51 protein-coding genes and 2 pseudogenes (2 of these 53 only partly in view) are annotated in these 55,648 nt (G+C 72.1%); 22 read left to right on the forward strand and 31 right to left on the reverse strand.

What is annotated here, in order from left to right:
- Nucleotides 1-729: the 3' portion of a LysR family transcriptional regulator gene (locus tag ACZ7P3_RS34235; protein ID WP_472087654.1), read on the forward strand. The gene continues 171 nt to the left of window position 1, outside the view; 729 of the gene's 900 nt are visible here — the last part of the coding sequence; its start codon lies off the left edge, out of view; the stop codon is at nt 727-729.
- Here ACZ7P3_RS34235 and ACZ7P3_RS34240 read toward each other — a convergent pair.
- The 3 genes from ACZ7P3_RS34240 to ACZ7P3_RS34250 form a co-directional block, all read right to left on the reverse strand.
- Complete coding sequence (locus tag ACZ7P3_RS34240; protein ID WP_472087656.1) at nt 671-1,336, reverse strand: TetR/AcrR family transcriptional regulator; 666 nt, start codon at nt 1,334-1,336, stop codon at nt 671-673. The two genes, ACZ7P3_RS34235 and ACZ7P3_RS34240, sit on opposite strands and share 59 nt — an antisense overlap.
- Nucleotides 1,333-2,826, reverse strand: coding sequence for an MFS transporter (locus tag ACZ7P3_RS34245; protein ID WP_472087658.1), 1,494 nt, complete (start codon nt 2,824-2,826; stop codon nt 1,333-1,335). Before ACZ7P3_RS34245 ends, ACZ7P3_RS34240 begins: the two co-directional genes overlap by 4 nt.
- 218 nt (nt 2,827-3,044) lie before the next feature.
- Nucleotides 3,045-4,256: an FAD-dependent monooxygenase gene (locus ACZ7P3_RS34250; RefSeq protein ID WP_472087660.1), complete on the reverse strand. Its 1,212-nt coding sequence runs from the start codon at nt 4,254-4,256 to the stop codon at nt 3,045-3,047.
- Between the two features lie 352 nt (nt 4,257-4,608).
- Here ACZ7P3_RS34250 and melC1 point away from each other — a divergent pair, with 352 nt between their 5' ends.
- Both melC1 and melC2 read left to right on the forward strand, forming a co-directional pair.
- Nucleotides 4,609-4,983 (forward strand): apotyrosinase chaperone MelC1, encoded by a 375-nt coding sequence (melC1, locus tag ACZ7P3_RS34255; RefSeq protein ID WP_472087662.1) that lies wholly within the window; start codon nt 4,609-4,611, stop codon nt 4,981-4,983.
- A gap of 34 nt (nt 4,984-5,017) precedes the next feature.
- Nucleotides 5,018-5,839, forward strand: coding sequence for a tyrosinase MelC2 (gene melC2, locus ACZ7P3_RS34260; RefSeq protein WP_472087664.1), 822 nt, complete (start codon nt 5,018-5,020; stop codon nt 5,837-5,839).
- Here the strand turns inward: melC2 and ACZ7P3_RS34265 are convergent, their stop codons facing one another.
- Together ACZ7P3_RS34265 and ACZ7P3_RS34270 are read right to left on the reverse strand one after the other, a co-directional pair.
- The gene (locus tag ACZ7P3_RS34265; RefSeq protein WP_472087666.1) at nt 5,840-6,532 is read right to left on the reverse strand and encodes a ribonuclease H family protein; all 693 of its coding nucleotides are present in this window, start codon (nt 6,530-6,532) and stop codon (nt 5,840-5,842) included. It abuts the gene before it with no gap.
- A 33-nt stretch (nt 6,533-6,565) separates the two neighbouring features.
- Nucleotides 6,566-7,360 carry a VOC family protein gene (locus ACZ7P3_RS34270; protein ID WP_472087668.1) on the reverse strand — a complete coding sequence of 265 codons (795 nt, stop codon included), beginning with the start codon at nt 7,358-7,360 and terminating at the stop codon, nt 6,566-6,568.
- 363 nt (nt 7,361-7,723) lie between these two features.
- Between ACZ7P3_RS34270 and ACZ7P3_RS34275 the strand changes: the two genes are divergently transcribed.
- The 3 genes from ACZ7P3_RS34275 (at nt 7,724) to ACZ7P3_RS34285 (ending at nt 11,178) form a co-directional block, all read left to right on the forward strand.
- A complete protein-coding gene (locus ACZ7P3_RS34275; RefSeq protein WP_472087670.1) occupies nt 7,724-9,166 on the forward strand; it encodes a family 2B encapsulin nanocompartment shell protein in 1,443 nt (480 codons plus the stop codon).
- A 16-nt stretch (nt 9,167-9,182) separates the two neighbouring features.
- Nucleotides 9,183-10,235, forward strand: a complete 1,053-nt coding sequence (locus tag ACZ7P3_RS34280; RefSeq protein ID WP_472087672.1) for a family 2 encapsulin nanocompartment cargo protein terpene cyclase — start codon at nt 9,183-9,185, stop codon at nt 10,233-10,235.
- Between the two features lie 64 nt (nt 10,236-10,299).
- Nucleotides 10,300-11,178 (forward strand): geranyl diphosphate 2-C-methyltransferase, encoded by an 879-nt coding sequence (locus tag ACZ7P3_RS34285; protein ID WP_472087674.1) that lies wholly within the window; start codon nt 10,300-10,302, stop codon nt 11,176-11,178.
- An 86-nt stretch (nt 11,179-11,264) separates the two neighbouring features.
- On the opposite strand, the gene ACZ7P3_RS34290 is transcribed toward ACZ7P3_RS34285, so the two are convergent.
- Nucleotides 11,265-11,747 (reverse strand): VOC family protein, encoded by a 483-nt coding sequence (locus tag ACZ7P3_RS34290; RefSeq protein WP_472087676.1) that lies wholly within the window; start codon nt 11,745-11,747, stop codon nt 11,265-11,267.
- A 123-nt stretch (nt 11,748-11,870) separates the two neighbouring features.
- Between ACZ7P3_RS34290 and ACZ7P3_RS34295 the strand changes: the two genes are divergently transcribed.
- Nucleotides 11,871-13,091, forward strand: a complete 1,221-nt coding sequence (locus ACZ7P3_RS34295) for an epoxide hydrolase family protein (protein ID WP_472087678.1) — start codon at nt 11,871-11,873, stop codon at nt 13,089-13,091.
- 7 nt (nt 13,092-13,098) lie between these two features.
- On the opposite strand, the gene ACZ7P3_RS34300 is transcribed toward ACZ7P3_RS34295, so the two are convergent.
- Complete coding sequence (locus tag ACZ7P3_RS34300) at nt 13,099-13,491, reverse strand: helix-turn-helix domain-containing protein (RefSeq protein WP_472087680.1); 393 nt, start codon at nt 13,489-13,491, stop codon at nt 13,099-13,101.
- 233 nt (nt 13,492-13,724) lie between these two features.
- Here ACZ7P3_RS34300 and ACZ7P3_RS34305 point away from each other — a divergent pair, with 233 nt between their 5' ends.
- Nucleotides 13,725-14,615 carry an RNA polymerase sigma factor SigF gene (locus ACZ7P3_RS34305; RefSeq protein ID WP_472087868.1) on the forward strand — a complete coding sequence of 297 codons (891 nt, stop codon included), beginning with the start codon at nt 13,725-13,727 and terminating at the stop codon, nt 14,613-14,615.
- Between the two features lie 46 nt (nt 14,616-14,661).
- Here the strand turns inward: ACZ7P3_RS34305 and ACZ7P3_RS34310 are convergent, their stop codons facing one another.
- Together ACZ7P3_RS34310 and ACZ7P3_RS34315 are read right to left on the reverse strand one after the other, a co-directional pair.
- Nucleotides 14,662-15,114, reverse strand: a complete 453-nt coding sequence (locus ACZ7P3_RS34310; protein ID WP_472087682.1) for an ATP-binding protein — start codon at nt 15,112-15,114, stop codon at nt 14,662-14,664.
- A gap of 114 nt (nt 15,115-15,228) precedes the next feature.
- Entirely contained in the window at nt 15,229-16,644 is a 1,416-nt protein-coding gene (locus tag ACZ7P3_RS34315) for a DUF6777 domain-containing protein (RefSeq protein WP_472087684.1), read from the reverse strand.
- A gap of 171 nt (nt 16,645-16,815) precedes the next feature.
- On the opposite strand from ACZ7P3_RS34315, the gene ACZ7P3_RS34320 reads away from it, so the two are divergent.
- Complete coding sequence (locus ACZ7P3_RS34320) at nt 16,816-18,108, forward strand: streptophobe family protein (RefSeq protein WP_472087686.1); 1,293 nt, start codon at nt 16,816-16,818, stop codon at nt 18,106-18,108.
- Here ACZ7P3_RS34320 and ACZ7P3_RS34325 read toward each other — a convergent pair.
- From ACZ7P3_RS34325 to ACZ7P3_RS34340, 4 genes are all read right to left on the reverse strand, one after another.
- A complete protein-coding gene (locus tag ACZ7P3_RS34325) occupies nt 18,105-19,295 on the reverse strand; it encodes a serine/threonine-protein kinase (protein WP_472087688.1) in 1,191 nt (396 codons plus the stop codon). The two genes, ACZ7P3_RS34320 and ACZ7P3_RS34325, sit on opposite strands and share 4 nt — an antisense overlap.
- Nucleotides 19,295-19,855 carry a hypothetical protein gene (locus ACZ7P3_RS34330; protein ID WP_472087690.1) on the reverse strand — a complete coding sequence of 187 codons (561 nt, stop codon included), beginning with the start codon at nt 19,853-19,855 and terminating at the stop codon, nt 19,295-19,297. Before ACZ7P3_RS34330 ends, ACZ7P3_RS34325 begins: the two co-directional genes overlap by 1 nt.
- An 8-nt stretch (nt 19,856-19,863) precedes the next feature.
- Nucleotides 19,864-22,206, reverse strand: coding sequence for an FHA domain-containing protein (locus ACZ7P3_RS34335; RefSeq protein WP_472087692.1), 2,343 nt, complete (start codon nt 22,204-22,206; stop codon nt 19,864-19,866).
- An 85-nt stretch (nt 22,207-22,291) separates the two neighbouring features.
- On the reverse strand, nt 22,292-22,702 hold the full coding sequence (locus ACZ7P3_RS34340) for a hypothetical protein (protein WP_472087870.1): 411 nt from the start codon (nt 22,700-22,702) through the stop codon (nt 22,292-22,294).
- 315 nt (nt 22,703-23,017) lie between these two features.
- On the opposite strand from ACZ7P3_RS34340, the gene ACZ7P3_RS34345 reads away from it, so the two are divergent.
- Complete coding sequence (locus tag ACZ7P3_RS34345; protein WP_472087694.1) at nt 23,018-23,398, forward strand: nuclear transport factor 2 family protein; 381 nt, start codon at nt 23,018-23,020, stop codon at nt 23,396-23,398.
- A gap of 365 nt (nt 23,399-23,763) precedes the next feature.
- On the opposite strand, the gene ACZ7P3_RS34350 is transcribed toward ACZ7P3_RS34345, so the two are convergent.
- Nucleotides 23,764-24,756, reverse strand: a complete 993-nt coding sequence (locus tag ACZ7P3_RS34350; RefSeq protein ID WP_472087695.1) for an aldo/keto reductase — start codon at nt 24,754-24,756, stop codon at nt 23,764-23,766.
- A gap of 111 nt (nt 24,757-24,867) precedes the next feature.
- Here ACZ7P3_RS34350 and ACZ7P3_RS34355 point away from each other — a divergent pair, with 111 nt between their 5' ends.
- The 3 genes from ACZ7P3_RS34355 (at nt 24,868) to ACZ7P3_RS34365 (ending at nt 27,895) form a co-directional block, all read left to right on the forward strand.
- Nucleotides 24,868-25,782 (forward strand): LysR family transcriptional regulator, encoded by a 915-nt coding sequence (locus ACZ7P3_RS34355; protein ID WP_472087697.1) that lies wholly within the window; start codon nt 24,868-24,870, stop codon nt 25,780-25,782.
- 67 nt (nt 25,783-25,849) lie between these two features.
- Complete coding sequence (locus ACZ7P3_RS34360; protein ID WP_472087698.1) at nt 25,850-27,352, forward strand: carotenoid oxygenase family protein; 1,503 nt, start codon at nt 25,850-25,852, stop codon at nt 27,350-27,352.
- 27 nt (nt 27,353-27,379) lie between these two features.
- The gene (locus ACZ7P3_RS34365; protein WP_472087700.1) at nt 27,380-27,895 is read left to right on the forward strand and encodes a mycothiol transferase; all 516 of its coding nucleotides are present in this window, start codon (nt 27,380-27,382) and stop codon (nt 27,893-27,895) included.
- Here ACZ7P3_RS34365 and ACZ7P3_RS34370 read toward each other — a convergent pair.
- From ACZ7P3_RS34370 to ACZ7P3_RS34410, 9 genes are all read right to left on the reverse strand, one after another.
- A complete protein-coding gene (locus ACZ7P3_RS34370) occupies nt 27,877-28,947 on the reverse strand; it encodes an adenosine deaminase (protein ID WP_472087702.1) in 1,071 nt (356 codons plus the stop codon). The two genes, ACZ7P3_RS34365 and ACZ7P3_RS34370, sit on opposite strands and share 19 nt — an antisense overlap.
- Nucleotides 28,948-29,024: 77 nt before the next feature.
- Nucleotides 29,025-29,417, reverse strand: coding sequence for a VOC family protein (locus ACZ7P3_RS34375; RefSeq protein WP_472087704.1), 393 nt, complete (start codon nt 29,415-29,417; stop codon nt 29,025-29,027).
- A 108-nt stretch (nt 29,418-29,525) separates the two neighbouring features.
- Nucleotides 29,526-29,936: a hypothetical protein gene (locus tag ACZ7P3_RS34380; protein WP_472087706.1), complete on the reverse strand. Its 411-nt coding sequence runs from the start codon at nt 29,934-29,936 to the stop codon at nt 29,526-29,528.
- Complete coding sequence (locus ACZ7P3_RS34385) at nt 29,933-30,304, reverse strand: BlaI/MecI/CopY family transcriptional regulator (protein WP_472087707.1); 372 nt, start codon at nt 30,302-30,304, stop codon at nt 29,933-29,935. Before ACZ7P3_RS34385 ends, ACZ7P3_RS34380 begins: the two co-directional genes overlap by 4 nt.
- Nucleotides 30,305-30,825: 521 nt before the next feature.
- A complete protein-coding gene (locus tag ACZ7P3_RS34390; RefSeq protein WP_472087709.1) occupies nt 30,826-31,731 on the reverse strand; it encodes an aldo/keto reductase in 906 nt (301 codons plus the stop codon).
- A gap of 37 nt (nt 31,732-31,768) precedes the next feature.
- Complete coding sequence (locus ACZ7P3_RS34395; protein WP_472087711.1) at nt 31,769-33,091, reverse strand: aldehyde dehydrogenase family protein; 1,323 nt, start codon at nt 33,089-33,091, stop codon at nt 31,769-31,771.
- Nucleotides 33,092-33,234: 143 nt separating this feature from the next.
- Nucleotides 33,235-34,500, reverse strand: a complete 1,266-nt coding sequence (locus ACZ7P3_RS34400) for an RNA polymerase sigma factor (protein WP_472087712.1) — start codon at nt 34,498-34,500, stop codon at nt 33,235-33,237.
- Entirely contained in the window at nt 34,500-34,850 is a 351-nt protein-coding gene (locus ACZ7P3_RS34405; RefSeq protein ID WP_472087714.1) for a YciI family protein, read from the reverse strand. The genes ACZ7P3_RS34400 and ACZ7P3_RS34405 overlap by 1 nt, the downstream gene beginning before the upstream one ends.
- 733 nt (nt 34,851-35,583) lie before the next feature.
- Nucleotides 35,584-37,128, reverse strand: coding sequence for an FAD-dependent monooxygenase (locus ACZ7P3_RS34410; protein WP_472087715.1), 1,545 nt, complete (start codon nt 37,126-37,128; stop codon nt 35,584-35,586).
- 143 nt (nt 37,129-37,271) lie between these two features.
- Between ACZ7P3_RS34410 and ACZ7P3_RS34415 the strand changes: the two genes are divergently transcribed.
- Complete coding sequence (locus ACZ7P3_RS34415; RefSeq protein ID WP_472087717.1) at nt 37,272-37,832, forward strand: TetR/AcrR family transcriptional regulator; 561 nt, start codon at nt 37,272-37,274, stop codon at nt 37,830-37,832.
- 180 nt (nt 37,833-38,012) lie between these two features.
- Here the strand turns inward: ACZ7P3_RS34415 and ACZ7P3_RS34420 are convergent.
- Nucleotides 38,013-38,549 (reverse strand): annotated as a pseudogene (locus tag ACZ7P3_RS34420) (LLM class flavin-dependent oxidoreductase); the annotation flags it as partial.
- A gap of 449 nt (nt 38,550-38,998) precedes the next feature.
- On the opposite strand from ACZ7P3_RS34420, the gene ACZ7P3_RS34425 reads away from it, so the two are divergent.
- Both ACZ7P3_RS34425 and ACZ7P3_RS34430 read left to right on the forward strand, forming a co-directional pair.
- The gene (locus ACZ7P3_RS34425) at nt 38,999-40,528 is read left to right on the forward strand and encodes an SDR family oxidoreductase (RefSeq protein WP_472087718.1); all 1,530 of its coding nucleotides are present in this window, start codon (nt 38,999-39,001) and stop codon (nt 40,526-40,528) included.
- Between the two features lie 73 nt (nt 40,529-40,601).
- Nucleotides 40,602-41,978 (forward strand): cryptochrome/photolyase family protein, encoded by a 1,377-nt coding sequence (locus ACZ7P3_RS34430; protein WP_472087720.1) that lies wholly within the window; start codon nt 40,602-40,604, stop codon nt 41,976-41,978.
- 157 nt (nt 41,979-42,135) lie between these two features.
- Here ACZ7P3_RS34430 and ACZ7P3_RS34435 read toward each other — a convergent pair whose 3' ends face one another.
- Nucleotides 42,136-43,155: a MerR family transcriptional regulator gene (locus ACZ7P3_RS34435; protein WP_472087872.1), complete on the reverse strand. Its 1,020-nt coding sequence runs from the start codon at nt 43,153-43,155 to the stop codon at nt 42,136-42,138.
- Between the two features lie 331 nt (nt 43,156-43,486).
- On the opposite strand from ACZ7P3_RS34435, the gene ACZ7P3_RS34440 reads away from it, so the two are divergent.
- Complete coding sequence (locus tag ACZ7P3_RS34440) at nt 43,487-44,221, forward strand: sigma-70 family RNA polymerase sigma factor (RefSeq protein WP_472087721.1); 735 nt, start codon at nt 43,487-43,489, stop codon at nt 44,219-44,221.
- Nucleotides 44,222-44,433: 212 nt separating this feature from the next.
- Nucleotides 44,434-44,871, forward strand: coding sequence for an SPW repeat protein (locus ACZ7P3_RS34445; protein WP_472087723.1), 438 nt, complete (start codon nt 44,434-44,436; stop codon nt 44,869-44,871).
- 105 nt (nt 44,872-44,976) lie between these two features.
- Here the strand turns inward: ACZ7P3_RS34445 and ACZ7P3_RS34450 are convergent, their stop codons facing one another.
- From ACZ7P3_RS34450 to ACZ7P3_RS34460, 3 genes are all read right to left on the reverse strand, one after another.
- Entirely contained in the window at nt 44,977-45,744 is a 768-nt protein-coding gene (locus ACZ7P3_RS34450) for an ArsR/SmtB family transcription factor (protein ID WP_472087724.1), read from the reverse strand.
- A 227-nt stretch (nt 45,745-45,971) separates the two neighbouring features.
- A complete protein-coding gene (locus tag ACZ7P3_RS34455) occupies nt 45,972-46,490 on the reverse strand; it encodes a GNAT family N-acetyltransferase (RefSeq protein ID WP_472087725.1) in 519 nt (172 codons plus the stop codon).
- A gap of 64 nt (nt 46,491-46,554) precedes the next feature.
- Nucleotides 46,555-47,988, reverse strand: coding sequence for an APC family permease (locus ACZ7P3_RS34460; protein WP_472087726.1), 1,434 nt, complete (start codon nt 47,986-47,988; stop codon nt 46,555-46,557).
- Nucleotides 47,989-48,124: 136 nt separating this feature from the next.
- Between ACZ7P3_RS34460 and ACZ7P3_RS34465 the strand changes: the two genes are divergently transcribed.
- On the forward strand, nt 48,125-49,309 hold the full coding sequence (locus tag ACZ7P3_RS34465; protein WP_472087727.1) for an ROK family transcriptional regulator: 1,185 nt from the start codon (nt 48,125-48,127) through the stop codon (nt 49,307-49,309).
- Nucleotides 49,310-49,426: 117 nt separating this feature from the next.
- Nucleotides 49,427-52,153, forward strand: coding sequence for a glycoside hydrolase family 2 protein (locus ACZ7P3_RS34470; RefSeq protein ID WP_472087728.1), 2,727 nt, complete (start codon nt 49,427-49,429; stop codon nt 52,151-52,153).
- Nucleotides 52,154-52,193: 40 nt separating this feature from the next.
- Here ACZ7P3_RS34470 and ACZ7P3_RS34475 read toward each other — a convergent pair whose 3' ends face one another.
- Nucleotides 52,194-53,651: a hydrolase gene (locus tag ACZ7P3_RS34475; RefSeq protein ID WP_472087730.1), complete on the reverse strand. Its 1,458-nt coding sequence runs from the start codon at nt 53,649-53,651 to the stop codon at nt 52,194-52,196.
- Nucleotides 53,652-53,867: 216 nt separating this feature from the next.
- Here ACZ7P3_RS34475 and ACZ7P3_RS34480 point away from each other — a divergent pair, with 216 nt between their 5' ends.
- Nucleotides 53,868-54,131 (forward strand): GlsB/YeaQ/YmgE family stress response membrane protein, encoded by a 264-nt coding sequence (locus tag ACZ7P3_RS34480; RefSeq protein ID WP_472087732.1) that lies wholly within the window; start codon nt 53,868-53,870, stop codon nt 54,129-54,131.
- Between the two features lie 8 nt (nt 54,132-54,139).
- Here ACZ7P3_RS34480 and ACZ7P3_RS34485 read toward each other — a convergent pair whose 3' ends face one another.
- Together ACZ7P3_RS34485 and ACZ7P3_RS34490 are read right to left on the reverse strand one after the other, a co-directional pair.
- Nucleotides 54,140-54,916 (reverse strand): GNAT family N-acetyltransferase, encoded by a 777-nt coding sequence (locus tag ACZ7P3_RS34485; protein ID WP_472087733.1) that lies wholly within the window; start codon nt 54,914-54,916, stop codon nt 54,140-54,142.
- A gap of 126 nt (nt 54,917-55,042) precedes the next feature.
- Nucleotides 55,043-55,408 (reverse strand): annotated as a pseudogene (locus ACZ7P3_RS34490) (MerR family transcriptional regulator); the annotation flags it as partial.
- 59 nt (nt 55,409-55,467) lie between these two features.
- Here ACZ7P3_RS34490 and ACZ7P3_RS34495 point away from each other — a divergent pair.
- On the forward strand, nt 55,468-55,648 hold the 5' portion of the coding sequence (locus tag ACZ7P3_RS34495; RefSeq protein WP_472087735.1) for an MFS transporter. The gene runs 1,130 nt beyond the window's last position; 181 of the gene's 1,311 nt are visible here — the first part of the coding sequence; it begins with the start codon at nt 55,468-55,470; the stop codon falls past the right edge of the window.

Genomic DNA, 55,648 nt, shown 5'->3' on the forward strand with positions numbered 1-55,648 from the left:
GACCGCACCCCGCAGGGCACCCGGCTCACCGAGGCCGGAGAGGTCTTCCTGCCGCGCGCCAGGGCACTGCTGCGCGCCGCGGCCCAGGCCGCCGCGGCAACGCGGTCCGCCGCAGCCCCCAGCCGCATCAGCATCGGGTGCACCACCGGCGTCTTCGTCACTCCGGCCGTGCTCGACCTGCGGCGCAGGTTCCCGGACGCCGACGTGCGGACCGTGCATCTGCGCTGGCACGAGGGGCAGGAGGCGCTGCTCGGCCACCGTGTGGACGTGCTCGTGGCCCGGCTGCCGTTCGCCACCGAGGGGCTGCGGGTGACGATCCTCTACGACGAACCGCGCGTCCTGGTCGTCCCGCTCGGCCACCGGCTGGCGGGCAAGGAGTCGGTCACCCTGGACGACATCGCCGACGAGCCCCTCCCCCGGGTCCCGGACCGGCTCTGGGACGCGTTCTGGCGCATCGATCCCCGGCCCGACGGCAGTCCGGCGCCCGACGGCCCGTACATCGACGACCTGGAGGACAAGTTCGAGCTCGTGGCCTCGGGGCAGGCGGTGGCGATCGTGGCCGCCGTGCCCGGCATCCCCCTCCGCCCCGACCTCACCGCGATCCCCCTGCACGGCGTCGAGCCGAGCCATGTCGCGCTCGCGACCCGCACCGGCGACAACGGCCGCCTGCTCACGGCGTTCCGCAAGTGCGCCGAGGCGCTGCTGACCGGCCCCGGGGCCGAGGGGTGACTCGGGTACCGGGCGCCAGGAGTTCCTGTACGACGGGTCCGTAGCGGTCGGCGAGGGTGTCGATGTCGGTCTCGCGCAGGTGCGGTCCGCGGGCGATGCCGTACATGACGCCGAGGCCGACGAGGGCCGCGACGGCGAGTTCGGCGCGCAGGCCCGCGTCGGCGCCGGTGAGCCGGCCGGCGAGGCGTTCGGTCACCTGGGAGCGGAAGTTGGCGCGGAGCACATCGCCGTGGTCGCCGTGCAGGGGCGCGAAGGCGATGCGCAGCAGCGGGTCGGCGCCGCGCTCGCGCTGGCTGGCCAGTACATGGCGGGCCATGTGGCGGCCCAGCTCGGCCAAGGGCGCGTCCAGCAGGACGTCCGCGTCGGTGTCGAAGGACATCACGCGGGCGAAGAGGGCGTCCTTGTTGCCGAAGTACTTCAGGATCAGCGGAGGGCTGACGCCGGCCCGTTCGGCGACCGCCTTGAGGGTGATGTCGGCGTGCGCGTGGCGGGCCAGGAGGTGGCGGGCGGCCTTGAGGATGGCCGCCTTGGTGACCTCGGCGTCACGGCGTGCGGGGGCCGCCGCGGGGACGGGTGGGGGCGGGGGTGAGGTGCTCACGGTGCTCATGCTCCCTCCATCGCCTCGTCCCGGGCGCCCCGGGTGGCTCCCCGGGCCCGGCGGGTGCCGCCGCGGGGCACGTCGCCCGGGATGGACAGGGCCGCCGCGCAGGCGGCCAGGGCGACCGCGCCCGCCATCGCGAAGGCCAGCAGATAGCCGTGCAGCGTGGGCACCGGGACACCGCCGAGGGGACTGGTGTGGTGCACGAGGACGGCGGCGACGGCGGCGCTGGAGGTGGCCTGGCCGATGGTGCGCATCAGGACGTTGACGCCGTTGGCGGAGGCCGTCTGCCCGGCCGGGACGGCGCGCAGGATGAGGGTCGGCAGCGCGGAGTAGGCGAGGGTGGTGCCGGTCGCCACCACCGTGGCGCCCAGGATGATCATCCACAGGTCGCGGCTGTCGGCGATGCGGACCGCATACCCGCAGGCGATGACGGCGGCGCCGAGGGCGAGGGTGACGCGCGGGCCGCGCGCGGCCGAGATACGGGCGGACAGGGGCGAGAAGAGCAGCATGGTGACGCCGCCGGGCAGCAGGCACAGACCGGTGGCGACGATCGACAGTCCGAGGCCGTAGCCGGTGGCCTTCGGCGCCTGCACGAGCTGGGCGGTCACCAGCGAGTTGGCGTAGAAGGCGAATCCGGTGAACAGGGCCGCCACATGGGACAGGCCGACCCTCGGCCGGGTGACCAGGCGCAGATCGACCAGCGGCCGCTCGGTGCGCAGCTGCTGCCACCACCACAGGGCCAGCACGGCGAAGGCCGCGAGGAACAGCCCGAGGACCCGGGGACTGTCCCAGCCCCACTGACCGCCCTGGGAGACGCCCAGCAGCAGGCAGACCAGGGTGACGGCCAGGCCCAGCGCACCGAGGACGTCGAAGCGGCCCGGCTCCCGCACGGGCGACTCCTTGACCGCCCACCAGGTGGCCGCAACACCCAGGGCGCCCAGTGCGCTGGTCAGCCAGAACATGGTGTGCCAGTCGGCGTACTGGACGACGACGGCGGCGAGCGGCAGGCCGAGAGCGGCGCCGATGCCGACCGTGGAACTCATCAGGGCGACCGCCGATCCCCGGCGTTCGGACGGCAGTTCGTCGCGCAGGATGCTGATCGCCAGCGGGACGACGGAGGCGGCGGCGCCCTGGAGCGCGCGGGCGGTGATGAGCACGCCGATGTCGGAGGACAGGGCGCACATCACCGAGCCGACGGTCATCAGGGCGAGCGCGGCGGTGAGCACCCGGCGCTTGCCGTACATGTCGCCGGCCCGGCCGAGCACGGGGGTGAGCACGGCCCCGGACAGCAGGGTCGCGGTGACCATCCAGGAGACGGTGGCCGCCGAGGCGCCGGTCAGCCGGGGCAGATCCGGCAGCAGCGGTACGACCACGGTCTGCATGACCGCCATGAGGATGCCGCCCGACGCCAGCACGGGGATGGTGAGGCGGTCCCGCAGCCGGGGCGCGCGGGTGCCGATGACGGGCGGCTGGGCCATGGGGTCCGGCTGGTCCATCGACGCTCCTGCGGGCGGTAGGACGAGGTGAATAACAATTCACCTTATCGAGTGAATGCGTATTCACCAATGCCTTCCGGCCGGGAGCCCGTCCCCTCGCCCCGCCCCCGCGCCCGAGGCGTCGGCGGGGAGCCGGCCCGAGGACCGGGGCGAGGCCCTTCCGTGGTGGACCCGGCCGTCGCCGCCCGGGGCGGGGGCCGGGGCGACGGGAGAACGGGCTAGTCCCGGTGGGCCGTGGAGCGGGTCTGCAGGGCTCGGGCCGCCCAGGGGCCGAGCCGGCGCTTGAGCCGGCGCAGCACCTCCAGCTGCCCGACGGCCCTGTCGATGCCGTAGTACAGCTGGGGCGGGACGTACGGCAGCAGCGGTGAGTGGCGCTGGCCGAGCAGGGCGAACATGCGGTGCGGGGGCAGGTGGATGTAGCGGGGCAGGTTCTCGTACCACTGGGCGCTGTAGCGGGCCGCGCTCTGGGCGGACAGCAGCCCGGAGCGGCGCAGGCGCTCGTAACTGCCGAGGGCCTCGGGCAGGGCGGCGTGTGCCCGCAGGGCGGAGGCGAGGCACATGGCGTCCTCCAGGGCGAGCGTGGTGCCCGCCCCGATGGAGTAGTGCGTGGTGTGGGCGGCGTCGCCGAGCAGGACGAGGTTGTCGCGATGCCAGGTGCGGTTGGTGAGGGTGCGGAACGTCCGCCAGGACGCGGTGCCGCCGGCCGGGGAGCGGCCGATGAGGGGGTGCCCGTCGAGGATCCCCGCGAAGAGCTTCTCCAGCAGCGCGAGCCCCTCGTCCTCGTCCGCCCGGTCCAGGCCGAGTCCGGCGAGGGTCTGCGGGGCGCACTCCACGACGCAGGTGCTGTGCTCGCCGCTGCAGCCGTAGCCGTAGCACCAGATCCAGCCGTGGGCGGTCTCCACGAAGGCGAAGGTGAAGGCGTCGAAGACCTTGGTGGTGCCGAGCCAGATGTAGTGGTTGCGGCCCTGCGTGATCCGCGTGCCGAAGTGGGCGGCGTGGCGGGCGCGCAGGGCGCTGTGCACGCCGTCGGCCGCCACGACCAGGTCGGCCTGCGGCAGTTCACCTCCGGTGATCTCGCTCTCGAACTCCAGGCGCACGCCGAGGGACCGGGCGCGCTCGGAGAGGATCGCGAGCAGGCGGTGGCGGCCGATGCCGTGGCCCTCGTCGCCGGACTGTCGGGTCACCCGGCCGCGGACATGGGCCACGCCCTGGTTCCAGCGCACCGAGCCGTCCTCGATCGCGCACGCGGACGCGGCATCGTGGACGTGGAGCCTGTCGAGCAGTCCGCGCCAGTACGTCACGCCCCAGCCGTGGGTCGAGCCTTCGGGGTTGCGTTCGTGGACGGTGATGTCGTGGGAGGTGTCCTGCCGCTTGAGCAGGATGGCGAGGTACAGGCCCGCGGGCCCGCCTCCGACGCAGACGACCTTCACGCGCACACCTCTGGAAGTTACATGCAGTAATGACTTGATTCCGCAGAGTAGCAGCCCTGCGGAGGAGTTCAGCGGCTTCCTGATCGCGCCAGTCTGGCGCGGTGACGGGCGCCACTCGGGCGACCCCCGGCCGCGAAAGATCACCGGAATCACGGATGCCCCGGCAAGGAATTCCCCGTTCCGCAACCGATGGAGCTCACGGCACAGCAAGATCATCTTTGTTCAATCTTGCATGACATGTGGCTAATTGTCCGGATCACAGCCAACCGGTTACGGGCGATTTCTTCCTCTCCGGTACGGGCCGGTAGGCATGCGGAGTCACCACTCGAACACCTCTCCCAGGAGGACACGCATGCCCGAACTCACCCGGCGCCGCGCGCTCACCGCGGCGGCCGCCCTCGCCGCCACGGCCACGGCCGCCACGCTCGTCGCACCCGCCGCATCGGCCGCCGGGCACGAGCACGGCGCCTCGGACTCCTTCGACGAGGTCTACAAGGGCCGGCGGATACAGGGCGGCCCGTCGGGCATGGGCGGTCACCACCACGGACACGGCGGCGGCTACTCCGTGCTCGTCGACGGGGTGGAGCTGCACGTCATGCAGAACGCCGACGGCAGTTGGATCAGCGTCGTCAGCCACTACGACCCGGTGCCCACGCCGCGCGCCGCCGCACGTGCCGCGGTGGACGAGCTGCAGGGCGCACCCCTGCTGCCGTTCCCCGCCAACTGACCGCCCCCGCAAGGACATCCGGAGCACCGCACTCATGACCGTACGCAAGAACCAGGCCACCCTGACCGCCGACGAGAAGCGGCGGTTCACCGGCGCCGTCCTCGAACTCAAGCGCAACGGGCGTTACGACGAGTTCGTCCGCACCCACAACGCCTTCATCATGTCCGACACCGACACCGGCGAACGGACCGGGCACCGCTCGCCGTCCTTCCTGCCCTGGCACCGCAGATTCCTGCTCGACTTCGAGGGGGCGCTGCAGTCGGTCGACTCCTCCGTCGCGCTGCCCTACTGGGACTGGAGCACCGACCGCACGGTGCGCGCCTCGCTGTGGGCGCCGGACTTCCTCGGCGGCACCGGGCGCAGCTCCGACGGCCGGGTGATGGACGGCCCCTTCGCCGCGTCCTCCGGCAACTGGCCGATGAACGTACGGGTGGACGGCCGTGCGTTCCTGCGCCGCTCGCTCGGCTCGGGCGTGCGCGAGCTGCCGACGCGCGCCGAGGTGGAGTCGGTGCTGGCGATGTCCACGTACGACATGGCGCCGTACAACAGTGCTTCCGACGGCTTCCGCAACCACCTGGAGGGGTGGCGCGGGGTCAATCTGCACAACCGGGTCCATGTGTGGGTCGGCGGGCAGATGGGCACCGGGGTCTCCCCCAACGACCCGGTGTTCTGGCTGCACCACGCCTACATAGACAAGCTGTGGGCCGAGTGGCAGCGCCGGCACCCGGACGCCGGCTATGTGCCGACCGGTGGGACGCCGGACGTCGTCGACCTGAACGACACGATGAAGCCGTGGAACGACGTCCGCCCCTCGGACCTGCTGGACCACACGAAGTTCTACACGTTCGACGCCTGATCAGGCCTCGGCGCCGCGGCACTCCGGGTGGCCCCAGCCCTGGGCGTTCTTGGCGATGGGCTCGCCGGCGGCGTAGGAACGGCCGCACGTACAGCGGCCGGGGAACTTCGCCTTGATGGTGCGCGAGGACGCTCCGCCGCCGCTCGGGCGGGGCGCCTTGCGGCGCGGAGCGGCCGCCTTGGGCGTGTCCGGCGACGGCGGCGGCTCCGGGGAACCATGAGCGCTGCCGGCCGCCTCCTGCACCGAGGCGGCCTGGCTGGCGGCGCGGTCGGCGAAGTCGTTCAGCGGGTCGCCGTCGACCTGGTGGGCGGGGACGTAGCGGAACTCGACGGACCGGCCGCCGAGCAGTTCGTCGATGCGGACCACCAGGTCCTGGTTGGCGACCGGCTTACCGGCGGACGTCTTCCAGCCGTTGCGCTTCCAGCCGGGCAGCCAGGTGGTGACCGCCTTCATCGCATACTGGGAGTCCATCCGGATCTCCAGCGGCACGTCCGGGTCGACGGCCGCCAGCAGACGTTCCAGGGCGGTCAGTTCGGCGACGTTGTTGGTGGCCCGGCCGAGCGGGCCCGCCTCCCAGCGGGCGGGGGTCCGCTCGTCGTCCGAGACCACCCATGCCCATCCGGCCGGTCCGGGGTTTCCCTTCGAAGCCCCGTCGCACGCGGCCACCACACGTTCACGCATGCGCTCGATCATGCCATGGCCGCGCGGGCCGCCGGACCGGGCCGTTCAGACGTCCTTGATCGTCGGCATCTCTCCCTCGGTGGTGGTGATGTCGATCACCGAGAAGTTGGCGCCCTGCGGGTCGGTGAGCGCCGCGAACCGGCCGAAGGGGCTGCTCATGGGCCCGAAGCGCAGCACGGCGCCCTGTTTGACGGCCCGGGCCACGGCCTCGTCGCAGTGGTCGACGGTGAAGTACACATTGACGTACGACGGCACCTCGGGCGGGAAGTCGTCGGTCATCCGCATCCGGCCGAGGACGGCGTCCCCGCCGATGTCGAACAGCCGGAAGTCGACCGCGTCGTCCTCGATCTGCTTCGCCCGGTACGGGAAGACCGCGGCCAGGAAGGTGTCGGCCTTCTCGGGCTCACGGGTGAAGACCTCGGCCCAGCAGTAGGCGCCGGGCGTCGCCGTCGCCTCGAAGCCCTCGTGGACACCCGCCTGCCACACCCCGAACACGGCCCCGCTGGGCTCCCGGACCAGGCACATGGTGCCGAACTCGCCGACCTGCATCGGCTCCATGAGCACCTCGCCGCCGTGGTCCCGGATCTTCGCCGCGGTCGCGGCGGCGTCCGGCGAGGCGAAGTACAGGCACCACTGCGACTGCCCTTCCTGGCCGGGCATCGGCGGTACGACGGCGGCCACCGCCCTGCCGTCCGCGTACGCCTGCGTGTAGTTGCCGTACTCCGACGACGACTCGCCGAAGGTCCAGCCGAGGACGTCGCCGTAGAAGCGCTTGGCGCCCTCCAGGTCGCTGAACATCGCATCCGCCCAACAGGGCGTTCCCTCAGGTTGCACGGCCATGGTCCGGACCCTCCCGGTCAGACGGTTCTGCCCCCGGACATCACGCTAGTCACCTTGCCGCCGGGCCGCGCGCCGAACGGCCCGGCGGCCGCAAGGCGGTCGTGGCCTGCGCGACGGCCGTACGGAGATCGTGGCCTGTGCGCGGTCAAACCCGGGCGCGGAAGCAGCAGACCGGCGCGCGATCACCGCTTGCGGCGCACAACGCCCTCACCAACGGGTTTGCACCACACGGAGATCAAAAGCGCCCCTTTCACGCTGTACCCGCGGATCAAGCGTCCTGTTTGGCTGGTCCGAGCGCACCGGCACCCCGCGCACCACCGACCGATCCGCATCACCCGTGTTCGCCTCTCCGCAGGAGGGAATGTGTCCACTCCGGACATCGCCACCGGTTCCGCAGTCGACGAACCCGACCCCATGTCCTCGGCCGACGGGCAGCTCAGCAGTCTGAGCACCCGCGCGGCCCGCCAGCTCGCCACCACCACCAAGTCCGAACCGCAGATGCAGGCCATCACCTCTCGATGGCTGCTGAAGACGCTGCCGTGGGTGGACGTCAAGGGCGGCGCCTACCGGGTCAACCGGCGTCTGCAGCTGCGGGCCGGCCGCGGGCGCGTGCACTTCGAGCAGAACGGCGCCGACGACATCCGGGTCATCCCCGAGACGCTGACCGAGCTGCCGATCCTGCGCGGCTACTCCGACACCGACGTACTGCGGGAGATCGCCGCCCGCTTCCAGCCGCGGGAGGTGCGCGCGGGCCAGGTGCTGTTCGAGGCCGGGCAGCCGGTGACCGAGGCCTACCTCGTGGTGCACGGCCGGTTCACCCGCTATGCGGCCGGCAAGTACGGTGAGGAGGAGGTCATCGGGGTCGTCACCGACGGCAACCAGATGGGCGACGAGGCGGTCGGCCAGTCCGATCCGCTCTGGCTGACCTCGGTCCGGGCGGAGACCGCCGGTGTGGTGCTGGCACTGCCCTGGGCCGTCGTGGAGGAGTTCACCGAGCGGGCGCCGTCCCTCGGGGCCCACCTGCGGGCGTACGTCGAACAGCAGCTCAAGCCCATGAACCGCAAGGGCGAGGCGGAAGTCCCCGTACAGGCCGGCCATGTCGGCGAACCGACCCTGCCGGGCGGCTTCGTGGACTACGAACTCGCGCCCCGCGAGTACGAGTTGTCCCTGACCCAGACCGTGCTGCGGGTGCACACCCGGGTCGCCGATCTCTACAACCACCCGATGGACCAGACCGCCCAGCAACTCCGGCTGACCGTGGAGGAGATCCGCGAGCGGCAGGAGTGGGAGCTGGTCAACAACCGCGAGTTCGGACTGCTGCACAACGTCGACTACGGCCAGCGGATCAGCACCTACACCGGGCCGCCGACGCCGGACGACATGGACGAGCTGCTGTCGATGCGGCGCAAGACGAAGGTGTTCCTCGCCCATCCGAAGGCGATCGCGGCCTTCTTCCGGCAGTGCAACAAGCGGGGCCTGGTGCCCGGCACCGCGAGCGTGGACGGCCACGAGGTGCCCGCCTGGCGGGGCGTGCCGATCTTCCCGTGCGGCAAGATCCCGATCAGCGGTGACCACACCAGCAGCATCATCGCGCTGCGCACCGGCGAGGCCGACCAGGGCGTCATCGGCCTCTACCAGACCGGCATCCCGGAGGAGTACCAGCCGGGCCTGAACGTCCGCTTCATGGGCATCGACAACGCCGCGATCATCAACTACCTCGTCACGGCCTACTACTCACTCGCCATCCTGGTCCCCGACGCGGCGGGAATCCTGGAGAACGTCCAGATCGGCCGGACGGCCGAGTGACGGCCTGGAGCACGTCATGAGCGCACCCACCGACTCCTACCGGCTGCCCGGACCGCCAGACATCGCCCGGAGCATGCGCAGAGACCGGCGCACCGGGGCGATCCCCGGGCTGCACTACCGGCCGGCCGTTCCCGCCGACCCGGAGAAGGCCGCCGAGGTCGACCGCCGGCTGGAGGCCTGGGCCCGCGAGCTGGACCTGTTCCCGCAGGCCTGGAAGGGGGACTTCTCCGGCTTCCAGTTCGGCCGGGCCGTCGCACTCCAGCATCCGGGAGCCCTCGATCTGGAGCGGCTGACGGCCGCGGGCAAACTGCTGCTCGCCGAGAACGTCGTGGACTCCTGCTACTGCGAGGAGGACGAGGGCCGAGGCGGATCACGGCGCGGCCTGGGCGGCCCGCTGATCATCGCCCAGTCGGCGCTCGATCCCTACCACGGCATCCCGGAGCTGGAGGAGGAGTGGCGCCAGGGCGTACGGGCCGACGGTCCGCTGCGCTCGTACCACTTCGCCCTCACGGACTACGCCACCTTCGCCACGCCCAGCCAGACCAGCCGGTTCGTGCACGACATGGCCCGGCTGCACATGGGCTATCTGGCCGAGGCCGCCTGGATGGAGACCCGGTACGTGCCGCGGGTCTGGGAGTACCTGGTGATGCGGCAGTTCAACAACTTCCGGCCCTGCCTGGCCCTCGTCGACGCGGTGGACGGCTACGAACTGCCCGAGCCGATCTACGCCCGCCCCGAGATCCAGCGGATCACCGCCCTGGCCTGCAACGCCACCACCATCGTCAACGACCTGTACTCCTTCACCAAGGAGCTGGCGAGCGATCCGGACCACCTCAATCTGCCGCAGGTCGTCGCCGCCAACGAACGCCGCGGGCTCAAGGCCGCCTATCTGAAGTCCGTCGAGATCCACAACCGGATCATGGAGGCCTTCGAGGAGGAGTCGGCCGTGCTGTCCGCCACCTCGCCGCTGGTGGAGCGGTACGCCCAGGGGCTCGCCGCCTGGGTGTCCGGAAACCACGAGTGGCACTCCACCAACACCCACCGCTACCACCTGCCCGACTACTGGTGACCGCCCCGCTCCGCGGAGCACCGCCATGGGTCAAGACCGTCACACGCGTCATGAGGAGTCACCTTTGACGACTGTCCCCGTCGCCCGGACCGCAACCGCTCCGGTACCGGCTCAGTCCATCTACCAGAGCCGCGTCGCGGACTACTGGAACGCCGAGGAGAACCCGGTCAACCTGGAACTCGGGAAGATCGACGACCTGTACCACCACCACTACGGCATCGGCGCCGCCGATCTGTCGGTGCTCGACGAGCCCGACCCGGACCTGCGCCGGGAAGCCATCACGACCGAACTGCACCGGCTGGAGCACGCGCAGGCCGAGCTGCTCGCCGGCCACCTCGGACCGCTCTCCCCCGCCGACCGGGTCTTCGACGCCGGCTGCGGGCGCGGCGGCGGCAGTGTCGTGGCGCATCTGCGCTACGGCTGCCACTCCGACGGCGTCACGATCTCCGCGAAACAGGCCGACTTCGCCAACGAGCAGGCGCGCAGCCGGGGTATCGACGGCAAGGTGCGCTACCACCACCGCAACATGCTCGACACCGGCTTCACGTCGGGCGCGTACGCGGCGTCGTGGAACAACGAGTCCACCATGTACGTCGAGCTGGACCTGCTGTTCGCCGAGCACGCCCGGCTGCTGCGCCGCGGCGGACGGTACGTGGTCATCACCGGCTGCTACAACGACACCTACGGGCAGGCCTCACGTGAGGTCTCACTCATCAACGCGCACTACATCTGCGACATCCATCCGCGGTCGGCGTACTTCCGCGCGATGGCCCGCAACCGGCTGGTGCCGGTGCACGTGCAGGACCTCACGGAGGCGACCGTCCCGTACTGGGAACTGCGCCGCGAGGCGGACCACCTGGTCACCGGCATCGAGGACACCTTCCTGACCGCGTACCGCAACGGCAGCTTCCAGTACCTGCTCATCGTGGCCGACCGGGTCTGACGACCGGCGGACAGCAACCGGTGGCGGTGTCCTGGACACCACCACCGGTGTTCCGTTCGTCAGCGGCACGGCGGACCGCCGGCCCGCTACCGGCCCGCGTACGCCTTCTCCAGCTCGCCGATGTCGAGCTTGCCCATGCTCATCATGGCCCCGGTGGCGCGTGCGGCCTTCTCCGGGTCCGGGTCGCACACCATGTCGATGAGCCGGTCGGGTACGACCTGCCACGAGAGGCCGTAGCGGTCCTTGAGCCAGCCGCACGGGCCGGGTTCGCCGCCGTTCTCGGTGAGCCTGGTCCAGTAGTGGTCGATCTCCTGCTGGTCGGCGCAGAAGATCTGGAAGGAGACCGCCTCGGTGAACGTGAACTGGGGACCGCCGTTGAGCGCGACGAACTTCTGGCCGTTGGCCGTGAACTCCACGGTCACCACGGAGCCGGCCGGGCCGGGGCCCGCCTCGGTGTAGCGTGCGACGCGCTGGATGCTGGAGTTCTTGAAGACCGACACGTAGTAGTCGGCGGCCTCCTCGGCCCGGCCGTCGAACCAGAGACACGTGGTGAAGCCGTCCGTGGTCATGGGCACCTCCTGGAGTGTGGAAACACGGTCACCCTTACCGACCGGTCCGCGCGGCGAAACTCATCGGCCGCGCCCCGGACTGCTCCCCGCGGGTGACGACGGTCCCCCAGTAGCATCCGGGTCATGACCCCTTCGACGACCTCTTCGACCGCCGAGAGCAGCATCCGCCCCTTCCGTCTGTCGGTCCCCCAGAGCGACCTCGACGACCTGTACGACCGCCTGGACCGCACCCGCTGGCCGGACGGCCTGCCCGGGGTGGGCTGGGCGTACGGGGTGCCACCGGATTACCTGCGGGAACTCGCGCAGTACTGGCGGCAGACGTACGACTGGCGTGCGGCCGAGGCCCGGCTGAACGAGTGGCCGCAGTTCACGACCACCATCGACGGGGCGAACGTGCACTTCGCGCACATCCGCTCGCCGGAGCCGGACGCCGTCCCGCTGGTCATCACGCACGGCTGGCCGGGGTCGATCGTGGAGTTCCTGGACGTCGTCGGACCGCTCACCGACCCGGCGGCCCACGGCGGGGATCCGGCCGACGCCTTCCATGTCGTGGTGCCGGGCATCCCCGGGTTCGGACTGTCCGGGCCCACGACGGACACCGGCTGGGAGGCGGGCCGGGTCGCCGACGCGTGGGCCGACCTGATGGGGCGCCTCGGCTATGAGCGGTTCGGCGCGCAGGGCGGCGACTGGGGCGCGATGATCTCCCGCGAGCTGGGCCGCGCCCATCCCGACCGGGTGATCGGCGTCCACCTCAACCTGCTGCCGGGCGCGCAGGCCACCAGCGAGCCCACCGAGGAGGAGCTGGCCGCGCTCGGCCCCGAGGAGCGGGAGCGCACGCTCGTCTCGTGGCGCCGCTGGTCCGCCTGGTCGGGCGACGCGGCGGCGTACGCCCTGCTGCACTCGACCCGGCCGCAGACCCTGGCGTACGCGCTGACGGACTCGCCCGTCGGCCAGCTCGCCTGGATCGTCGAGAAGTTCCGGGAGTGGACGGACTCCGTGGAGCTGCCCGAGGAGGCGGTGGACCGGGACCTGCTGCTGACCAACGTGATGCTGTACTGGCTGACCGGGACCGCCGGTTCGTCCGCCCGGATCTACTACGAGCGCGCGCACGCCACCGGCCGTGCGGCGGCGCCCGCCGAACCGTCCACGGCGCCCACCGCGCTGGCGGTGTTCCCCGCCGAGCTGCAGGTGCCGCTGCGGAGCAAGGCGGACCGCACGGACAACATCGTCCGCTGGACGGAGTTCGGCCGGGGCGGGCACTTCCCGGCCATGGAGGAGCCGGACCTGCTGGTCGGCGACGTCCGGGCCTTCTTCCGGCAGCTGCGCGAGAAGGGCATCGGCTGACGGCGTCTCAGGCCGCCAGGCACAACCCGTCGTACGGCCTGCGGTGCCGCGGCGCCGCCGCCGTACGGCGGGCAGTGACGCTCTGCCGGGTCAACTCGCCCTGTGTGCGGGACAGCAGGTCGCCGAGGCCGAGACCCAGTGCGTGGGCGGCGGCCGCGAGGACCTCCGAGGAGGCCTCCTTGCGGCCGCGCTCGATCTCGGACAGGTAGGGCAGCGAGATCCGGGACTTTTCGGCCACGTCGCGGAGCGTGCGCTGCTGCGCCAGCCGCTCCCGGCGCAGCACCTCACCGACCAGATCGCGCCACAGGGGCTCCTTGGGTGCGGGCCCGGGGGCGTCCGGCCGGGCGGGCTCCGCTCGCAGTGGGATCACACGGGCCTCGTTGCTCACCTGGTTGCTCACCCGGTCAGCCTAGGCCGGGCATCGCGCGCGTGTCCGGGAACGTCGATTTCCCGCCTGCCGGAGACCGGGGGCGCATGCGTCATGTCACCGCGGGTACGCGCCGGGTGAGCGACGCTGCGGGCCGGCATGGAAGCCCGCACAGCGGGTACTCGATGGATCGCAACCCGGGCAGGGGGCGAACACATAGAGGCCGTAGCGGCATCCGTCGCACCGTGACGATCATGGGAGAGGCAATGAGCACCGCCGGTATCCGGTCGGAAGCAGAGGTCGTCGTCGACAGGACCGAGCAGGACAGGACGGGCGAGGCATCACTGCCTGGCATCGAGGACCCGGCGTCCGTCGCGCCGCGTGATGCACGGGAGCTGTCACGCCAGTTCTTCCGGCGGCTCACCCAACTGGAGGAGGGCACGCACGAGTACCAGTACGCGCGCAACACCCTCATCGAGATGAACATGTCGCTCGTGCGGTTCGCGGCGGGACGGTTCCGGGGCCGCGGCGACGACATGGAGGACATCGTCCAGACCGGCATGATCGGCCTGATCAAGGCCATCGACCGGTTCGACCTGTCACGGGAGGTCGAGTTCACCTCCTTCGCGCTGCCGTACATCATGGGCGAGATCAAGCGGTTCTTCCGGGACACCACCTGGGCGGTGCACGTACCCCGGCGGCTGCAGGAGCTGCGGGTGGATCTGGCCAAGGCGCGCGACGAGTTGTCCAGCCGGCTGGACCGGGACCCGACGGTCGCCGAACTGGCCACGCTGATGAACATCTCCGAGGACGAGGTGGTCGAGGCCCAGCTCGCCTCCAACGGGTACAACTCCGCGTCCCTGGACGCCGCGCTCAACGGCGACGGCCCCGAGGACGGCGAAGCGGTGCTCGCCGACTTCATCGGTGTGGAGGAGAAGGGCCTGGGGCTCGTCGAGGACTTCCACGCCCTCGCGCCGCTCATGGCCGAGCTCAGTGACCGCGACCGGCAGATCATCCACCTCAGGTTCGTCGAGGAGGCCACCCAGGCGGAGATCGGGGAACGGCTCGGCTGCTCCCAGATGCACGTCTCCCGGCTGATCAAGCGGATCATCTCGCGGCTGCGCCGGGGCATGCTCGGCGAACTCGGCTGCGCCTGAGCATCGCCCGAGCGCCTGGGCTCAGGCCTTCCCCGAGCGCCTGGGCTCAGGCCTTCAGCGGGACTCGTGCGCACACGCGCTTGCCGACCGGAACCCGTTCCACGGTCACCTCGGCGGCAAGCGCGTGCACGATCTCCAGGCCGTGCCGGCCGACGCGCTCGGGGTTCTTCGGGAACCGGCGGGGCAGGGCCACGCTGCTGTCGTAGACGGCCACGCTGACCGCGCTGTCCGTGCCTTCCATTTCCAGGATGTACGGGCCGCTGCTGTGCCGGTCGGCATTGGTGACCAGCTCGCTCACGACGAGCAGCAGCTCACCGTCGGTCCGGCCGTCGATGGCGGCACACCACTCGGTCCGCAGCCGCTGCAGGAACCGGGCCGCGAAGGCCCGCGCCTCGGCGATGCATCCGGGTTCGCCGGTGTAGTGCGCCGCCGATCGCAGCGGCTCCACGGGTACGTCGAAGCCAGTCGGTATCACTGCCCCGCCCAGGTGCTCGGTCATGCATGTCTCTCTCGGAAGCCGGGTCCGGTCGATCGCTTTCGCACCAGTCCTCGTACCCCGAGGCGGGCCGCGCAGTCCCCCGGGTGCGTTCGCCGAGCGCGCACAGCGCGGGGGTCACGTCCCCGAGGGGGCCGTGCTCGGCGGCACCTGGGCGCTGGAGGTCACGGTCTGGCCGCCGGTCTGCGGGGACGCGGCGGAGCCGGACGGGGACTCTGCCCCGGAGGACTCCGCGGACGAGGCCGATGACTCCGATGACTCCGAGGACTGCGAAGACTGCGAAGACTGCGAGGAGGGTGACGCCGGGGTGGAGGTCTCCGTCGACGGCGACTGCGAGGACGGGGTCTTCGACGACGGCGACTCCGAGGACTCCCCCTTGGACGACGACGGCGAAGCCGAGGACGAGGGCTTGGACGAGGAGGGCTTGGACGAGGAGGAGGAAGAAGAAGACGACGACTGGGACGAGGAAGCCGAAGGAGACGAGGAGGACGACTTGGAGGGGCCGCTCGACGTCGATGCCGAGGGGCAGGGCGGCAAGGGGGAGCCCGGCTTCCCGGTCGTGCCCGGTGCGGACGCGCAGGGGATCGGACGGTTCCAGGGGTGCGGGTCCTTCGGCGGCTTCGTGTGCTGGTCGTGGCGGGCGCTGTCGTCGCCGCGGTGCCGGTGGAACCAGTCGCCGTGGTCGGAGTCGTAGATCACGAAGACGTTGACGACCGTCGGCGCGGGCACGACCACGACGGTGGTCGAGGGCCGGTACGACGCCCAGCGGTCGCCCGTCACCCGCGGCGCGCCGCGCTGGGCGACCGGCGGGGTCAGCGGGTTGCCGCAGGCGCAGCGCGCCCGGGGCACGCCGTGCCCGTCGACGAGGACGGCGGTGCCCGCCTGGAGGACGGACTGGAAGCTGGTGGCGGCTCCGTTGCGGTAGCCGTGGCTGGTGACACGGGTGTCGACGCGCAGCGTCACGGGGGTCAGCGAGCGCAGATAGGCGGGGACGGCGGCGGGCTGGACGCCGGCCTGGGCGGCATACGCACGGTTCTTCGCCGGGTCGGCCTGGAGGGCCTTGATCTGTTTCTCGACGTCACAGCTGGGAGTGTTGCGGGTGCCGCTGTAGAGGCCGGGGGCACCGCCCTGGACACCGCGCACCTCGTCGCCGGGGGCGGCGGACACCGTCGGGGAGAACGTCGCCGCGGGCGCGGACTCCTTCGTCGTGGTCGATTCCGTGAAGGGATCGGGGCCCGTCTTGCCCGCGGCCTGCAGGAAGACCTCGCCGCCCTTGGCGGACGAGCCACCGCCGCCACGGGTGAGGACCACTGCCACGACGGCCGCGGCGACCAAGACGACGGTGATGGCGGCGATGCGGGGCGCGGACCTCCACCACTGCTGGTGCGGACCCCTGGAACCGGCTCCGTCCCCGCCGCCCGGCGGGGGCGAGGGAGGGGAGGGGGGTGGTCCGGCAGGGGGCTGGGAGGGTCCCGACAGGGGGCCGGAGGGCGGTCCGGTCGGGTGGCCGGAGGACGGAGGTTCGACGCTCACGAGCCCTTCTTCCCGTCGCAGTGCGCGGCTTATAGCAGACTAAGTCCCGCTTTATGCGCATTTAATGCACACCGAACCCATTGTGTGCTCCGCTCCCGTGGGGCTCGCAAGCCGACGCCGGACGGCCCACCCGGCGGGCGGGCTGTCCGGCCGCTGCCTAGCGTGACAAGGGTGAGCCCTCCGACCGACTCCGCGCGGCCCGCCGCCCGCCACGGCTGGGTGCAGGCCGTGGCGGCGGTGCTGACCGGGCTGGCCGTCATGATCCTGCTCGCCGCACTGGGGCTGTGGGCGGCCGGGGCGGCGGGGCTGCCGGACGGGGCCTTCGTCCGGGTGGTGATGGCGACCGTGGTGGCAGCGGTCGGCGGCACGCTCGAACTCTCCGGGAACGCGGGTGAGCTGGCGCGGGCCCGGGCCGGTCTCACCGTGCTGCCCCTTTCGGTGACCCTGGCCGGGGCGCTGGTGATCGGCGCGGGCTTCCTGCGGCCGCTGCGGCACCGGGCGGTCGCCTCGGCCCGGGAGCTGGCCGGCTGGGCCGCCCGGATCGCGGTGCTGTGGCTGCTCGCGCTGATCGGCCTCGCGCTGGCCGCCCGGCAGACCTTCGCCGTCGACCTGGGCAACGGCACGCTCAGCGATCTCACCGGCCTGCTGGACGCGACGCCGAGGATCGGGTTCACCACGGACGCGCCGCTGACCGTACTGTTCGGACTGCTGTGGCTGGCCGGGGTGCTGGTGCTGGCCCTGCTGGTGGCGCCCGGAGCTCCGCTGCCCGGCCGGCTGCTGCGCTGTCACGCATCGGTGCGCCCGGCGGCCCACGCCATGGCCGTCCTGCTGCTCGGTTACGTGGCTGTGGGCCTCGTCCTCGCGCTGGTGTCGGCGGCGACGCGCGGACAGCCCGCCGAGACCTTCGCCCTGATCCTGCTCGGCCTCCCCAATCTGGCCTGGCTCGCCCTCACCCTCGGCCAGGGGGCCACCTGGTACGGAAGGGTGGACGGCTCGTTCGGCCTGCCGATGCCGCATGTGCTGGACGAGATCCTGCGGACTCCCGGCATCGCCACGCTGAACCTGCGCACGCTCACCGCCCACGACGGCAGGATGTGGTGGCTCCTGGTCACGGACGTGGTGCTGCTGCTGGCCGTCGCCTTCGGGACGGCGGCCCGGGCCCCGGCCGGCGTCCGGGCCTGGCAGCACGCCGTACGCCTCGGTGTCGCGCTGGCGCTGACGGTGTTCATGGTCTGTCTGCTGTGCCGGATCTCGGCGCACTACGGTCTGTCCCTGCTCGGCATCGGAGATCTGGGCGGCGGTCTGTCCGGGGAGGTGCTCCTCAGGCCCCGGCTGTGGCAGGCGGTGGGCCTCGGGGCGCTCTGGGGGCTGGCCGCGGGCTTCCTGGGAGCGCTGCTGGCCCGACCGGTGCGGCGGCGGGGCGGGGTGTCGGCACGCCCCGGCGGAAGGCTCGGCGCCCCCTAGCCGGGCCCTCGGCCCGGACCCGCGGGTCGGGACCCCTGGCGGAAGACCGGTCCGGCCCAGTCCGGTGGCTGTGGGGGGCCGGCGGCGGTCCTGACGTCCGCCTCCGGGGACGGTCCCGTGTGCGGCTCCGAGGACGACCCTGCGGACGGCTCGGACGACGGCCCCGGGGACGGCTCGGACGACGGCCCTGTATGCGGGTCCGAGGACGGCCCTGTGTGCGGCTCGGACGGCAGCCCCACGGACGGCCCGGGCGACGGCCCTGTGGACGGCCCCAGGACCGGCTCCGGGGGCGGGCGGCTGCCGGCGGGGGCGCCGGCCGGGGCGGAGCGCAGGGCGGCGACGAAGCCGAGGCAGGTGTCGTGGCGGGCGTCCGGGCTCTTGGCGAGGGCCTGGCCGAAGACGGCGTCTACGGCGGGGGGCAGCCCGGGGCGCGACTTGCTCGGCGGGGGCGGCTCGTCGTACTGATGGGCCCACAGCAGGGCCATGTCGTCCTCGCGCACGAAGGGCGGATGTCCGGTCAGGGTCTCGTAGACGACGCAGGCGAGGCCGTAGACGTCGCAGCGACCGTCGACGGGACGGCCGGAGATCTGCTCCGGCGCCACGTAGTCGAGGGTGCCGACGAACTGGCCGACGCTGGTGAACCCGGTCAGGGACAGCGACTTCTTGGTCAGGCCGAAGTCGGTGAGGTACACGTGCTCGGGGTGGTCGCTGTCGGTGCCCCGGGCGACCAGGACATTGCCGGGCTTGACGTCGCGGTGGACCAGACCGCGCTCGTGGGCGGCGTCCAGCGCGGAGGCCACCTGCGCGGCGATGCGCACGGCCGTCCCGAAGGCCAACGGCCCGCGTTCGTCGAGGAGACGGCGCAGATCGCGGCCGGAGACGTACCGCATGGCGATGTAGAGAACGCCGTCCGTCTCGCCGGCCTCGAAGACGGGCACGATGTGCGGATGGTCGAGCGAGGCGGCCACCCTGGACTCATGGGTGAAGCGCTGTCGGAAGGTGTCGTTGCGGGCGAGTTCCGGGGCGAGCAGCTTCAGGGCGACGGTGCGGTCCAGGCGCAGATCGCGGGCGCGGTAGACGACGGCCATACCGCCGCGGCCGATCTCGCTCTCGACCAGGTAGTTCGCCACCTGGCACCCGATCAGCCCCGCGGGCCGGCCGGAGGACAGACCGGCCTGGCTCTCCATCAGGGCTCACCCTTGGGGGTGGCGTACCGGGTGGGTGCGTGCCCGGCGTCCTCACCCTGCGCCGTCCGGTCGGTGGCGTACGTGTTCAGGTGCCGTCCGTCGCCGTAGAGCCAGCGGCCCTCGTCCGGGTCGTACACCCACATGGACTCGCCGTCGACCACGATGCCGATCCGCACTGCGTGGGTGCGGTGCTGGAACGTCTCGCCGTCCAGGCCGCCGGCCGCCAGTTCCTCCACCGCCGACCGGTAGCCGGCCAGGGCTTCCTCGACGGCGGCCAGCAGGGGGCGCGGGTCGGCGGTCGCGGCGGTCGTGTCCTCGGCGGCGGGCGGGTCCTGGGGCATGGCGACCAGCTGCCGGCCGTCGACCCAGGCGGCCCAGCCGTTGGCGCAGCGGATGTGCCCCCAGTCACCGCGCCGCTCCACCAGCTCCACGGGCAGCAGCGGGTCGAGAGGCACCGTCGGGCGGGCCGGGTCCGGGGCCTCCCAGGCGGGCATGCCGTGGGGCGGGACGACGTGCGTGGGCCGGAATGCGGCAGGGTCCTGGTTCGTCGGCTTCGACATCGCAGCGCCTACTTCCGCATCACGGCGGGTTCCTGCCCGCGCAGCAGCCGGTCGACCAGCAGGCCGTAGCCGACGGAGAGCACCGGCAGCATGGCCAGGTTGAGCAGCCAGACGCCGGTCGAGTGCCGGAACAGGGGGTCGGAGGTCAGGACCCCGGGCACGATCCGGGCCAGCCCGATGGTGCCTGCCATGGCACCGAGCGCCCAGCGGGAGGGCACCAGCCAGGAGACCTGTTCGAGGACGGGCACGCCGTGCAGCGGGAGCAGCGCGCCGCAGAAGACGACCTGGATGACGGCGAGCAGCACCAGCAGCGGCATCGTCACCTCCTCCTTGCGCACGAGTGCCGAGACCAGCAGGCCGAGCATCATGGCCGTGAACGCCAGCAGGGCGACGGCGAGGGTGATTTCGGCCAGGGGCGGCAGCAGAACGCCGCTGCCGCCGGGTGCGCCGAGGTCGACGCCGGCCAGGGCGACCAGGGTGAGGACGACTGCCTGGGCGACCGTGACGGTGCCGAGCACCACGACCTTGGACATCAGGTACGCCGGTCTGGACAGGCCGACGGCGCGTTCGCGCCGGTAGACCGCGCGTTCCTTGACGAGTTCGCGCACCCCGTTGGCGGCGCCGGTGAGCACGCCGCCGACACACAGGATGAGCAGTGCGTTCATCGCGGTGTCCTGGGTCAGCCTGCCGCCCGCGAGAGCCCGCGCCATGGCGCCCATCACGAACGGCAGGGCGACCATGACGACAAGGAACGTGCGGTCGGCGGCGAGGACGGCCGTGTAGCGGCGCACCAGGGTGCCGAGCTGGGCGCCCGGGCTGCGGGGACGCGGGGGCACGGGGACGGCCGGCCGGGAGTCCTGGTGCGGGTGGCGGGGCTGGGTGGTGGCCTCGGTGATGTAGTGCCGGTGGAACGGAGAACGGCGGTACTCCCCCGGCCAGTCCCGGTCCCGCTCGCGGTCGAAGGCCTCGAAGGCGTCCGGCCACTGCTCGAAGCCGAGGAAGGCGAGGGCGTCGTCGGGCACGCCGTAGAACGCGATCCGGCCGCCGGGGGCGAGGACCAGGAGACGGTCGCAGACGCCGAGGCTGAGGACGCTGTGCGTGACCACGATGACGGTGCGGCCGTCGTCGGCGAGCCCGCGCAGCATGTGCATCACGGACCGCTCCATGCCGGGGTCGAGGCCGGAGGTCGGCTCGTCCAGGAACAGCAGCGACGGCTTGGTCAGCAGCTCCAGGGCGACGCTCACCCGTTTGCGCTGGCCGCCGGAGAGGCTGTGCACGGGCTGTCCGGCGCGCTGTTCGAGGCCCAGTTCCCGGATCACCTCGTCCACCCGGGCCTGCCGTTCGGTCTTCTCCGTGTCCTCGGGGAAGCGCAGCTCGGCGGCGTAGGTGAGGGCGGCGCGCACGGTGAGCTGGGGGTGCAGGATGTCGTCCTGCGGGACCAGACCGATGCGCCGGCGCAGTTCGGCGTAGTCGCGGTACAGGTCACGGCCGTCGTACAGGACGGTGCCGTGGTCGGCGGGCCGCTGTCCGGTCAGGGCGTTCAGCAGCGTGGACTTGCCGGCGCCGCTCGGTCCGACGACGGCGAGCAGGCACTTCTCCCCCACCGGGAAGGAGACGTGGTCGAGCAGGACCTTGCTGCCGCGCTCGACGGCGACCGTGAGGTCCTGGACGTCCAGGGAGATCTCGCCGGTGTCGACGTACTCCTGGAGCTCGTCGCCGACCAGGGAGTACGTGATGTGGCCGACCCCGACGACGTCACCGGGCCCGGCAGGGGCGCGGGTGACGGGCCGGCCGTTGAGGTAGGTGCCGTTGTGGCTGCCCAGGTCGACGATCTCGTAGCCGCCGTCCGTGGTGGCGCGCAGCTCGGCGTGGTGGCGGGAGACGGTCAGGTCGTCGACGATGAGGTCGTTGTCGTCGGCGCGGCCGATGCGGATCGTGCGCGCGGGCAGCGGCCGTACGCGGCTCGGGTGCCGGAAGGTGCCGGTCAGTTCGGGGTGCGAGACGGCCGGGGGGTGACCGGGGACGGGCGCGGGCGCCCCGGTGAGCACGGCCCGGGGGCCGTCGGCCGGGTTGCCGAAGCGGATGACGCTGCCGGGGCGGACGTCCCACGCGTGGATGCGACGGCCGTCGGCGTAGGTGCCGTTGGTGCTCTGCGCGTCTTCGAGCATCCAGCGGTCGTGCTCGCAGCGCAGCACCGCGTGGTGCCACGACACCCGGGCATCGTCCAGCACGATGTCGCTCAACGGATCACGCCCGACGCGGTAGTCGTGGCCCGGGCTCATCACCGTGGAGCCCGTGTCGGTCTCCAGGACGAGTTCGGGCGCCGCCGGGGCGACCGGCCGCTCCGCCATGACCAGAATTCTACCGATTCGCTCACGCGTGTGCCTGCCCGGCGGGGGTGGCCGAGGGCAGGTGCGGTGTCCGCGGTGGCACGTGTCAGGCGACGGGTACGACGAGCGCCGGGAGGGTGCGCTGCATGCGCAGCGCGTCGACGGACTCGGCGAGCAGTTCGTACTCGGTGGTCTCGTCGCTGGCGGCGATCCGCACCAGCCGGCCGCCCGCCAGCTCCTCCGCGACCAGTTCCTGCCCGTCGGCATCGGCACACCAGCCGCGCAGCAGGGCGGGGACGTCGGCCACCGTGTCCCCGACCGGGACGAGCGCGCCGGCCGGGAAGGCGGGGTCCTGCGGGCTCGGATCGAGCCGCTCGGCGATCCAGGACGCCCGGTCCCGCAGCCACCACAGGGCCAGGGCCAGGGTCGGCGCGCGATAGGTGCCGAGCGGTACGCCGATGCGCTGTCCGCCGCATACGCCGTACGCGGTGACATGGCACAGGAATTCGTCGTGCACGATCACTCCCCCGAACGCATTGCTGACGTGCCGGCCGGGCCCTCGCTTTCCCTGCGGGTCCTGTGCGGTGAAGTGCCCCTGGCGTTTGAGTATCGCCACTCCCGAAACACTGTCACCATGTCTTTCCAGCCAGTCTCCTGGCATATTCCGCGCCCGTTCTGGCCAAAAATGCGCACGGCGTGCGGCACCCCGGTATTACCCGGGAGGTAATCGACCCGCCCCGCGTTTCTCCGGCATGGTGGTCACACCGGATCGGCGAACACCCGGATCCGGCTCCTGACCAGCAGATACGACCTCGATGGAGGCTGATTCGCCATGACCGTGAACACCGAAGGTTACGAGAGCGCCGTCGCCCGTTACTTCGAGGCCTGGAACGCCACCGAGCCCGAGGCCCTCACGAAGGCGGTCGCCGCGGCCTGGACCGCGGACGGCGGCTACACCGACCCGCTCGCCGACGTCCGCGGCCACGAGCAGATCGCGGCCGTGATCACCGCGGCGCACGAGCAGTTCCCGGGGTTCGCGTTCCGTCCCACCGGTGCGGTGGACGGGCACCACGACATCGCGCGCTTCTCCTGGGAACTGGTGAACGAGGCGGACGGCTCGGCTCCGGTGGCCGGGTCCGACGTGATCACGCTGGACGGCGAGGGCCGTATCCGGCAGGTGCTGGGCTTCCTGGACCGGCTTCCGGGCGCCTGAGGCCGGGGCAGCGACGAGTTCTTCCGCTCGCGGTGGTCAGGGGCGGGAAAGGCCCGGAACGAATCCACGGGTGGCCCGGAAAAGATCACCGCGGGCGGAGAACGTCGTCAACACCGACGGAAGGAACATGAACGCGATCGAAAAGGGAACGGGCAGCGCACAGAAAAGGGGACGCGGAAATTCACCGTGGTCCTGCGCCGAAGCCCGGCGGAAGAGACCGATGGACCCGGCGGAAGAGACCAATGGAAGAGACCGGTGGAAGAGACCGAAGAGATCGGAACGTGTGGGGTACGGATTTCCGCCCGCGTCCGTTCGTCGCCCGGTTCTCGGCCGTCTCAGACGCGGCTCAGTCCCTCACCGGCGGCTCACTTCCCGACGATGGCATCGATCCGGGCCAGCTCCTCCTCCTCGAAGTCCAGGTCGCGGATCGTGCCGACGCTGTCCTCGATCTGCTGCGGGCTGCTGGCGCCGACCAGGGCCGAGGTGACCCGGCCGCCGCGCAGCACCCAGGCCAGGGCCAGCTGGGCCAGGGTCTGGCCGCGGGACTTGGCGATGTCGTCCAGGGCGCGCAGCCGGCCGACCAGGTCCTCGGTGACCGCTTCCGAGTTCAGGAAGGGGCTGTCGCCCGCGGCCCGGGAGCCCTCGGGGATGCCGTCGAGGTAGCGGCCGGACAGCAGGCCCTGCTCCAGCGGGGAGTACACGATGGAGCCGGCCTGCAGCTCGTCCAGGGCGTCCAGCAGGCCCTCGTCCTCGGGGCGCCGGTCGAGCATCGAGTAGCGCGGCTGGTGGATGAGGAGGGGGGTGCCGAGTTCGCCGAGGATGCGGGCGGCCTCGCGGGTCTGCTCCGCCGAGTAGTTGGAGACGCCGACGTAGAGCGCCTTGCCCTGCTGCACCGCGGTGTGCAGGGCGCCCATCGTCTCCTCCAGCGGAGTCTCGGGGTCGGGGCGGTGCGAGTAGAAGATGTCGACGTGGTCCAGGCCCATCCGCGCAAGGCTCTGGTCGAGCGAGGACAGCAGGTACTTGCGCGAGCCCCATTCGCCGTACGGGCCCGGCCACATCAGGTAGCCCGCCTTGGTCGAGATGACCAGCTCGTCGCGGTACGGCGTGAAGTCGGCGCGCAGGGCCTCGCCCAGCGCGGACTCGGCGGCGCCGGGCGGGGGGCCGTAGTTGTTGGCCAGGTCGAAGTGGGTGACGCCGAGGTCGAAGGCGCGGCGCAGGATGGCGCGCTGGGTCTCGACGGGCCGGTCGGGCCCGAAGTTGTGCCACAGGCCGAGCGACAGCGCGGGGAGTTTCAGGCCGCTGCGTCCGGTGCGCCGGTAGGGCATGTCGGCGTAGCGGTCGGGGTGTGCGGTGTACAACGCGACTCCAGAGGGGTTGGCACTCGAACTACCGGTGCCACTCTTCCGCGGGCCGCGCGCAGCGGTCCAACAGGAGAATCCGATGGAATTGTGCGGCTAGGCTTCTCAATCATGGAACTGCGTCACCTCCAGCACTTCGTCGCGGTCGCCGAGGACCAGCACTTCACCCGGGCGGCCGAACGCCTGATGGTGTCCCAGTCCGGGCTGTCCGCCTCCATCCGGTCCCTGGAACGGGAGCTGCGGGCGCCGCTGTTCGTGCGCACCACCCGGCGGGTGACGCTCACCGAGGCGGGGCGCGCGCTGCTGGCGGAGGCCGAGCGGATCCTCGCACAGGTGCGGTCGGCGCACGAGGCGGTGGCCGCCGTGCAGGGGGTGCTGCGCGGCACACTGGCGCTGGGCAACGAGCAGTGCATCGCCGGCGTGCATGTGGCGCGGCTGCTGGCGGCCTTCCGGCGGTGCCACCCGGACGTGGAGATCCGGCTGCGGCAGGCCGGTTCGGGCGCCCTGGCCGAGGAGGTCGCGGCGGGGCGGCTGGACCTGGCCTTCGCCTACCGCACCCGGGCGGACAGCGACCAGCTGCGCTCGGTCTCGCTGACCAGCGAACCGATGACCGTCCTGTGCCACCCGAGCCACCGGCTGGCCGCTGCGGACACGGTGCTCACCCCGGAGGACCTGGCCGGGGAGGTCTTCGTGGACTTCCACCCGGACTGGGGCCCGCGCCGCACCACCGACGCCGCCTTCACCGCGGCCGGCGTGCCGCGCACGGTCGCCCTGGAGGTCAACGATGTGCACAGCCTGCTCGACCTGGTCGACGAGAACCTCGGCATAGCCGTCGTACCGCGGCACTTCCGGCACAAGCGGCCCTCGCTCATGGCGCTGCCGCTGCAGGGCGCGGACGGGGCGGCTTACGAGACCGTGGCGCTGCTGCCGCCGGAGCGGGCCACCAGCCCCGCCGCCCGCGCGCTGGTCACGCTCCTGGAAACAGGGGGGTTGGCACCACCCCAGGACGGGCCCCAGACCTCCTGATTCCGGCCGCCGACCGCCGCAGACTCGTGACCGTCAGTCACCTCGACGACGATCAGGAGGACGGAAGATGGCAGAGCACACACGGCGGACGGTGCTGCGGGGCACGGCCGGTCTCGCCGCGGCGGGCGCGCTCGTCGCGACGGCGGGGCACCAGGCGTCGGCGCGGCCGCAACCGGCCGCGGCACAACGCCGCTTTCCCTTTCTCGAAGGGGCTTTCGAGCCGGTCACCGAGGAGCTGACGGCCTTCGACCTGCCGGTCACCGGCCGCATCCCGCGCGAGCTCAACGGCCGCTTCCTGCGCAACGGCCCCAATGCGCTCGGCCTGGAGGACCCCCGCGCCCACCACTGGATGCTCGGCGACGGGATGGTGCACGGGGTACGGCTGCGCGACGGGAAGGCGGAGTGGTACCGCAACCGGTGGGTGCGGTCCTCCCAGGTGGCGCAGAAGCTCGGCGAGCCATACCCGGGGCCGGTACCGCCGGACGACTTCGCCTGCAACACGCATGTGATCCCGTACCGGGGGCGGATCCTCGCGCTGCAGGAGAGCGGTCCGCTGCCGTACGAACTGGACGGCGAGCTGAACACCGTGGGCACCTACGACTTCCGGGGCACCCTGGAGGGGGCGTTCACCGCCCACACCAAGTACGACGCACACGCCGGGGAACTCCACGCGATCGCCTACTACCCGGCCTGGGACCATGTGCGGCACATGGTCGTGGACCCCGCCGGGCGGGTCTCCCGCACGACGCGGATCCCGGTGCAGGACGCGCCGATGATGCACGACTTCGCCCTCACCGAGCAGCATGTCGTCGTCTTCGACATCCCGGTGACCTTCGACCCGGCGGCCGCCGGACGCGGCGCCCCGGTGCCGTACATCTGGAACCGGAAGCACCCGACCCGGGTGGGGGTCATGCGGCGCGCCGGCGGCCCGGTGCGCTGGTTCGGCATCGACCCGGTCTTCTATTCGCACACGCTCAACGCCTACGACGAGGGCTCCTCGGTGGTCGTCGACCTGACGACGTATCCGGCGCCGTTCCAGGTCGCCGGGTGCGGCTCCGGCGGGCCGTACGGGGCCGGCACGGTGAAGCTCGAACGCTGGACCGTCGACCTGCGCCACGGGAGCGTGCACCAGCGGGTCCTGGACGACCGGCCGCAGGAATTCCCGCGGGTCAACGAGTCGTTGGTCGCCCGCCGGCACCGCTACGGCTACTCGGCCGCGGCCGCCGACATGACGCTCGCGTACCTCACCCCCGACGGCGGCACCCCGCCGGACCGGGCCTTCTCCAACGCGCTGTTCAAGCACGATCTGCTGCGCGGAACCGCCCAGGTGCACCGGCTGCCCCGGCACGCGGCCGCGGGCGAGGCGGTGTTCGTGCCGCGCGATCCGGGCAGCGGGCGGGCCGCGGAGGACGACGGCTACGCCCTCGCCTATGTCCACGACCCGGACCGGGGCGCCGCCGACCTGGTGATCCTCGCCGCGCAGGACTTCACCGGCGAACCGCTGGCGCGGATCCATCTGCCGGGGCGGGTGCCGCTCGGCTTCCACGGGAGCTGGATTGCGGACGCATGACCGCGTGCGATGCGCGATGGTGGACGCATGCATGCAAAGGACGTCCTCATCGACGGCTACGGCCGCATCCGGGAAGAAGTCCATGCCGCCCTCGACGGCCTCGGCCCGGACGGGCTGCACTTCCGTCCGGATCCCGGCGCCAATTCCATCGCCTGGCTGGTCTGGCACCTCACCCGGGTGCAGGACGACCACCTCGCCGACGCCTTCGACCTCGACCAGGTGTGGCTGTCCCAGGGCTGGGAGAAGCGCCTCGGCCTCGATCTGCCCCGTCACGCCACCGGCTACGGACACAGTCCGGCGAAGGTCGCCAAGGTACGGGTCGAGTCGGCCGACCTGCTGAGCGGGTACTACGACGCCGTGCACGAGCAGACCCTCGGCGCCCTGCGCTCACTGGCCGCCAAGGATCTCGAACGGGTCGTCGACGAGCGCTGGGACCCCCCGGTCACGCTGGGGGTCCGCCTGGTGAGCGTCCTGTCCGACGACCTTCAGCACGTCGGACAGGCCGCCTACCTCAGGGGGCTGCTTCAGAGCGCGGCCGCGTAACCCGGCAGGACCACGTCCTCGATGAGGGCCCTGCGCTCGTCGAACGGGATGAACGCGCTCTTGACGGCGTTCACGGTGACCGTGCGCAGGTCCTCGACGGTCCAGCCGGCCTCCTCGACCAGCAGGGACATCTCCCGGGTCATCGTCGTACCGGAGACCAGCCGGTTGTCGGTGTTGAGGGTGACCCGGAAGCCCAGGTCCTTCAGGGCCGTGATGGGGTGCTCGGCGATGGAGGTGGCGCAGCCCGTCTGGAGGTTGGACGTCGGGCACATCTCCAGCGCGATGCGGCGGTCGCGCACCCAGCCGGCCAGGCGGCCGAGCTTGCCGTCCACGATGTCCTCGGTGATCCGCACACCGTGACCGATGCGCTGGGCGCCGCACACCTGGAGCGCCTGGTGGATGCTGGGCAGGCCGTGCGCCTCACCGGCGTGGATGGTGAAGGGCACGCTCTCGCGCCGCAGGTGCTCGAAGGCGTCCAGGTGGTCGGCGGGCGGGAAGCCGTCCTCGGCACCGGCGATGTCGAAGCCGACCACACCGGCGTCGCGGTAGGCGACGGCCAGGTCGGCGGCCTCGCTGACCCGGTCGAACATGCGCATGCCGCAGAGCAGCGTGCCGACGCGGACGGGCGTGCCGGCGGCGGCCGCCTTGGCCATACCGGCGGCGAGACCCTCCTGGACGGTCTCCACGACCTCGCTCAGCGACAGCCCGCCGTTGGTGTTCAGCTCGGGGGCGTAGCGGACCTCGGCGTAGACGACGCCGTCGGCGGCGAGGTCCAGGACGTACTCCTCGGCGACGCGCAGCAGGCCCTCGCGGTTCTGCATCACGGCGAGGGTGTGCTCGAAGGTGGCTATGTAGCGAACCAGGTCGCCGGAGTTGGCGGCCTCGTAGTACCAGGCGGCCAGCTCGTCGGGGTCGGTGGTGGGCAGCGTGTGGCCCACCGCGGCCGCGAGCTCGACGACGGTGGCGGGGCGCAGGCCGCCGTCGAGGTGGTCATGGAGGACGGCCTTGGGGAGGCGGCGGATCATTTCGGCGTCTACGCGCGTAGCAGTCATGGCGGGTCTTTCCTTGAGCGGGCTGTTCGATGCGGCGGGTAGGAGCGTGCGGCGCGAGGAGCGCGGCGGCAGGAGGCTCAGCCGGCGGGCTGGAGCAGGTCCCAGCGGTTGCCGTAGAGGTCCTGGAAGACGGCGACCGAGCCGTACGGCTCGTGGCGGGGCTCCTCCAGGAAGGTCACGCCGGCGGCGGTCATGCGGGCATGGTCGCGCGCGAAGTCGTCGGTGTGCAGGAAGAACCCGACCCGGCCGCCGGTCTGGTCCCCGATGCGGGCGCGCTGGTCCTCGCTCTTGGCGCGGGCCAGCAGCAGACCGGTGCCGGGTCCGTCCGTACCGGGTTCCACGACGACCCAGCGGGAGCCGTCCGGCCGGGGCTCGTCCTCGGCCAGCCGGAATGCGAGGGCCTCGGTGTAGAAGCGGATGGCCTCGTCGTAGTCGTCCACGACGAGGGTGACCAGGGCAACGCGTCGCATCGGGGCCTTCCAACGGGGGTGGTTAGCGGGTGAGGTTATACGTAAAACTTCGCGGGCGCCAGTCACCTGTCGCAAGCGTGCGTCCGGCCGGGCGGAAGCCCCGGTCGATCAGGGTTTCCCGTCGCCCTGGGCGATCTCCACCCGGTGGTGGAAGTCGGCCGTCGCGGTCACCGCGGCGACACAGGAGACGGCGGTGCAGGCGAGCAGGAGGGCGGTGGCGCGACGGCCGGCGCGGTGCACGCCCCGCGGCTCCGCCGGCAGGGCCTGGACGCGCTGCGGGACGGGGCCCGTCGTCGCGGCGGCGGCGAAGCCGGGACGCTCGGTGCGGGCGGCCTGGCCGGCGACGGCGGCCCGGGCGATGGCACGGGCGGTCAGGCGCCGCTCGCCGACACCGGCGGCGGCTTCGTCGGCGGCGCGCTCGGCGGCCGTGGCCGTCGGGGCGAGCCGGGCCAGGATGCGCCGGGCCGGTGCGGGGAGGGCGAACGGCAGCAGCAGCGGCAGCAGGAGCAGTGCGGTCATCGGTCATCGGCTTCGAGGAGGTCGCGCAGGATGCGCTCGTCGTCGGGGCTGAGCTGGGCGACGAAGCGGGCGAGCACGGTCTCGCGGTCGCTGTCCCGGTCGAGTTCGCTGTGCATCCGGCGTGCGGTCAGGCCCTGGGCGTCCTGCAGGGGGACATAGGCATAGCCGCGGCCCTGGCGCTCCCGCTCGACCATGCCCTTGTCGTGCAGGCGGGTCAGGATCGTCGTGACCGTCGTACGGGCGAGGTGCGCGCCGAGGTCCTGCTGGACCTGGCCGGGCGTCCGGGGCGCGCCGGCGGCCCAGAGTGCGGCCATGACGCTCGCTTCGAGCTCACCGGCCGGCCGGCGTTCGTCCTTGGCGTCGGTCATGGAACGTTCCTCACCCCGTCTTCGTCTGCGCACCGCAAGACCGCCTACAGGATTGTAGTCAGACGGGGTGCCGACCCGGCGGAGTGCCCGCGCCGGTCACGAGCGGCGCCGCCCGCGCCGGGCGGACTCCGACGCCCCTCGTGTGACGGATGCCGGGCGGACTCCGACGCCCCTCGTGTGACGGATGCCGGGCGGACTCCGACGTCCGTCATACGGGGGGCGCCCGCGGCGGGCGAGCTCCCGCGCCCGGCGTGCGCGCGGCCGCCCGCGACGCGACGGGATGTCTGCAGATCGCTCGCACGAGGGCGGGGGGACGCCGGGCGGTGCGCGGCCCGCCTGGGTGGGGGGCGACACGGGCCGGGTGAGGGGGACCGGCCAGGTGGCAGGCGGCACCGGCCGCGTGGGGGGCGGGCACCGCCTGGGGGGCATCAGCCGGATGGGAGGGCAGGCACCGCCTGGGTGGGGGATCGCACCGGCTGGTGCGTGGTCCCGGCCGGTGCGTGGTCCCGGCCGGTGCGCCGTCAGCCGGTCCCGGTGTGCAGCGCGTCCAGCCGGGTCAGTTCCTCCTTGGTGAGCCGCAGGGCGCCCGCGGCGACGTTCTCGGTCAGGTGGTCCGGGTTGCCGGTGCCGGGAATGGCGAGGACGTGCGGGCCCTGGTGGAGGGTCCAGGCGATACGGATCTGAGCCGGGCTCACGCCGTGCGCGCGGGCCACGGCGAGCACCTCCTCGTCGTGGGTGCCGGCCGCCGCCTGCGGCCCCGCCTCACCCGCGACGGCGTAGAACGGTACGAACGCGATGCCCCGTTCGCCGCAGATCCGCAGCACCTCGTCGTCGAGGGGATCGGGACGGTCGAGTGCGTACCGGTTCTGTACGCACACCACCGGGGCTATGTCGAGCGCCTCGGCGAGATGGCGCGGCTGGACGCCGGAGACGCCGAGGTGCCGGATCAGTCCCGCCTCCCGCAGCTCGGCGAGGGCACCGACGTGCTCGGCGATGGAATCCTGCTGCTGGCGCCGGAAGTTGACGACATCGAGGTGGTCGCGGCCGAGCTGACGCAGGTTCTCCTCGACGTGGCCGCGCAGCTGGTCGGGGCGGGCCGAGGCCCCCCACTCCCCGTAGTAGTCCCGGAAGGGGCCGACCTTGGTGGTGATGACCAGGTCGTCGGCGTACGGCGCGAGGGCGGTGTTGATGAGTTCGTTGGCGGAGCGCAGCGAGGAGAAGTAGAACGCGGCCGTGTCGATGTGGTTCACACCGAGTTCCACGGCTCTGCGCAGGACGGCGATCGAGCGTGCGCGGTCGCTGGCGGTGCCCAGATGGAACGCGGCACTGCCCGTCAGCCGCATCGCGCCGAAGCCGATGCGGTGGACGGGCAGGTCGCCCAGTTCGAAGGTTCCGGAGGCGTCCGCGGTGATCGTTTCAGCGGTCATCGGCGGAGTGTCGCACACCCGGCCCGGAACCGTCCGTTCAGCCGAGCGGCTTGGCCAGCACGGCCTTGCGGTGGCTGAACGTCTCGATCGAGTAGCGCCCGTGGTAGCTGCCCATGCCGCTCTCCCCGACCCCGCCGAACGGCAGGTCGGAGACGGTGAGGTGGGCGAGGGGCAGGCCGTAGCCGAGGCCGCCGGAGGAGGTCTCGGCGGCGATGCGCCCGCGCGTCTCCTCGGACTCGGTGAAGACGTACAGAGCTAGCGGCTTGTCGCGGTCGTTGATGAAGCCGATCGCCTCGTCCAGGCCGTCCACGGTGACGATCGGCAGGATCGGGCCGAAGATCTCCTCCTGCATCACGGGCGACTTCGGGTCGACGTCCGCGAGGACGGTCGGTGCGATGTACTTGGCCGTCCGGTCGCTCGCGCCGCCGACCGCGACCCGGCCGGAGCCGAGCAGTCCCGAGAGCCGGTCGAAGTGCCGCTCGTTGACGATCCGGCCGTACTCCGGCGACTGCGCCGGATCGGCGCCGAACAGTGCGTCGACCGCACGGACCAGCGCGGGCTCCAGGGCGGCCGCCGTCCGCGGGTCGGTCAGGACGTAGTCGGGGGCGACACAGGTCTGGCCGGCGTTGAGGAACTTGCCGCGGGCCAGCCGGTCGGCGACCACGTCGAGGTCGGTGCCCCGGTCGACGAACACCGGGGACTTGCCCCCCAGTTCCAGGGCGACCGGGGTGAGGTGCTCGGCCGCGGCGCGCATCACGATGCGGCCGACGGTGCCGTTGCCGGTGTAGAAGATGTGGTCGAAGCGCTCGGCCAGCAGGGCCGTGGTCTCCGGGACCCCGCCCTCGACCACGGCGACCGCGTCGGTGTCGAGGTAGGCCGGGAGCAGCTCGGCCAGGACGGCCGAGGTGGCCGGGGCCAGCTCGCTCGGCTTGGCGACGACCGCGTTGCCGGAGGCCAGGGCGCCCACCATCGGGGCGAGCAGCAGCTGCGCCGGGTAGTTCCAGGGGGCGATGACGAGGACGACACCGAGGGGGTCGTACTGCGTCCAGGCCGTCGCGTCGGCGCCGAGGTGGGCCGGGACCGGGGCGGGTTCCGGGCGCAGCCACTCCTGAAGGTGGTCGAGGGTGTGGTCGATCTCCCGGACGGTGAAGTCGATCTCGGTGCGGTAGGCCTCGGTGCTGCTCTTGCCGAGGTCTGCGTGGAGGGCGGCGGCGAGGTCGGCGCCCCGCTCCGTGAGCAGCTCGCGCAGCCGGTGCAGCTGGCCGGTGCGCCACTCGACGGGCTTGGTGCGGCCGGTGGCGAAAGTGGCGCGCAGCCGGGCCACGATGTCGGCGGGCTGCTCTATGGCGGGGTGGTTCACGGATGCCTCGCTGGTGGTGCACGGGCTGGTTCGGCCCGAGCCTAGGTCTCGGTAGATGCATTTGCCAACCTTTCAGGTTCTCAAGTTCATTCCGGCGGTCCTCGGTGACGCGGGTCACATGACCGTCGGCGGCCTCGCACGGGTCACGTGGTGGTGCGGGGCGGTTCCGGCGTCGGCCGTTCGGACGTGGGGTTCGTGTCGCTTCGGCGTCGCTCCAGGTAGGCCCGTTCGGCGTCGCTTCCGGCCAGTTCGGCGGCCAGGCCGTACTCGGTCGCCGCCTCGGCGGTGCGGCCCAGGCGGCGCAGCAGGTCGGCGCGGACGGCGTGCAGCACGTGGTAGCGGTCGAGTTCCAGGCCGTCGACCAGGTCGAGCGCGCGGGCCGGCCCCTCGCTCTCGGCCACGGCGACCGCGCGGTTGAGGGCGACCACCGGGGACGGCGCCACGGCCATGAGCTGGTCGTACAGCCGCAGGATCTGCCGCCAGTCCGTGGCGGCGGCGTCCGGACTGTCGCTGTGTACGGCGTTGATCGCGGCCTGGATCTGGTACGGCCCCGGCCGGTTGCGGCGCAGGCAGCGCCGGACCAGGTCCTGGCCCTCGGCGACGAGTGCCCGGTCCCAGCGGGAGCGGTCCTGTTCGGGCAGCGGGACGAGGACGCCCTCCGCGTCCTGCCGGGCCGGCCGCCGGGACTCGGTCAGCAGCATCAGCGCGAGCAGGCCGGTGACCTCCGGTTCGTCCGGCATCAGCGCGGCGAGCAGCCGGCCGAGGCGGATCGCCTCCGCGCACAGGGAGGGATCGCCGGAGCAGCCCTCGTTGAAGATCAGATAGACGACGGCGAGGACGCCGCCGAGCCGTTCGGGCAGGTCGGCGTCGCGGGGCACCCGGTAGGGGATGCCCGCGTCGCGGATCTTGGCCTTGGCCCGCACCAGGCGCTGCGCGAGGGTGGGCTCCGGCACGAGGAAGGCGCGGGCGATCCGGGCGGTGCTCAGGCCGCCGAGCAGGCGCAGGGTGAGGGCGACCCGGGCCTGGAGGGCGAGTGCGGGATGGCAGCAGGTGAAGATCAGACGGAGCCGGTCGTCGCGCACGGGGCCCTCCTCGGGCGGTGCGTCGGTCGCGCAGGGGCCGGCCGCGGACAGGTGGGGCGTGTACAGCCGGGCGGCCTCGGCGTGCCGGGCGTCCCGGGAGGACTCGCGGCGCAGCCGGTCGATCGCGCGGTTGCGGGCGGTGGTGATGATCCAGCCGGCCGGGCTCGGCGGCACGCCGGTCTCCGGCCAGGTGCGTACGGCGGTGGCGAAGGCGTCCTGCACCGCTTCCTCGGCGAGGTCGATGTCGCCGAGGAAGCGGACGAGGACGGAGACCGCGCGGCCGTACTCGGCACGGAAGACGGCCTCTGCGCCGGCGGTGTCGTCCATCAGTCCTCGTCGACGAACGGCCGCACCTCGATGGGCAGCGTGATCACCAGGGCGGCCTTACGGCCCCACTCCAGCGCCTCGTCCAGGTCGGCGGCCCTGATCAGGCACAGGCCGCCCAGGTATTCCTTGCCCTCGGCGTAGGGACCGTCGGTGATGAGCACGTCGCCGTCCTTGGGGCGGAGCACGGTGGCGGTGTCGGGGCCGTGCAGGCCGCCGGCGAACACCCAGGCTCCGGCGGCGCGCAACTCGTCGTGGAAGGCCTCGACGTCACGCATGATCGCGGCGAGCGCTTCGGGGGCGGGCGGGGTGCCGTCGGCCGGCTGGACCACGCTGAGCAAGTAGTGCTTCATGACGTCCTCCTTGGTGACTGCAGGGTCCTGCGACTTTCTGTCACCTCCTGTACGAGCGGCCGGCCCCCGGATCGACACGGCGCCGGAAGAAATCTCGGAAAGCATCTTCCGGGTGGCAGCCACCCCCGCGCATCCGCTCCTCGACCGGGCCCACCGGCTCGCCGCGGACCTGCCGATACCCGAGGCCGAGCGGGTCGGCCAGGAGGGTTGCCCATCATGATCAGGGGATTCTCGGCGGTCGGAATCACCGGGCTGTCGCCGGAACCCATGGTCGCGGCGAAGTCCCGCGCGAGCCGAATACGCGCGAGCCGCGATCCGTGTCGGACTGGTCCGTGACCGTCCGGGACCCAGACGTTCGGGCGTGGGCGATGGGCCATGGCATTGCCTCCTTGATCCGGCCAGCGTGCAGGCCTTCACGGTCCCTCGGGCCGGCTCTTCAGGGTCTGGCCGCTCTACTCGTCCGTGAGGGTGCCCCGGGCGTCGGGCATATTGCCGTACTCGCCGACCCACCGGATGAACTTCCGACAGGCGGTCTCCTCGAAGCGGCCTGCGCCGGCAGGCCGCACCGCATGTCGGCTTCCGGGTACTTCACCCTCAACGGGGCCTTCTGGAATCAGGTGGGCCGTCGAGGGCACGTGGGAGAGGACCCTCGCCCCCGTCCTCGCGGCAGCGGACGTCTGCGCAGTCCCGCCGGACGAACGGAGAGAGTTGCGGTTCAGGGTCCGTGCACGGCTTACACACAGAGGCCGGTGCCGCTCTTGTCGTCCCCCAGCCAGCGCGTCAGGGCGGCTTCCAGGCCCGTGGGGTCACCGGCGGCCGCCGACGCCCACGCCACGAAGCCGTCCGGACGCACCAGCAGGCCGGTCACGCCGGTCACCCCGGCGCCCTCCGAACGACCCCGCAGCAGCTCCAGACGCCCGGCGTACGGCTTGGCCAGAACTGCCAGCCGGTCGTCCCCGGCGAGATCGACGAGCAGGGTCCGGCCCGCATGGGTGTGGTCGGAGAGCCTGGTGCCGTCGTCCAGCCGGAGGTCGGGCATCGCCGACCCGGCCAGCGGGTGGCCGTCCCCCAGGTCGTAGCGCTGCCACAGACCGGAGATCCGCTTCACGTAGTGGGTCGCCCCGTCCCGTGTGCCGAGGAAATCCGTGACCACACTCCTGAGGGCACGGCTGTAGGCGTCCCCGCGCATCACGGCCACCTGCGCACGCGTCCAGTCCAGCACCCAGGCGCCGATCGGGTGCCGTTCACCGGTGTAGGTGTCGAGAAGGCCCTCGGGCGCCCATCCCTGCACGGTGGCGCCGAGCTTCCAGCCCAGATTCACGGCATCGCCGATCCCCAGGTTCAGACCCTGGCCGCTGAACGGCGAGTGCACGTGGGCAGCGTCGCCGCACAGGAGCACACGGCCCCGCCGATAGGTCGTCGCCTGCCGCGCATGGTCCGTGAAGCGCGTGCCGGCGCCGATCTCGGTCACGCGGACGTCGGCGCCGCTCACGCGCCGCAGGCTGGCCTCCATCTCGGCCGCCGTGACCGGTGCCTCCCGATCCGCCGGCGGGCCGTCCAACTCGACGGTGCGGACACGACCCGGTCCCGGCCCGTGGACGTAGACGCCCGTGGGGGTGTGCTGCCAGCCGCGCCCGAGCCGCTCCGCCCCCTCCACGGTGCCCACCGCCTGCCGGACCGTGATCTGCGGATCCGTGCCGGGGAACTCGAAGCCCGCGTGACGGCGGACCAGGCTGCGGCCTCCGTCGCAACCGACGAGCCATGCCACGCGCACCTCGTCCCCGCCCTGCAGGTGAACGGTGACACCGTCCGCGTCGGCGTCGAATCCGCGCACCTCGACCCCGCGCCGGACCTCGACGCCCAGCTCCGCCGCGCGCTGCCCGAGGATCCGCTCCACCTCGACCTGCGGGACCTGCACGTACCACTCGGGGCCGCGGCCGCGCAGGCTGGGGTCCTCCTGGTCGACGGGGTCCGACGGGACCTGGATTCCGCCGAAGTGCCCGACGGAAGGCGCCCGCGTGCCCTCCTGCTGGAGCGGCTGCCGGCCCTGCACCGCCTCTATCGCGGAGAGCAGGCCGCGCCGTTGGAACGCCTCGGCGGAGGCGGCGTTGAGTGCCCCTGCCTTGAGCGCGGTGTCGCGCTCCGTCCGCCGTTCGACGACCAGCACCCGGACCCCCGCCAGCCGCAGTTCGGTGGCGAGCATCAGGCCGACCGGCCCGGCGCCCGCCACGAGCACGTCGTAGCCCACCGTTGTCGTCATCTGGGTTTCCTCCCTCATGGGCGTCGCTCCTTCCCCGGCGCGACCACCAGCCTCATGGGGAGCGCCTACGGAGAACCGCCTTAAGATACAGAGTCGTATCTTGCGGCCATCAGGGTAGGGTGCCGATATAAGATAGGCAAGTCTATTCAATGGAGGTGGGGATGCCTGAGCGGCGCCGCGGAGCGGCACTGGAGAAGGCGCTTCTCGATGCGGCCTGGGAAGAACTCACGGCCCACGGCTACGCCAGGTTCACCATGGACGCCGTCGTCCGGCGCGCCGGCACCAGCCCGCCCGTGCTCTACCGCCGCTGGTCCGGCCGCGAAGAGCTGGTCCGGGCGGCCATCGCCCACGTCCTGGAGCAGTCCCGGGTCGACCTCCCCGACACCGGGAGCCTGCGCGAGGACGTCCTCACCCTCATGCGGACGATCAACGCCACTCGCGCCCAGTTCGTCACCGTCATGAGCGCGCACCTGGCCGGCTACCACCAGGAGACGGGCACGAGCCCCGGTGACCTCCTCGCCACGGACGGCGAGAACACCGCCGACCTGCTCTTCGACCGCGCCGTCGCCCGTGGCGAGATCACACCGGAACGCCTCTCCGAACGCATCAAGTCCCTCCCCTTCGACCTGCTGCGCCACGAGATCCTCACGACCTTCGCTCCCGCGCCCGACCGCGTCCTCGAAGAGATCGTCGACACGATCTTCCTTCCCCTCGTGCGCTGACCGCGGCACTTCTCGCCAGCGGTCCGCTCCGGGAGGCAGCCGGGAAGAAGCAGGGAGGAAGCCGGGAGGAAGTGCGAAACGGCTCGCCGCGGGCGGCCCCGGCCGTCCGACCGCTTCCGGAACTCGTCCTGACGCCATCGGCGAAGGGCGGTGTTCCGGGAATCGTTCGTGAGCGGATGGTCAGCTCGTGAACGGCACCCGGGCCGCGGGAGCGGACCCCGCGTCGTCGGGATGCCGCCACAGCCCCTGCGCGGCCAGCCGGGGCAGGACGCCCTCGCCGAACCAGTACGCCTCCTCCAGATGCGGATAGCCGGAGAACACGAACTCGTCTATTCCGAGGGCGTGATACTCCTTGATCCGCTCGGCGACCTCGTCATGGCTGCCGACCAGCGCCGTACCCGCGCCGCCGCGCACCAGCCCGATGCCGGCCCAGAGGTTGCGGTGGATCTCCAGGCCGTCCCGGCTGCCGCCGTGCAGGGCGAGCATGCCCTGCTGGCCCTCGGACTCGCTGCGGGCCAGGCCCGCCTGGACGGAGCGCACGGTTTCCGCGTCGAAGCCGTCGAGCAGGCGGTTCGCCTCGGCCCAGGCCTGCTCGGCGGTGTCCCGGGTGATGACGTGCAGCCGGATGCCGAAGCGCGGGGTACGGCCATGCCGCGCGGCCAGTTCCCTGATCCGGGCGACCTTCTGTGCGACCTGCGCGGGCGGCTCGCCCCAACTCTCGCGATGCGAACGACGCCTTTCATATCCATCCTGACCCCCACTCCCGCCAGAAGCGCGTTGTGCGGCTGGAAGTAGGTGTCGTCCCTCCCGTCCAGCACCGACTCCACCGGGTAGCCCTCGTCATTGCTCATGCTGCTGTGCGCCTACGGGAAGGCGACGTGCAAGCTGTCGGCTTGTCGCAGGCCGGCCGTCACAAGCACACGAGGTGACCACCAGCGCGTTCGCACCTGGAAGCGCTCGCCGGCCGGCCCGGCCCGAGCTCCGCCGGACGGCGGACGGCGGACGGCGGGCGGCGGACGGCGGGCGGCGGGCGGCGGGCGGCGGGCGCGGCGGGCGGGATGCCGGTTTCCCCGGGGATTCCGCATCCGTACGGCGTGCCCGTGTGGAAGTGATCCACGAGGGGCACTCGGCACGCACCCCCACCGACGACCGAAGGGCGGGAACCGATGTCCGGTGACGACACCCAGAGCCGCTCGCTCTGCCTGGTGACGGGCGGCACGGGGTACATCGGAGGCCGACTCGTCCCGGAGCTGCTCGACGCCGGCCACCGGGTACGCTGCCTCGCCCGCTCCCCCGGCAAACTGCGCGACCACCCCTGGGCGGGCGAGGTCGAGGCGGTGCGCGGGGACGTCACCGACGCGAAGTCCGTGGCCGGGGCCATGCGGGGCGTCGACGTGGCCTACTACCTCGTGCACGCCCTCGGCACGGGCGACGACTTCGAGGAGACCGACCGCAGGGCGGCCCGGATCTTCGGCGCACAGGCCCGGGCGGCCGGCGTACGCCGCATCGTCTACCTGGGCGGACTCACCCCCGGGGGCGTGCCCGAGCGGGAGCTGTCGCCGCATCTGCGCTCCCGCGCCGAGGTCGGCCGCATCCTGCTGGACTCGGGCGTGCCCACCACGGTGCTGCGCGCGGCGGTGATCATCGGGTCCGGCTCGGTCTCCTTCGAGATGCTGCGCTATCTCACCGAGCGGCTGCCCGTGATGGTCACCCCGAGCTGGGTGCACACCCGCATCCAGCCCATCGCCGTACGGGACGTGCTGCGGATCCTGGTCGCCGCCGCGGGCATGCCGGCGGACGTGAACCGCGCCTTCGACGTCGGAGGGCCGGACGTCCTGACGTACCGGGACATGATGGTGGGGTACGCGGTGGTGGCGAACCTGCCCCGCCGGCTCATCCTGCCCGTGCCCGTCCTCACGCCCGGACTCTCCAGTCGGTGGGTCGGCCTCGTCACCCCGGTCCCCGCCTCCATCGCGCGGCCGCTGACCGAGTCGCTGCGCCACGAGGTGGTCTGCGCCGAGCACGACATCGAGCGGTACGTGCCGAGTCCGCCGGGACATCCGTTCCCGTTCGAGGAGGCCGTACGGCTGGCCCTGCAGCGCGTACGGGACGCCCAGGTCTCCACCCGCTGGTCGTCGGCGGCGGTACCCGGCGCGCCCAGCGACCCGCTGCCCACCGACCCGGACTGGGCGGGCGGCAGCCTGTACACGGACCTGCGGGAGACCGAGGTGGACGCCGCGCCCGAGGCACTGTGGCGGGTCATCGAGGGCGTCGGCGGCGAGAACGGCTGGTACTCCTTCCCGCTCGCCTGGGCGGTGCGCGGCTGGCTGGACCGGCTGGTGGGCGGTGTCGGGCTGCGCCGTGGGCGCCGGGACGCGCAGCGGCTGCGGGTCGGCGACTCGCTGGACTTCTGGCGGGTGGAGGAGATCGAGCCGGGGCGTCTGCTGCGGCTGCGGGCGGAGATGCGGCTGCCGGGGCTGGCCTGGCTGGAGATGTGCGCGGAGCGGGACGGTGCCGGGCGCTGCCGGTACCGGCAGCGCGCCCTGTTCCATCCGCGCGGGCTGCTCGGCCAGGCCTACTGGTGGGGGATCTCCCCGTTCCACGCGGTGGTGTTCGGCGGGATGGCACGCAACATCGCGCGCGCCGCGGCCGGGACCGGGCTCTCCCGGAAGGGGGAACGCATGTCCGTGCGTTGACGTCCCGCATCCACCGGGCCCCGCGGGGCGGAAGCAGTACACCGTCCACCACGTCTCGCCCCGGAGCCGCACCATGAACGTCTCGGTCGTCCTGTTCACCGCCGACCTGCGTCTGCACGACCACCCGCCGCTGCGGGCCGCGCTGGACGGCGCCCGGCACGTGGTCCCGCTGTTCGTGCGCGACCGCGGAGTGGAGGCGGCCGGGTTCGCCGCGCCGAACCGGCTGGCGTTCCTCGCCGACTGCCTGCGCGATCTGGACTCGGGGCTGCGCCGGCGCGGCGGGCGGCTCGTGGTCCGCTCCGGGGACGTGGTCGAGGAGGTGTGCAAGGCGGTCACCGAGGCGGACGCGGACGAGGTGCACATGGCCGCCGACGTCAGCGCGTACGCGCAGCGCCGGGAGCAGCGGCTGCGCCGGGCCCTGGAGGCCGACGGGCGTCGGCTGCACGTCCACGACACCGTGACCACCGCGCTCGCGCCCGGGGAGGTGACACCGGCCTCCTCGGACCACTTCGCGGTGTTCACGCCGTACTTCCGGCAGTGGTCGCGGCAGCGGCTGCGCGACCCGCTCGGCGCACCGCGCACGATCCGGGTGCCGGACGGCGTCGGGTCCGAGGGGCTCCCGTCCCGTGCCGGGCTGCGGGGCGTGTCCGAGGGACTGGCCGAGGGCGGGGAGGCGGAGGGCCGCACACGCTTCAGCGCCTGGCTGCGCCGTGGCATCGCGGCCTATGAGGACCGGCACGACGACCTGGCCGGCGACGCGACCTCGCGGCTCTCCGCGCATCTGCACTTCGGCACGCTCTCCGCCGTCGAGCTGGTCCACCGGTCCCGGGCGGCGGGCGGTCCGGGCGCCGACGCCTTCGTACGGCAGCTCGCCTGGCGCGACTTCCACCGCCAGGTGCTGGCGGCACGCCCCGCCCTGGCCGTCGCCGACTACCGCACCAAGCACGACCGCTGGCGGACCGAGCGGACGGCATGGGAGGACATCGAGGCGTGGCGGGAGGGCCGCACCGGCTATCCGATCGTCGACGCCGCGATGCGCCAGCTGCGGTACGAGGGCTGGATGCACAACCGGGGCCGGCTGCTGGCCGCGAGCTTCCTGGCCAAGACGCTCTACGTCGACTGGCGGGTGGGCGCCCGGCACTTCCTGGACCTCCTGGTCGACGGGGACGTCGCCAACAATCAGCTCAACTGGCAGTGGATGGCCGGGACGGGCACCGACACCCGCCCCAACCGGGTCCTCAACCCCGTCACCCAGGCCAAGCGCTACGACCCCGACGGCACCTACGTGCGCCGCTGGGTGCCCGAACTGGAGCCGCTGGAGGGCCCTTCGGTGCACGAGCCGTGGAAGCTCCAGGGCCCGGACCGGGCCTCGGTCGACTACCCGGACCCGCTCATCGGCCTGCCCGAGGGCCTGGAACGCTTCAGGCGTGCTCGCGGCCGAGACGACTGAGGAACACCGCCCCTGGTCACCCCGCACCGTCTCCCGGGCGACCGCCCCGCACCGCACTACCGCCCGAGTCAACAGGCCGCGTGCCGCAGGGTGACACGGAGGACGCCGTCCAGCACCGTCTCCCGGGCGACCGCCCCGCACCGCACTACCGCCCGAGTCAGCGAGCCGAGTGCCGCAGGGTGGCCCGATGGATGCCGTCCAGCGTGTCGAGTGCCTCGCGCAGGCTCGTGGGGCGCGCCGTCCCCGGGATCGGCCGCCCGGCCCAGCCGGGGCCGCCCAGCAGCACCGACGGTTGCCTGCGCGCACCCTTGATGCCCCACCCGGTGGCGGCGATGTGCCGGGCCAGCGGCGGGCTGGCCGAGGAACGGGCCTGCGCCCACAGCACCACCGCGGCCGGGCCCAGCCTTCGCACCGCGGAGGTGAGCGCTTCGGCGGGCACCGCGGCACCGAACATCCGGGTGGGCACGCGCAGTTCGCTCAGCCCGGCGTGCAGCGCCTCGAGCGGCAGGGTGTGCTGTTCACCGGGCACGCAGGCCAGGAGCACGGGGCCGACGCCGGTGGTGTCGTCCGCGGCGGCGGGCGGCCGGGCGTACCGGCGCAGCGTGGTGGAGACATGCCAGGACAACAGGTGTTCCACCTCGACGTAACGGTCCCCCGACGACGCCCACTTGCGTCCCACGGCGTGCAGGGTCGGCACCATCACCTCCTGCCAGGCCACGTCCAGGCCGTGATCGGCCACCGCGGTCTCCAGTCGCTCGTCCAGGGCGGCGGCGTCGAGCCGCACCGCGGCGCGGGCCAGCCCCCGGCACTCCTGACGCACATCGCCCAGGGGCAGCGTGCCGGCCGCGCGGGAGCGCACCGAAGCGGCGGGCGGTCGCCGCCGGGGCGCCACGTCGGCCGTACCCCCGGGGGCGTCCGCGCCCTCCAGGGCGGCGCGGGCCGCTTCGGCGGGCGGCACACCGGCCGAGGTGAGCCGGCACATCGTCTCCAGCAGTGCCACGTCCCGGGGCGTCCAGCGCCGGTGCCGGCCGTCCGCGCGCACCGCCGGACCGATGCCGTACCGGCGGTCCCAGGAGCGCAGCGTGGTGGGCGACACGCCCAGCCGACGGGCCAGGGCGCCGGTGGTCAGCCCGGCGTCCGTGGCCGACCCGGCGCCGGTGGTCAGCCCGGCGCCCATGGCCGACCCGGCGCCGGTGGCCTGCCGCGCGTGGGTGCCCGGCCCGGCGCCGGTGACCGGCGGGACCGGTTCCGCCCCGCCGACGGGTTCCGGCTCCGCCCCGCCGATGGGTTCCGGCTCCGTCCCGCCGATGGGTTCCTCTTCGGCTTCGTACGCACCCATGGACGGACTATACGACGCAGAATCGATGCAAGTTGAGGGCTTTGTCCTAGGGCGCACACGATGACGGCACCGGGAGACACCGCGCGGACCTTGGAGGCCGACGCGAGCCCCGGTGGCCGCCGGCCGGGACGGGCCGGGCGGATCCCGCCGCATGTCAGGAGCCGTGGTCATGACGCCGTATCCGGTCACCGTCCTCGCCCCCGCCGCGGGTGCCCGGAATCCGTGCGCGCCGACGCCGCTGTGGGCGCCCGCCGAGGAGTCGTTCGGCGACGACCGGCTCGGACACGGGCTGGCCGCGGGTGACGACGCCTGCCTCGCGGCGGCCTACCGCCGCTTCTCCGCCCTGGTGTACACGCTGGCGTGGCGTTCGCTGGGGGACGCGGGCGAGTCCGAGGACGTCACCCAGCAGGTGTTCCTCGGCATGTGGCGGGGGCGGCACGGCTACCGGCCCGAGCGCGGCCCGCTCGGCGGCTGGATCGTCGGCATCACCCGCCGCAAGATCGCCGACGCGCTCTCCGCCCGGGCTCGGCGCGGGAGCCTGGTCACGGCCGCCGGTTCGGCCCTGGTGCGGGCCGCTGCCGGGACCGAACAGGCCGAGGCCGCCCTCGACCGCGTGCTCGTCCGGGGTGAGCTGGACCGGCTTCCGGCGGCGCAGCGGCACGTGCTGCGACTGGCCTTCTACGAGGACCTGACCCAGACTCAGATCGCGGCGCGCACGGGATGGCCGCTGGGCACGGTCAAGAGTCACGCCCGCCGCGGACTGCAGGAGTTGCGGCGCCGGCTGGAGCCCGAGGCGCGGAACGGCCCGACGGATACCCGGCCGCAGGACGGCCGAGCCGACGCCCGGGGCACTCGCAGCGATTCTCCCTCCGGAAACGATGCGGTGCGCGAGGCGAGGAACTGACGGCGGACCGCCGACGGTGCATGCACGCGTCCCCGCCGCTTCGGCCTGGACACCCTGTCACGCTCCCCCGCCACCGCGGCCCGACCGGCGTCGGCCAGGGGATCTCCCAGCTCTACACATAAAGAAGAAATAAGAGCAGAATGCGTAGAAGCGGCGCTTACCGCATACCGCACCAGACGCGGTCAGGCCTGACAGTCATGAAGGAGACGAGTATGGCCAACGTCTCGCACAGGGGTGACATGGCGACCCACCCCGATATCTCCGAAATGCGGGCGCGGTACGCCCGCATGCTCGGCGGTCGCGATGTGGCGCTGGTGGACGGGCCGGTGTTCCTGCTCGGCCTCTACTGCGCGGCATCTCCGTGGATCCTGCACTACACGACGAGCCAGCCGGCGCTCGCGACGCACAACCTGATCATGGGCATCGCGATAGGCCTGCTGGCGCTCGGGTTCACCACGGCCCCCGAGCGGATGTACGGCCTCAGCTGGGCCATCTGCGCGATGGGTGTCTGGATGATCATCGCGCCATGGGTGGTGGGCAGCAGCCCGGACACCGGCGTGATCCTCAACAACATCATCATCGGCGCACTGGCCTTCGTCCTCGGGCTGATGTGCGCCGGTACGGCGGCGAAGAGCGTCCCCAGGCCATAAGGACAAGACACGAGGAAGGGAGGACCCAGCGAAGGAAGTGAAGGCCACGAAGAAGAAACGCGAGGCCGGTCCGCCCGGGCAGACCGGCCTCGCCGCGTCCGCGACTCAGCGGCCGGCCACCTGCCAGGGCGCCTGCGGCATGGTACGGCCGGTCTCCAGCAGCGACTTGAGGTTGGCGAGCACCGCCGGCCAGCCGTAGGAGACGTCGGCGCGCTCGCCCTCGTCGTTGAGGTCCTCGTGGGTGACGGTCAGCCGGACGATGTCCTCGTAGGGGCGGATCTCGAAGGTGACCCGGGAGTGCCGCTCCTCGCGGTCCTCCTGGTCGGGCGCGGCCCAGCTGGTCACCAGCCGGGTCGGGTACTCGGTCTCGACCACCCGGCCGACCACGTCGGCCACGCCGGAACCGTCGGTGCGGACGTGCTCCCAGCGGGAGCCGGGCTGCCAGTCGGAGACGTTGCGGTGCCCCCAGTAGGCGGCGGTCAGGTCGGCGTCGGTGAGCGCTTCCCAGACCTTCTCGGGCGTGCTCGCGATGTAGGTGACGTACACAAAGCTCGGCTTGTCGGTCATGGCTTCCTCGGCTCGTCGCTTCACGGCGCCGAGCGCGCTCAGGCGCGGGCGCTCGAACTTGTCGATCCACCGCTCCTGGATCTCGTGGAGCGGCACGGGGTTGAGGTAGTGCAGCTTCTCCCGCCCCCGCCGCACGGTGCTGACCAGATGGGCGGCCTCCAGGACGGCCAGGTGCTGGGTCACCGACTGACGGGTCATGTCGATGCGCTCGCACAGCTCGCCCAGGGTCTGGCCGTTGTGTTCGTGCAGCCGGTCGAGAAGCCGTCTGCGTGTGTCGTCGGCCAGCGCCTTGAAGACCTTGTCCATCCCGGTGTCATCCTCCGATCGCACACCCAAAGTTATGCAGGCACTTACTTGCATGTCAAGGAGAGGGGGAGTCAGCGACAGATTCACCTACGAACTCACTGGTTGAGCCTCGAACTGCGCGGCATTTTCTGGGTAACCCCACAAATACCTATTACATGACGTATGGGCCGCCTTGAGCACGCTCCGTAGCGTCGAAGTCGCGACGAGGGCAGGCCCCACGGCGCGGATCAGGCGTCGGACCGCACGGCGAACGAGATCCACACATCCGGGTGCAGTTCCGGCCGGTCGGGCACCGGCCGGAGCTCTCGGGTCCAGGCGTCCCCAGCCAGGTCACGGGCCACCCGCGGCCAGAACCGCACGGCGGCCGGGTTGTCGTGCTGGAACGCGATCTCCCAGGGCCCCGGATGCCGGAGCAGCACCTGCCGTACGGCCCGCAGCCCCACTCCCTGCCGGCGCGCTCCCCGGACGACGAAGAAGCTGTTGAGCACCCGCACGGGAGCGTCCAGCGCGCGCACGAAGGCGAAGCCGACGGGCCGCTCACCGCAGGTCATCAGGTACGGCGCCCAGCCGGGCTCGGTGAAGGCGGACTGGACCCGCTCGCTGCGGAAGGTGCCGTCGGGAGCGGGCAGCGCGCCCCGGAACTCGGACAGGTCGTGGCGGAACATCGGCCACAGCCGTTCCACGGTGGGCCGGTCCTCGGGGGTGGCGGGACGGACGATCAGGTCCGCCGGAAATGATTCGGTCATACACAAAGCCTCCCCGGCGGACTCGGGGTCCGGACCGGGGAGGCCTGCACAACTGGCCGTTATTCTAACTCACTTCGAGGACCTGGTACTCCTCGGCGATCTCCTTCTGCCCGAACGGCCACACCCTCTCCAGCCGTGCCCAGATCCAGAAGGCCACGCAGCCGAGGGCGAGCCAGGCCAGGGACCACTCGATGGGGTGGCGGCCCGGGGAGTTCTTGTCGGCGTACCCGTAGATCACGCACCAGCCGGCGAAGGCGACGATGCTGGGCAGCGGGTAGAGCCACATGCGGTACGGGCGGCTCAGGGTCGGCTGCCGCTTGCGCAGCACCGTGAGCGCGAGGATCTGGGCGAGCGCCTGGACGATCACCATCACCGTGGTGAGCAGTTGGATCAGGGTGGCGAGGTCGGTGTGGCGGCCGATCAGGAACCCGATCGCGGTGATCACGCCCATGGTGGCGAGGCCCAGCATCGGGAAGCGGTGCTTGGGGTGCAGCCTCCCGTACGGGCGGAAGAAGACCCGGTCGCGGGCGGCGTCGTAGGGCACGCGTGAGCCGCCGAGCAGGCCGGTGAAGACCGAGGCGAAGGCCGTGATCAGGATGAGGACGGTGACCGTGTCGGCGGCGCCCTTGCCCCAGGTCTTCTCCAGCACGGCGGAGGCCACGGAGGTGGAGGCGATGTCGTTCGGGTCGGTCATGCGGTGCCAGTCGACGACGCCGAGGGTGCCGATCTGCAGCAGCAGGTAGATCGCCATGATGCCGACGATCGAGAGGAGGATGGAGCGCGGCAGGATCCGGCCGGGGTCCTTGATCTCGGCGCCCATGTAGGCGGTGGTGTTGTAGCCGAGGTAGTCGTAGATGCCGATGGTCAGGCCCGCGGCGAAGCCGAGCCAGAAGTGGTTGCTCGTCAGGTCGAAGGCGCCGGCGGGGTAGGTGAAGGCCAGGTGCGGGCTGAAGTCACTGGCCGCGGCGACGATCACCAGGAGGACCGAGGCGATCATCACGGTCCACATCACGGCGGTGATGCGGGCGATGTGCTCGATGCCGCGCCACAGCAGGAGCACGACCAGGGCGATGACGCCGAGGCCGGTCAGATCGCCCGAGGTCTGGCCCAGGCCGGGGGCGAGATAGCCCAGGTACTGGACGAATCCGACCACTCCGGTGGACATGATGAGCGGGATGAAGAGCATCGCCGTCCACACGAACAGGAACGGCATGAGACGGCCGGTGCGGTACTGGAAGGCCTGGCGGAGGTAGACGTAACTGCCACCGGAGCCGGGCATGGCGGCGCCCAGCTCGGCCCACACCAGCCCGTCGCAGAGCGCCAGCACGGCGCCCGCGACGAATCCGATGACCGCCTGGGGGCCGCCGAACGCGGCGACCATCAGCGGGATCGTCACGAACGGACCGATGCCGCACATCTGGCTCATGTTGATGGCCGTGGCCTGGAACAGGCCGACACGGCGGACAAAACCACCCGCAGGTGGCGGACTACCGGACATGGAGGACTCCTGACGCGACGGGCGCATGGACCGGGTGCACAGCTGCCGCCCGCCCGGCCGGGCTGACTGGGCGATAAAGTTAAGGAGCCTTACTAGAGGCGTCAAGTATCCGCCGGGAATGGATGAGAATGGTGCGATGACCGCCGGTGACGTCGTAGCGCAGCAGGACCAGCCCTGGAGCCGCCGACGTCTGCGGAGCACGAACGAGCGGCTGCTGCTGGACCGGCTGCGCGCCCTCGGCTCGGCCTCGCGCGCCCAACTGGCCCGCGAGACCGGCCTGTCGAAGCCCACGGTGTCCAGCGCGCTGGCCTCGCTGGAGACGGCCGGACTGGTCCACGAGGTCGGCACCCACGCCCCCGAGCGCGGACGTACCGCCGTGCTGTACGCCCCGGACCCGGCCGCCGGACACGCGCTCGGGGTGGACATCGGCCGCGGGTGGCTGCGGGTGGCGGTGGTCGATCTGGACGGCACGGTGGTGGCGCGCGCCGACGTGCGCAACCGCGCGCGCACCTCCGCCGCGCTCGCCGACCTGGTCGTGGGAACGGCCCGCCAGGTGATCGGCAACTCGGGCGTGGACCTCGCCGAGGTGGTGCACGGCGTGGTGGGCACGCCCGGGGTGTACGACGAGAAGCAGCGGCGGGTCCGGTACGCGATGCATCTGCCGGGGTGGGGCCGCGCGGGGCTCTTCGACCGGATGCGCGAGGAGCTGGGCGTCCCGCTGGAGGTGCACAACGACGCCAATTTGGCCGCGCTCGGGGAGTACACGTACGGCGTCGGCGCGGGCAGCCGGCTCTTCGCGTACATACTGATCGGCACCGGTCTCGGCATGGGCGTGGTGAGCGAGGGGCGGCTGTTCACGGGGGCGCACGGGCTGGCCGGGGAGATCGGGTTCCTGCCCTGGCCGGGGCGGCAGCGGCCGGAGCGGCTGGAGGACGCGGTGTCGGGGGTGGCCGTGGTGGAGGCCGCCCGGCGGTTCGGGATGAGCGGGCAGCTCACCGCGAAGGCCGTGTTCGACGCCGCCCGGCAGGGCAATCCGGCCGCGGTGCAGGCGGTGGAGCTGGAGGGCGAGCGGATCGCGCACACCGTGGCGGCGGCGACCGCGGTGCTCGATCCGGACCTCGTCGTACTGGGGGGCGGAGTGGGCCACAGTGTGGACCTGCTGCTGCGGCCGGTCGGCGAGCGGTTGCGTGCGCTGACCCCGCTGCGGCCGAGGATCGCTCCGAGCCGGCTGGGCGAGGACGCGGTGCTGCTGGGCGCGGTGGCGACGGCGCTCGGCTCGGCGCGGGACCTGGTGTTCGAGCGCAGGACGGGCGAGGGCTGAGCTGTTCGCGTCCGATGCCGGACCGACGGCGGCCACGGTCGTTGACACGGTCCCCAACGCCCCCTACCTTGAGCCGGGTTAGTAAAGTTTCCTAACTTTACGAGCCTGGAGACCACCGTGTTCCCTCGCCCCGCCCCCGGACGCCGGTTCGTCACCGCCGCCGCTCTCCTGGGCCTGCTCGGCACGCTCACCACCGGCGCCTGGGCCGGAGCCCGGGACCGGAGCCCGGCGCCGCACGGGCCGGCCGCGGTCACCCGGGTCCCCTCCGCGGCGGGATCCGCGACCCCGCTCGACGGGTACGCGATCCAGTCCACGGCGAAGGTGACGGACTCCGCGGCGGACATCTCCTCCCCCGGCTATCCGGCGGCCGGCTGGTACCCGGCCGGCCCCCGCTCCACCGTCCTGGGTGCTCTGCTGGCCGACGGGCGGTACCCCGATCCGTTCCACTCCACCGACCAGCAGAAGATCCCGAAGGCGGACTTCGAGGTCCCCTGGTGGTACCGCTCGGACTTCACCGTCCAGGACACCTCCCGCCGCACCCTGCTCGACTTCAGCGGTGTCGTCTCGGCGGCCGACGTCTACGTCAACGGGCGCCAGGTGGCGAAGGCCGCGGACGTGACCGGCGCCTACACCCGCCACGAGCTGGACGTCACCTCGCTGGTGAGGTCCGGCACGAACACGGTCGCCTTCCGCATCCAGCCCAACGACCCGAACAAGAACCTGACCATGGGCTGGATCGACTGGCTCCAGCCGCCGCCCGACCGGAACATGGGCATCGTCCGTGACGTCCTGGTCCGCCGCGGCGGTCCGGTGGCCCTGCGCGACGCGCACGTGGTGACGAAGCTGGCGGTGCCCTCGCTCGCCACCGCCGACCTGACCGTCAAGGCGCAGGCCCGCAACGACTCCGGATCGGCGGTCACGGCCGAGATCACCGGCAGCGTCGCCGGGACGAGCTTCAGCACGTCCGTGACGCTCGCCGCGCACGAGACGAAGACGGTCGCCTTCTCCCCCGCCGACGTCCCCGGCCTGCACCTCACCTCCCCGCAGGTGTGGTGGCCGGCCGGCATGGGCGGGCAGCCGCTGTACAGCCTGGACCTCACCGCGTCCGTGTCCGGCACGGCCTCGGACACGGCCCACGAGAGCTTCGGCATCCGCGATGTGCAGGCGCCCTTGAACTCCGACGGCGCCCGCCAGTACCGGATCAACGGCCGCAAGCTGCTGATCAAGGGCGGTGGCTGGTCCCCGGACGAGTTCCTGCGCTGGGACCCGGGCTATGTGGAGGACCGGCTGAAGTACGCCCTCGACCTCGGGCTGAACACCATCCGCCTGGAGGGCCACATCGAACCGGACGAGTTCTTCGACCTCGCCGACCGCTACGGGGTGCTCACCCTGCCGGGCTGGGAGTGCTGCGACAAGTGGGAGGGCCAGGTCAACGGGAGCGGCGAGTCCGGGGACCCGTGGAGCGACGCCGACTACCCGGTCGCGAAGGCCTCCATGGCCGCCGAGGCGGCACGGCTGCGCGACCACCCGAGCGTGATCTCCTTCCTGATCGGCAGCGACTTCGCGCCCGACGCGACGATCGAGAAGAACTACCTGGACGCGCTGAAGGCCGCCGACTGGCCCACCCCCGTGGTCTCCGCGGCCTCCGACAAGTCATCGCCCCAGCTGGGCAGTTCGGGCATGAAGATGACCGGGCCCTACGACTGGGTCCCGCCGGACTACTGGTACGTCAAACGCGAGGGCGGAGCGACCGGCTTCAACTCCGAGACCAGCGCGGGGCCCGACATCCCGACCCTCGACACGCTGCGCCGGATGATGACGCCCGCCGAGCTCGACACGCTCTGGAAGAACCCGGACGCCAAGCAGTACCACCGCTCGCCCTCGCCCGTCTTCGGCACGCTCAAGATCTACGACGCCGCCCTCACCGGCCGCTACGGCGCCCCGACGAGCCTCGCCGACTACGTGCGCAAGGCCCAGCTCGCCCAGTACGAGAACGTGCGCGCCCAGTACGAGGCGTACGGGCGCAACGCGACCGACTCCGACAAGCCGGCCACCGGGGTCGTCTACTGGATGTTCAACAGCGGCTGGACGTCCCTGCACTGGCAGCTGATGGACCGCTACCTGGACCAGGGCGGCGCCTACTTCGGCGCGAAGAAGGCGAACGAGCCGCTGCACGTCCAGTACTCCTACGACAACCGCTCGGTCGTCGTCGTGAACAACCGGCACGCCTCCGCCGGCGGGCTCACCGCGCGGGCCACGCTGTTCGACCCCGACGGCACCCAGAAGTACGACCAGGCCGTCACCGGGGTGACGGTGAACGGGGACGGCGCGCACGGCACCGCGCTCACCCTGCCGTCGTCGGTGAGCGGACTGTCGGGCACGTACCTGCTCCGCCTCACCCTGACCGGTGCGGACGGCAAGGAGGTGAGCCGCAACGTGTACTGGCTCTCCACCAAGGACGACACGCTCGACTGGGCGAAGACCGACTGGTACTACACGCCGACGACCGCGTACGCCGACCTCAAGGGACTCTCCTCGATGGCCCAGGTGCCGGTGTCGGCGACGGCGTCGACCGAGTCGTCCGGGGGCATGTCGACCACGACGGTGACCGTGCGCAACACGGGCGACAAGAAGACGCCGTCGCTGTTCACGGACGTCCACCTGGTCGACGCACAGGGCAGGCCGGTGCTGCCGGTGCGGTGGTCGGACAACGAGGTCGGCCTGTGGCCGGGCGAGTCGGTGACGCTGACCGCCACCTACCGGACCGCCGATCTGCACGGCTCGGCGCCGAAGGTGCGGGTCTCCGGCTGGAACACGGCGGAGCAGACGGTCCCGGCGTCCTGAGACCGGCGGGGGCGGGCCGGGCGGCCCGCCCCCGCACGGTTCAGCCGACGTTGAGCGCGGTGTCGTCGACGACGAAGGACGTCTGGAGCTTGGATCCCTCGGTGCCGGTGAACTTCAGGGTGACGGTCTGCCCGGCGTAGCCGCTGAGGTCGAAGCTGCGCTGGGTGTAGCCGGGGGCTGCGTTGAGGTTCGAGTACGTCGCGAGCGTGCCGAGCACGGTGCCGGAGCCGTTGAGCACCTGGACCTTGAGGGTGTCGTAGGCCGTGCTGGTCGTGGTCTCGGCGGTGTCGATGTGGAGGTAGAAGGCGAGCGTGGCCTTCGTGCAGGCGGACGGGATGGTCACCGACTGGGACAGGGTGTCGGTGGTGGCGGCTCCGTTGCCGTCGAGCCAGGCGTAGTACGAGCCCGAACGGGCCGGCTCACCGCTGGAGCTGGTGATGACACCGCTCGTGGCGCTCCAGGTGCCGTTGCCGGACTCGAAGCCGTTGTTGCCGAGGAGCTGGGCGGCGGTGCAGGTACCGCCCCCGCCGCCACCCCCGCCGCCGCCGCTGCTGCCGGAACCGGCCAGCCAGGCGGTGGCGTTGAGGGCGAGGGCCGCGTTGGTGGCGCCGGAGTCGTTCCAGCCGTCGTACAGGGTGTTGCCGGACTGACCGGTGCCGTCGTCGATCGGTGAGCTGTCGCCCCAGAAGGCGACGCGGCCGCTGCCGAAGGTGGACGTCAGGAAGAAGGCGCCGGTGTTTCCGGAGGATCCGCTGCGGTACACCAGGCCCTTGACGGAGGAGTTGTCCGAGGGCTTGAGGGTGGCCGTCGTGCCGTCGGCGATCAGGCTCTTGGTGACGGTGCCGAAGGAGCCGTGCAGGACAGGGTTGGTGCTGTCGCTGATCGCGGCCGGGTAGCCGGACGACACGTCGAGCGAGTCGATGGAGAAGCCGAACGGGTCGGTGGAGTCGACGCTGTTGTTCGACATCAGGTCGTTGAGGATCTCGACCGCGTCCTCGCCGTCGTTGTTGCGGTCGGCTCCGGTGTGGTCGGAGATCATGAACAGGCCGCCGCCGTTCTTCACGAAGTTCATGATCGCCGTCTTCTCGGCGGCCGTGAACAGCGTGTTCGGCTCCGGCAGGACCAGCGTGTCGAAGTTCGACAGGTCGGTGGCGGACGAGCCGCCGTAGCCGAGGCTGGAGCCCGACGGCAGCGTCTTCAGGCTGTAGCCGCCGGCCTTCTGCAGGGCCACGCCCCAGGAGGACAGGGCGCCGGTCCAGTCGGTCTCGGAGGACGGGGAGGAGTCCTGGCCGAGCGGGTCGGGCTGGCTGGTGGAGATGATCCAGTCCGCGTTGCCGGCCGTCTCGGCGTGGGCGTTGTCGAACAGGATCCGGTGCGTGGTGGCCGCGTGTGCGGGGGCTGCGCTGGTGCCGACCTGCAGGGCTGCCGACGTGACGAGCAGTCCGAGTCCGGCCAGGGCAGTGGTGAATCTACGGCGGGATCGTCTCGATCCGAGCATCCGGCGAACCTCCATGAGGGGTGGGGAGAGGCTGTGCGGGCGCCAAGTCTGCGCGCGTAGAGCCCGCTTGAGGGTTCTACACGCGTCGACTGGTTGAAAGGTACATGGCATGACGGCCCGGTGAACAGAAACTCCCGGAAATAACCCGAACGGAGTGGCTCCGGTTACAGCGGGCACATGGCAGAGCAGCGGGGAACGCGACGAAGAGGGGTGGACATGGAGATTTCAGGCATCATCAGTGCCATCATCATCGGGCTCATCATCGGTGTACTGGGCCGCCTGGCCGTGCCCGGGCGGCAGCACATCGGCGTCCTGTGGACCATCGCCGTCGGCATCGTGGCGGCGCTGCTGGGCTCGGCGATCGCCGCCGGGTTCGGGGTCGCGGACACCAAGGGGCCCGACTGGATCGAGTGGTTCATCCAGATCGCCCTGGCGGCGGTGGGCATCGCCGCGCTGGACCGGGCGCGGGTGCGCCGCTGAGGCAGCGGTCAACTCCCGTACAGGTAGGGCGTCGTGGTGGTGAGGGCGTGGAAGCCGAGGCGTTCCAGGATGGGGCGGCTCATGGGTGAGGCGTCGACCTGGAGGTAGCGGTAGCCGTGGGCGGCGGCCACGCGGGCGCGGTGGGCGACCAGGGCGCGGTAGATGCCCCGGCCGCGCCGGCCCTCGACGGTGCCGCCGCCCCACAGCCCGGCGAAGTGCGTGCCGGGCACCAGCTCCATACGGGCGGCGCTGACGGGCTCGTCACCGTCGAGCGCCACCACGGCGACGACCGTGCCGGGGTCGGCGGCCAGCCGGGCGAGCAGCCGGTGGCGCAGCCGGGTGCCGTCGGTTCCGAAGGCCTTCTCGTGCACGTCCACGACGAGGTCGACGCCGGCCGCGTCGGTGGCCCGCACGAAGCGCAACCCGGCGGGCGGCTCGGCGTCCAGGGCGAGGTCGCCCACCTCGCCGATCATGAGCGTCTCCCCGGGCTCGGCCCGGAATCCGGCGGCGGTGAGCCGGCCGGCGAGGTCCGCCGGCCCGTCGTGGCCGTACAGCTTCCACTCGAAGTCGAGGCCGAGGCCGGTGAAGCAGGCGATCTGCTCGCCGATCGCCCGGTCCGCGGTCGCCCCGTCCAGGGCGGACCACACGACGCCGTTCCAGTCGTGCGCGCCGGCGACCTGGCGGACGACGGCCCCGCTCCGCTCGATGCGGGCCCCCGGCCCGTCGGGGCGGGCGCCTTCGCGCATGTCCTGGTCGTAGCGGGCGAGCACCGCGGCGTGATCCATGGCCTCACCCCATCATCCGCGCGCGGGGCGGGCAACGGCTTTACTGTCGCCCGCCGTTGGCCCTGGGCCGGCAACGGGTTCACAGTCGCCGGCCGTTGGCCCGGAGCCGGCAACGGCGCTACGGTCGCCGGCCGGTTGCACCACGGACAGGTAGGCGGTGAGCCGGTCGCGGTTGCGGGCCAGGCAGTCGATGCGGGCCTGGATACGGTCGATGTGCGCCTGCAGCAGGGCCGCCGTCCGGGGGGTGACGCACTCGGCGGGCGGATGCAGTGCGCCGGGCCCGGACAGGTACGGCAGGATCGCGCGGATCATCTCCGTGGTGAGGCCGGAGTCCAGCAGGCCACGGATCTGCTGGACGTCCGGGACGGCGGACTCGGCATAGCTGCGGTAGCCGTTGTCGGCTCGTTCGGGGTGGAGCAGCCCCTGTGCCTCGTAGTAGCGGAGCAGACGGGTGGGCACGCCGGTGCGCCGGGACAGTTCGCCGATCCTCATCCCCGCCTCCAGGGTGCGCGCTTGCCTTCACACTGATGTCAAGGTTCGACCATGGTCGCATGTCCCTGTCTTCCCAGGTCAAGGGCGGTCGGCTGCCGTGGTCGGGGCTGCTCGCCCTGTCCTCGGCCGCCTTCACGGCCGTACTGACCGAACTCCTCCCGGCGGGTCTGCTGCCCGCGATGGCACCGCGGCTGGGAGTCGCCGAGTCCCGGATCGGCTTCCTCGTCACGGCGTACGCGG

The organism is Streptomyces sp. NPDC107581 (assembly GCF_055657175.1).

Excerpts from the sequence above, each read along its gene's own strand:
- ACZ7P3_RS34240 (WP_472087656.1), bottom strand. The coding sequence starts at position 1,336 with ATGAGCACCGTGAGCACCTCACCCCCGCCCCCACCCGTCCCCGCGGCG.
- ACZ7P3_RS34245 (WP_472087658.1), bottom strand. The coding sequence starts at position 2,826 with ATGGACCAGCCGGACCCCATGGCCCAGCCGCCCGTCATCGGCACCCGC.
- melC1 (WP_472087662.1), top strand. The coding sequence starts at position 4,609 with ATGCCCGAACTCACCCGGCGCCGCGCGCTCACCGCGGCGGCCGCCCTC.
- melC2 (WP_472087664.1), top strand. The coding sequence starts at position 5,018 with ATGACCGTACGCAAGAACCAGGCCACCCTGACCGCCGACGAGAAGCGG.
- ACZ7P3_RS34265 (WP_472087666.1), bottom strand. The coding sequence starts at position 6,532 with ATGATCGAGCGCATGCGTGAACGTGTGGTGGCCGCGTGCGACGGGGCT.
- ACZ7P3_RS34270 (WP_472087668.1), bottom strand. The coding sequence starts at position 7,360 with ATGGCCGTGCAACCTGAGGGAACGCCCTGTTGGGCGGATGCGATGTTC.
- ACZ7P3_RS34280 (WP_472087672.1), top strand. The coding sequence starts at position 9,183 with ATGAGCGCACCCACCGACTCCTACCGGCTGCCCGGACCGCCAGACATC.
- ACZ7P3_RS34290 (WP_472087676.1), bottom strand. The coding sequence starts at position 11,747 with ATGACCACGGACGGCTTCACCACGTGTCTCTGGTTCGACGGCCGGGCC.
- ACZ7P3_RS34295 (WP_472087678.1), top strand. The coding sequence starts at position 11,871 with ATGACCCCTTCGACGACCTCTTCGACCGCCGAGAGCAGCATCCGCCCC.
- ACZ7P3_RS34305 (WP_472087868.1), top strand. The coding sequence starts at position 13,725 with ATGAGCACCGCCGGTATCCGGTCGGAAGCAGAGGTCGTCGTCGACAGG.
- ACZ7P3_RS34310 (WP_472087682.1), bottom strand. The coding sequence starts at position 15,114 with ATGACCGAGCACCTGGGCGGGGCAGTGATACCGACTGGCTTCGACGTA.
- ACZ7P3_RS34325 (WP_472087688.1), bottom strand. The coding sequence starts at position 19,295 with ATGGAGAGCCAGGCCGGTCTGTCCTCCGGCCGGCCCGCGGGGCTGATC.
- ACZ7P3_RS34330 (WP_472087690.1), bottom strand. The coding sequence starts at position 19,855 with ATGTCGAAGCCGACGAACCAGGACCCTGCCGCATTCCGGCCCACGCAC.
- ACZ7P3_RS34335 (WP_472087692.1), bottom strand. The coding sequence starts at position 22,206 with ATGGCGGAGCGGCCGGTCGCCCCGGCGGCGCCCGAACTCGTCCTGGAG.
- ACZ7P3_RS34345 (WP_472087694.1), top strand. The coding sequence starts at position 23,018 with ATGACCGTGAACACCGAAGGTTACGAGAGCGCCGTCGCCCGTTACTTC.
- ACZ7P3_RS34355 (WP_472087697.1), top strand. The coding sequence starts at position 24,868 with ATGGAACTGCGTCACCTCCAGCACTTCGTCGCGGTCGCCGAGGACCAG.
- ACZ7P3_RS34360 (WP_472087698.1), top strand. The coding sequence starts at position 25,850 with ATGGCAGAGCACACACGGCGGACGGTGCTGCGGGGCACGGCCGGTCTC.
- ACZ7P3_RS34365 (WP_472087700.1), top strand. The coding sequence starts at position 27,380 with ATGCATGCAAAGGACGTCCTCATCGACGGCTACGGCCGCATCCGGGAA.
- ACZ7P3_RS34370 (WP_472087702.1), bottom strand. The coding sequence starts at position 28,947 with ATGACTGCTACGCGCGTAGACGCCGAAATGATCCGCCGCCTCCCCAAG.
- ACZ7P3_RS34375 (WP_472087704.1), bottom strand. The coding sequence starts at position 29,417 with ATGCGACGCGTTGCCCTGGTCACCCTCGTCGTGGACGACTACGACGAG.
- ACZ7P3_RS34380 (WP_472087706.1), bottom strand. The coding sequence starts at position 29,936 with ATGACCGCACTGCTCCTGCTGCCGCTGCTGCTGCCGTTCGCCCTCCCC.
- ACZ7P3_RS34385 (WP_472087707.1), bottom strand. The coding sequence starts at position 30,304 with ATGACCGACGCCAAGGACGAACGCCGGCCGGCCGGTGAGCTCGAAGCG.
- ACZ7P3_RS34390 (WP_472087709.1), bottom strand. The coding sequence starts at position 31,731 with ATGACCGCTGAAACGATCACCGCGGACGCCTCCGGAACCTTCGAACTG.
- ACZ7P3_RS34400 (WP_472087712.1), bottom strand. The coding sequence starts at position 34,500 with ATGGACGACACCGCCGGCGCAGAGGCCGTCTTCCGTGCCGAGTACGGC.
- ACZ7P3_RS34405 (WP_472087714.1), bottom strand. The coding sequence starts at position 34,850 with ATGAAGCACTACTTGCTCAGCGTGGTCCAGCCGGCCGACGGCACCCCG.
- ACZ7P3_RS34410 (WP_472087715.1), bottom strand. The coding sequence starts at position 37,128 with ATGAGGGAGGAAACCCAGATGACGACAACGGTGGGCTACGACGTGCTC.
- ACZ7P3_RS34415 (WP_472087717.1), top strand. The coding sequence starts at position 37,272 with ATGCCTGAGCGGCGCCGCGGAGCGGCACTGGAGAAGGCGCTTCTCGAT.
- ACZ7P3_RS34425 (WP_472087718.1), top strand. The coding sequence starts at position 38,999 with ATGTCCGGTGACGACACCCAGAGCCGCTCGCTCTGCCTGGTGACGGGC.
- ACZ7P3_RS34430 (WP_472087720.1), top strand. The coding sequence starts at position 40,602 with ATGAACGTCTCGGTCGTCCTGTTCACCGCCGACCTGCGTCTGCACGAC.
- ACZ7P3_RS34435 (WP_472087872.1), bottom strand. The coding sequence starts at position 43,155 with ATGGGCGCCGGGCTGACCACCGGCGCCGGGTCGGCCACGGACGCCGGG.
- ACZ7P3_RS34440 (WP_472087721.1), top strand. The coding sequence starts at position 43,487 with ATGACGCCGTATCCGGTCACCGTCCTCGCCCCCGCCGCGGGTGCCCGG.
- ACZ7P3_RS34445 (WP_472087723.1), top strand. The coding sequence starts at position 44,434 with ATGGCCAACGTCTCGCACAGGGGTGACATGGCGACCCACCCCGATATC.
- ACZ7P3_RS34450 (WP_472087724.1), bottom strand. The coding sequence starts at position 45,744 with ATGGACAAGGTCTTCAAGGCGCTGGCCGACGACACACGCAGACGGCTT.
- ACZ7P3_RS34455 (WP_472087725.1), bottom strand. The coding sequence starts at position 46,490 with ATGACCGAATCATTTCCGGCGGACCTGATCGTCCGTCCCGCCACCCCC.
- ACZ7P3_RS34460 (WP_472087726.1), bottom strand. The coding sequence starts at position 47,988 with ATGTCCGGTAGTCCGCCACCTGCGGGTGGTTTTGTCCGCCGTGTCGGC.
- ACZ7P3_RS34465 (WP_472087727.1), top strand. The coding sequence starts at position 48,125 with ATGACCGCCGGTGACGTCGTAGCGCAGCAGGACCAGCCCTGGAGCCGC.
- ACZ7P3_RS34475 (WP_472087730.1), bottom strand. The coding sequence starts at position 53,651 with ATGCTCGGATCGAGACGATCCCGCCGTAGATTCACCACTGCCCTGGCC.
- ACZ7P3_RS34480 (WP_472087732.1), top strand. The coding sequence starts at position 53,868 with ATGGAGATTTCAGGCATCATCAGTGCCATCATCATCGGGCTCATCATC.
- ACZ7P3_RS34485 (WP_472087733.1), bottom strand. The coding sequence starts at position 54,916 with ATGGATCACGCCGCGGTGCTCGCCCGCTACGACCAGGACATGCGCGAA.